Genomic DNA, 56490 nt, shown 5'->3' on the forward strand with positions numbered 1-56490 from the left:
GAGTCGTGTCGGCGACGGCCCAGGCCTCCTGCTGCGCGTTCGCCGCCGTCTGGGCGGCGGCCTTCGCCTTGGCGGCCTGCGACTTGGCCGAGACGGCCATCGCGGTGGCGTTGGTACGGGCCTGGGCCAGGTCGGCCGTGGCCTTGTCGTAGAACGCCTGGTCCGGCTTCTCGAAGATCGTGTCCGGGTCGTTGGCGAGGTGGTCCTGCCAGTACTTGCGCCAGGTCAGGATCTGATCGGCGAACCACGCCTGGGCGATGGCCTGGACCATCTGGTCGGTGGCCGCACGGGCCGCCGCCGAAGCCTCGGCCTCCGCCTTGATGATCGTGGCGCGCTGGGCGGCCTGTCCGGCGTACTCCTGCTCCCACTCGACCATCGCGCTCATGACCGGCTCGTTGAGCGTGCGGCGCGGGTCCACGGGGTTCTGCCAGTCACACGCGGCCCAGGCCTGCTTGAGGTCCTCGACCTCGACGCGGTACCCGGCGGAGTCCTTGGCGGGCGCCTCCTTCGCGAAGCCGCCGCGCCTGAGGTAGGCCGCGATGTCGCTGGAGGTCGTACCGCCGAAGTAGTCCCAGCCGACCTCGTCGTCCCGCAGCATGCCGTCCGCGGCCCAGTCGTGCCAGTCGTCCTTGCCGCGGTTCTCCTCGGTGACGGCCTTGGCGCGGGCGACGGCCTCGGGGCTGGCCTTGCTGTGCTCGTCCTTGCCGAGGCGCCAGGCGAGCTCGGTCTGGGTGACGAGGCCGAAGCGGGTGACGTCCTCGCCGAAGCTCGGCGCGTGCCACTCCATGTCGTCGCTGGCCCACGCCGATTCGCGGTAGGGCTTGTTGGACTCGTCGAGCGCGGTGGTACGTGCCGTCGCCACGTCGGAGTAGACGCCGGCCGCCTCCTTGTCGGCGTCGGCGGCCTGGCCGAGCGGACCGTAGCCGATCCAGCCACGGTGTCCGACGGTGTCGCGGAGCTGCTGGTCGGTGCCGGTCAGGCCCTCGATGGCCTTGGCCTTCATCAGGGGGCCGCCGACGTGCAGCGCCACCCCGGTGAGACAGCGGTCGAGCCGCAGGTCCTGGCCGATGCTGTTGCGGTCGTAGCCGGTGTCCTCTTCGGGCACGGTGTCGGCGGCGGCCGGCACGGCCTGGACGAGGCCGGTCAGTACGGCGGAGGCGGTGACGAGTGCCGTCGCGCTGATGGCTCTGGTCACGGCGGACCGCAGGCGACGCCGGCGTCTGCCGACGTCTCTGAGCAATGACATGTGTCTGCCTGGCAATCTCTCGATCGTCTCGGCAGCACCCGACATGGGCATGACAGGCGACGGCTCACCGACCGGGCGTCATCCCCCTCGGCGCGGCAACCACCGGAGCGCTCATCTCATGCCACGAGCCGACGCTGCCGCTTACGCCGTGACGATGTCATGCCGGACTCCACCCGTGAAGATCAAATAATCTTCACCAAGGCCTCACAGGAGCCCAGCGGCAGACAAAACGATCTCCCCGTTGATCATCTTGTTACCGGCCGTAAGGAACGGGGGCGAGGGCTCCGCCGTCCTCACCGGCCGTCTCGCATGGCGAGAATTCCGCACCGACCGGAATGACAGGTACGAACACCCGGTTGACGCATGTCATGCCGTCTTCCCCCGCCGAGCCCGCCGAGCCCGCCGACGCCACGACACCCGCCGGACCCCCCGCCCCCCGCACCCGCATGCCCCTGGCCGTCTACATCCTCGGCCTCTCCGTCTTCGCGCTCGGCACGAGCGAGTTCATGCTCTCCGGACTCCTCCCGCCCATCGCGGAGGACATGAACGTCTCCATCCCCCGCGCCGGACTGCTCATCTCGGCGTTCGCGATCGGCATGGTCGTCGGCGCCCCGCTGCTCGCGGTGGCGACCCTCAGACTCCCCCGCAAGACCACCCTGATCGCCCTCATCACCGTCTTCGGCCTCGGCCAGACAGCCGGAGCCCTGGCCCCCAACTACGCGGTCCTCTTCGCCTCCCGCGTCATCAGCGCCCTCGCCTGCGCGGGCTTCTGGGCGGTCGGCGCCGCGGTCGCCATCGCGATGGTCCCGGTCGGCTCACGCGCACGGGCGATGGCCGTCATGATCGGCGGTCTGTCCATCGCCAACGTCCTCGGGGTTCCGGCGGGCGCGTTCCTCGGGGAGCACCTCGGCTGGCGCTCGGCGTTCTGGGCGGTCGGCGCGGCCTCCGCCATCGCGCTCGTCGGCGTGGTGACCCGCATCCCGCGCATCCCCCTCCCCGAGACGAAGCCCCGCCTCAAGCGGGAGATCGCCATCTACCGCGACCGGCAGGTCCTCCTCTCCGTCGTCGTCACGGCGCTCGCGGCCGGCGGCGTCTTCTGCGCCTTCTCCTACCTCGCCCCGCTCCTCACCGACGTCTCCGGCCTCGACAAGGGCTGGATCTCGGGCGTCCTCGGGCTCTTCGGCATCGGCGCCGTCGTCGGCACGGTGATCGGCGGCCGGGTCGCCGACGCCCACCTCTTCGGCGTGATGCTCACCGGCATCGCCGCCTCCACCGTCTTCCTGGTGGCCCTGGCCCTCTTCGCGACGAGCCCGGCCGCCACCGTCGTGCTCACGTTCCTCCTCGGCGTCTCCGCGTTCTACACGGCCCCGGCCCTGAACGCCCGCATGTTCAACGTCGCGGGAGCCGCGCCCACCCTCGCCGGCGCCACCACCACCGCCGCCTTCAACCTCGGCAACACGGGCGGCCCCTGGCTCGGCGGCACGGTCATCGACGGAGGGCTCGGCTTCGCCTCCACGGCCTGGGCGGGCGCGGCGATGACCGTACTGGGCCTGGGGACCGCGGCGGTGGCACTGAAGCTGAACAGGTCCCCGTCCCGCGTGGTGACGTCCGGCGCGCCCCGGACCGAGAAGGCCGTGCCGGCGCGCTGAAAAGCGTTTCGTACGGCGCCACCACCGCCCTACCGTGACGGGGTGACGACACCGGTGATCATCCTCAACGGCGCCTCCAGCTCGGGAAAGTCCGGCATCGTGCGCTGCCTGCAATCCGTACTGCCGGACCCCTGGCTGACGTTCGGCTGCGACTCGTTCGTCGACGCCCTGCCCGCGCGGATGCGGGCCGCCGACGGCGGGATCGTCTTCGACGCGGACGGCGGGGTCAGCGTCGGCGAGGACTTCCGGGCACTGGAGGCGGCGTGGGCGGAGGGCATCGTGGCGATGGCCCGCGCGGGCGCCAGGATCGTCGTCGACGACGTCTTCCTCGGCGGCGCGGCCTCCCAGCAGCGCTGGCGGAAGGCCCTCGGCGACCTCCCGGCCCTGTGGGTCGGCGTCCACTGCGACCCCACCGTCGCGGCGGGCCGCGAGATCGCCCGGGGCGACCGCACGCTCGGCATGGCCGCACAGCAGGCCCGGATGGTGCACGAGGGCGTGGCGTACGACCTCGAGATCGACACCACCCACACGGAGTCCCTGGAGTGCGCCCGGGTGATCGCGGCGCGCGTCAGCCGAATCGGCGGACCCGGCCGGGTCGCCTCAGCGGGCTGAACGGTCAGGAGACCGGACGGCCCTTGGGCCGTCTGAGCCCCGCCGTCGTGAGGCGGCGCACCAGTTCCTTGGAGCCGACCTCGACCGCGCCGCCCGCCACCGCGTCCGCGTACCGGTCGGAGGGGATGTCGTAGTGGTCGCGCTCGAAGGCGCGGGGCGGGGCTCCGATCGAGGCGGCGAAGGCGTGGAGCTCCTCGAAGGAGACGTCGCTGACCAGGTGGGACCACATGCGGCCGTGCCCGGGCCAGGTCGGCGGGTCGATGTAGAGGGTCACGCCCGGACCGCCTTCGCCTCGTGCCGTCCGCCCACGGCGGCCCGCAGCCCGCTCACGCCGGCCCGGCCGCTCACGTCAGGCCCCCCACGGGCGCGACCACCACGCCCTGTTTGCCGCAGACCCAGTGCGGGTCCGGGCCGAGTTCGGGTTCCACGTCGAGGGCGTGCGGGTCGCCCGAGGCGCAGACCGGGCAGAGGGGCCAGCGGCCGTACCGTTCGAGCAGCGCGTCCTGGACGTCCTGGGCTACGAGGCCGGCGACGTACGTCACGCCCTCGGGCCACTGCTCGACCCACCAGCGGCGGTGGGTCACCGCGTCCTCCACCATCGACACGACCTCGGCGGCGGCGACCTCCCGGGCCGCCAGGTCGGCCAGTACCAGCGCGCGAGCGGCGTGCAGCGCCTGCTCCACGGGGTCGATGTCGTCCATGGACTCATTGTCACCCGGCGCACGGAGACCACGCGAAGCCGCCGGGCGATTCGGGGCGGACACCGGCCGGATCGGGCCGGGGCGGAGCTCGGCCGGATACGGAGCCACGAGGTCTTGTCGGCCCCCGGAGCCGAAAGTATCTTTCAGTTGTGACCAATGATGTGAAGGAAAGTTTCACGAGCGACGCGCCGCCCGCGCCCGCCGCCCTCGCGGCCAAGGTACGGACCCTCGCGCCGTCCATGACCCGCTCCATGCAGCGGGTCGCCGAGGCCGTCGCCGGAGACCCGGCCGGCTGCGCCGCGCTCACGGTCACCGGCCTCGCCGAGCTCACCGGCACCAGCGAGGCGACCGTCGTCCGCACCGCACGCCTCCTCGGCTACCCCGGCTACCGTGACCTGCGGCTCGCTCTCGCCGGGCTCGCCGCGCAGCAGCAGTCCGGCCGCGCGCCCGCCGTCACCGCCGACATCGCCGTCGACGACCCGATCGCCGACGTCGTCGCCAAACTCGCCTACGACGAGCAGCAGACCCTCGCCGACACCGCCGCCGGACTCGACACCGTCCAGCTCGGCGCCGCCGTCGCCGCCCTCGCCACCGCCCGCCGCATCGACATCTACGGCATCGGCGCCTCCGGGCTCGTCGCCCAGGACCTCGGCCAGAAACTCCTCCGCATCGGCCTCATCGCCCACGCCCCCACCGACCCGCACCTCGCCGTCACCAACGCCGTCCAGCTCCGCTCCGGGGACGTGGCCATCGCCATCACCCACTCCGGCTCCACCGGCGACGTCATAGAACCGCTGCGGGTCGCCTTCGACCACGGCGCCACCACGGTCGCGATCACCGGCCGCCCGGACGGGCCCGTCACGCAGTACGCCGACCATGTGCTGACCACCTCCACCGCCCGCGAGAGCGAACTGCGGCCGGCGGCCATGTCGTCCCGCACGAGCCAACTCCTCGTCGTGGACTGCCTGTTCACCTGCGTCACCCAGCGTACGTACGAGACTGCGGCCCCCGCGCTCGCCGCCTCGTACGAAGCCCTCGCCCACCGCCACGCCCCCCGCACCCGCTGACACCCACCGCCGCAACCACCGCGCCGACCACGCATCGAAAGAGCCGCACGTGTCTGCTACCTACTCCGAACTCCGCGCCCAGCTGGCCACCCTCACCACCGAGGCCTTCCGCCCCGAACTCGCCGACATCGACCAGCTGCCGACCGCCGAGATCGCCGCGCTCATGAACGGCGAGGACCAGACCGTCCCCGCCGCCGTCGCCCGGCAGCTCCCCGCCATCGCCGCCGCCATCGACGCCACCGCCGAGCGCATGGCCCGCGGCGGCCGCCTCCTCTACCTGGGCGCCGGCACCGCCGGCCGGCTCGGCGTCCTCGACGCCAGCGAGTGCCCGCCCACCTTCAACACCGACCCGTCCCAGGTCGTCGGCCTCATCGCGGGCGGCCCCGCCGCCATGATCAAGGCCGTGGAGGGCGCCGAGGACTCGAAGGAACTCGCCGTGGCGGACCTCACCGCGCTCGGTGTCACCGCCGACGACACCGTCGTCGGCGTCTCCGCCTCCGGCCGCACCCCGTACGCCATCGGCGCCGTCGAGCACGCCCGCGCGCTCGGCGCCCTCACCATCGGCCTGTCCTGCAACGCGGACAGCGCGCTCGCCGCCGCCGCCGAGCACGGCATCGAGGTCGTCCCGGGACCGGAGCTGCTCACCGGCTCGACCCGGCTCAAGGCGGGCACCGCCCAGAAGCTCGTCCTCAACATGATCTCGACGATCACGATGATCCGGCTCGGCAAGACCTACGGGAACCTGATGGTTGACGTCCGCGCCTCCAACGACAAGCTCCAGGCCCGCTCACGGCGGATCGTCGCCCTGGCCACCGGCGCGCCCGACGAGCAGATCGAGACCGCACTCACCGCCGCCGACGGCGAGGTGAAGAACGCGATCCTCATGATCCTCGCCGACATCGACGCCCCGACGGCCGCCGCACGGCTGACCGCCTCCCAGGGCCACCTGCGCGCGGCACTGCACGCGACCGGCTGAACCCGCCCCCGGCTCACCGGCAGAGGACATCCCCGTCCGGCCGTACGCCCTCCGTCAGGAAACGGGTCACCGCCCGGTCCCCGCACGCGTTCCCGTTGCCCAGGTAGATCCCGTGCCCACCGCGGTCCACGGAGACGAGCCGCGCCCGCTCCCCGAGCGCCTGCCGCATCCGCAGCCCCCCGGCGTGCGGCGTCGACGGATCGCGGAGGCTCTGGATCATCAGGACGTTGGACGGGCCCCGGTCGGTGATGCGGGTCGGCTTCTCCACGGCGCCGCCCTTCCAGAAGGCGCACGGCGTGATGTTCGCCGGCATCCCCGCCGTCAGCGGGTACCGGGCCCGGTCGGCCGCGACGGCCCGCGCGTACGCGGGGACGGAGGCGGGCCAGTCCACGTCGTTGCAGACCACGCCGACGCTCACCGTCGCCGCCTCGTCGGGCATCGGCCCGGCCAGCTCGGGCGGCAGCACCGGCACGCCCGCCGGGTCGAGGGCCTGGGACATCAGGCGGGCGAAGGGCCCGAAGGCCGCGTCGGAGTACAGCGCCTGCTGGAGGGCCTGGCGCAGGACCGTGCCCGTCAGCGGGACGCCGGGGGTCGTCGACGGGCGCGGCGCGCGGTCGAGCCGGGCCGCGAGGGCCAGGAACAACGGCCTGACGTCCTCCGGGTGTTCCGCGAGCCGCAGCGCGGCGGGGCGGCTCGGGTCCGAGGCCCAGGCCGCGAAGTCGGGGAAGCGGTCCTCGGCGCCCCGCGCCATGCCCTCCAGCCAGCCCCGGGCCACGCGCCCCGGGTCGGGGTCGCCGCTGCTGTCGAGGACCCAGCGGTCGGTGCGCTCCGGGAACTTCTGCGCGTACACCGCCGCCACATACGTCCCGTACGACAGGCTCCACGCCGACAGCTTCCGCTCGCCGAGCGCCTGCCGCAGCCGGTCCAGGTCCCGCACCTGATTGGCCGTCGTCAGGCCGCGCAGCATCGCGCCGCCGTTGCGCCGGCACGTGTCCGCGATCCGGCGCGTCCGGACCACGTTCTCGCTCGTGTCCCCGTCCGCCGCGGGCCAGGACCTCAGGGTCACCAGGCGCCGGTCGCCCTCCGCGAGCCCGCACCGGGCCTTCGCGGAACCGCCGACCCCGCGCGGGTCGAAGGCCACCAGGTCGTACGCCCCGTCCATCTCCGCGGCCAGGGCCGCGCCCTTCTGGGCGAGCCGCTGCACGCCGGAGCTCCCTGGCCCGCCGGGGATCACCATCAGCGTCCCGCGCCGCGCCCCGGGCCGCTCGCTGGGCAGCCGGGACACGGCGAGGCCGATCTGCTCGCCGCCGGGATCGCCGTAGTCGAGGGGTACGGAGAGGATGGCGCACCGCTGCCCGGGCAGCGGCTTCACGGCGGGGTCGCAGTCCCCCCACTTCAGGCCGGTCGCGGCGGCGGCGGGGGCGGCGCCTCCGCCGGTGAGGGCGACGCCTGCGACGGCGGCGGCGGAGAGGGCGAGCAGCAGGGCCTTGCGTCCACGGTTCGTTGTCATGCGCACAGCCTCCCGAACCGGCCGCCGCGGGCCCATCCGGCAGGCACGCGGGTCAGGGGTGGGGCCAGCCCCCGGCCGGAAACGCCCGGGGGCCCGGCCATGACGGCCGGGCCCCCGGGACGAGCGATGCGTCAGTACAGACCCTTGAAGGTGTTCCAGCCGCTCGCGCCGATCTGCGCCCGCGTGCCGTACGCACCCGTTCCCGTGCCGCTGTACCGCCACAGCTTCCCGGCCGTGTCCCGGGCCACCAGGTCCGCGCGCCCGTCGCCCGAGAGGTCACCGACGCCCACGAGCGAGGAGTACCCGCCCCAGCCGCCGCCGACCTTCACGCGCGCGGTGACGCCGCCGGTCGCCGTGCCGTAGTACCGCCACAGCACACCGGCCGCGTCGACGCCGAGCAGGTCACCGCGCCCGTCGCCGTTCAGGTCTCCGGCGCCGGCGATCTTCTTGTACAGCTTCCAGTTGCTGCCGATCTTCACCCGGGCCTTGACCCGGTGGTCGGCCGTGCCCGCGTAGAAGTACATGTCGCCGGTCGAGGTCTGGCGGACGATCAGGTCCGCGTACCCGTCGCCGTTGGTGTCACCCGGCGAGGTCAGTACGTCGTACTGCCCCCAGCCCGAACCGACGAGCGTGTACGGCGAGGAGGCCGAGAGCACCTTCCCGCAGCCGGGCCGGTACGCCCGCAGCTGGTCGCCCACGCGGACGTACACGTCGGCGCAGCGGTCGCCGTTCAGGTCGCCCGTCGGCACGAACACGGAGCTCGTGGCGAACTTCGTCCCCGTACCGGCGATCCGCGCCGACACCGCGCCCGTACCGGTTCCCCGGTACATCGACACCAGGCCGGCCGTGTCCATCACCAGCAGGTCACCGAAGCCGTCGTCCCCGGCGAGGTCGCGGGGCACGGCGGCCGCACCGGTCACGGAGACCGCACCAGTGGCGGTCAGGACGGCGCCCTGCCCGTCGGCGGGCTTCACCGTCAGCGCCCAGACGTGGGCCCCGTTGGCGACGAACCTGCCGGTCGCGTCCTTGCCGTCCCAGACGGGCGCGACAGTGCCACGGCCCACGCCGGTGAGGGTGCGGACCGTCTTGCCGGTCGCCTTGTTCCTGAGCGCGAGCGACCACGTGCCGGGCTTCGACAGCGTCCAGCGCGGCTTCCAGGCGGCGGACTTCAGGTTCACCGAGGTCGGTACGGCCGCGTCGAGGACGGTCACGCGGCTGGTGACGCCGCCGAGGCCGACGACGCGGATCGCCTGCTGGGGGTCGATGAAGGCGACGCCCCCGCCGAACCGGTCGATCGTCCAGCCCTGGTTGACGTTGGGCACGCCGGGCGCGACGGTTCCGAGGGTACGGGTGACGGGCGCGCCGGAGCGGACGTCGGTCACGCTCAGCAGATCGCCGTCGCTGCCGGTCTCCGTGTGGGCGAGGAAGCCGTCGCCGAGCTGCGGCCGGGCGTACCGGGACAGCTGGACGCGGACCGTGCTCTTCTTCTCCCTGTCGTACACGACAGCGGACTCGTTGTCGGCGCAAGCGGCGTAGATCCACTTGCCGCCGGCGTCGAGATCGAAAATGCCGCAGTCGGTCCCGAGGTCCACGGTCGCGACGGTGGACCCGGTGCGCAGGTCGACCGCCGTGACGGTGTCGTTCGCCGTGGACCCGCTCCAGAGCCAGGTGCCCCACAGGGCCTGTCTCGTTCCGGAGGCCGAGACCGAGAGGACCTTCCCGGTCTCGATGTCCGCGACGACCGAGCGGCTCACGTAGTCCTCGGTGGCGCGGAAGTGCACGTACCGTCCGGCGGCGCCGAGGAAGTGGGACGGCCTGAGCTTGCGCGTGGTGTCCAGTGTGATCTTGCGGGTGGTCGCACCGGGCCCTGCGGAGGTCACGTGCACCGTCGGCGCGCACCAGGAGCAGGGCGGATTCCCGCGGGACGGCGGGAGGTCGTCCGCCCCGAGGGTGACGAGGCGGCCGTCTCCGGTGTCGGCCCAGCGGGCCCCGAGGGTCCCCGGACCGGCCGGCTCTGCGCACGGCGAGGTGCCGGCCGAGGTCACGGCACAGCTCCAGACCGGGGTGGCCGTGCGCGGCTCCGTGAGGGACAGGTCGTACCCCTGGAGCGTGCGGTAGCCGTCCTCGTGCTCGGTCGTGACCCGGCCGTTCGTCAGGGTCAGGCCGGTCCGCCGGACCGGCTGGGGCGGGGTGCTCAGGACCTGTGCGGTGACCGGCACACCGGCGGCGTCCAGCGTGACGCGCCGGACGCCCCAGTGCGTGGAGTCGGTGCCGCCGACGACGTACAGGGCGCCGTCCGAGCCGGTCCTGACGTCGGCGTCGGAGGCGGCGGAGACACCCAGGTCACGGGTCGCCCCGCTGGTGAGCGAGGTGGCCTTGAGCGGATGGGACCCGTAGCGGTCGCCGTAGTGGCCGACGATCCAGTCGCCGATGAGGGCAAGGCGGCCGTCGTGGCTGTGCGCGGCGTTCGGGAGCTTGACGGTCGCGCCGGGTCCCGCGGGGGTGGCACGGGGGACGACGAGCGCCTCCATCGCGCCGTACTCGCTGTAGACGACGACGTGGTCGTCGCTGAGCGCGGCCTTCGGATAGCTGGGGAGATCGGAACCGGTCGGCAGCGGGACGAGGACGCCGGTGGCGAAGTCGACCAGGCCGGCGGTCCGCACGGCGTCGGCCCGCGTGTAGTGGACGACAGCGCCCTCGGTGTCGAAGGCCAGGACCTCGGGGCGGCCGATGATCCGCTCGGTCGTCGTGACGTCGGCGTCCGCCGGTGCGGCCTCGCCGAGGCCCAGCAGATGGAGGGTCACGGCGCCCTCGGCGTCCGCGCTGTAGCTGAGCAGCCGGTCCGTTCCGAAGGCCCGGAGCCAGGTGTGTCCCTCGGGGCGCGGACGGGTCAGGGTCGTGCCGGTGGTCCAGTCGTGGACGGAGGCGTCCGCGTCGCCGTGATAGCCGACGCATCCGAACCTGTCGCCGTGGAAGACCATCCGGTCGGTCGAATCACAAGCGCTGCGGGAGGCCACCCGCCCGTCCACGAGGCTCTGCCAGCGCAGCCCCACGGCGGGGTCGGCGGTCTGGAGACCCGTACCGGCGCCGAAGAGGGGCTGGGGCGGCGGAGTGACGCTCGGCGGCGCGGCGATGGTCACGTCATACGGCGAGGCGGAGGCGACCGCCGGGGCGGTCGTGAGGGCCGTGAGGCCGGTGATGCCGAGGGTCGCGCTCAGCGCGAGCGCGACGGCTCTTCGGACGGACAAGTACGTGTCCCCTCGTACGGGTGCGAAGACGGGTACGACGAGGGAGGGCGGGCGCGACGGGCAGGGCGGCGGGACGCGGAGTCGGCCACGTCGGCCGGGGGCCGGCGGGACCCCCCCTGTCGGCAGCCGGATCGTACATTCCAGCCGGCCGAAGGCGCCAGAAAGTTCCCGCCGCGGCTCCGGAGAGGCCCCGGCGCGTCACATCGTCCTCAGGTGCTCCGCGAGCCGGTCGTACTGCTCCCGCACCCCCGCCTCCATGCCCGCCGCCAGCGCCTGGTCCCTGATCTCGTTCGACGGCCAGAAGGACGTGCTGGTCAGAGCCGTACCGCCGTCCGGGGTGGCGTCGAAGGCGAGGCTCACCCGGACCGGATCCGCGTCCGGCATCTGCTCGAAGACCTCCGTGTAGTCGAGCCGCTCGACCGGGACGACGTCCTCGTACGTCCCCGAGAAGACGATCTCCTGGCCGTCGGGGGCGCGCTGGCCCCAGCGCCAGGCGCCGCCGGCCCGGAGGTCGATGTCGACGACCGTCGTGGTCAGCCCGGACACCCCGTACCACTCCCGTACGTGCGCCGGGACCGTCCACGCCTCCCAGACCCGGGCCGGCGGGGCGTCGAAGGTGCGGGTGATGACCAGTTCGCGGTCGGCCGGTGTCGTCAGGAGGGTGACCATCGCCGTATCCCTTCACGGAGGGGCGATTCCAGGATCACCCCGGCATCCGGGTAAAGCGAGTGAACACGTTCAAGTGCCGGGCGCTATGGTGCTCCCACGCGGCCGCCCCTTCCATCGCGCGCGCCGCCGTTCCGACCTGTGGGGGGTCCCCTTGCCGCGCTCAACGCGCAGGCTTCCGCACGCCTTCGTCCGTGCGGCCGCCGTCTTCGCTCTCTCGGCGGGCGTCCTCGTGCCCGCCGTCGTCCACGCCCCGGCCGCGCACGCGGACTGGAACGCCACGTCCGGCACCACCCTGGACGACGGACGCTACCTCGTGACGCTGCCCGCCAGTGCGCTCTGGATCAAGGTCAGCGTGCTGGCCTCCACCGCTCCGGACGCCGCCGTCCTCGCCTCCACGGAGGCGCTCACCTCGGACAGCTACAGCCGGTGGACCACCGACGCGCCGTTCACCCTCCCCGAGGGCACCGCCCTCGGCGACTACCCGGTCCGGGTCGACTACCGGCTGCCCGGCGAGACCACCAGGCAGTGGACCGGCACCTACGGCCACCGGCAGCACATCGGCGTCTCCGGCCTGTCCTGGAACCGCCGCAGCACCAGCTACGACCAGCGGCAGGCCGTGCTCTCCGGCACGACCACCCTCTGGAACCCGGCCACCGGTGCCCGCACCGCCGCCCCTGAGGGCACGAAGGTGCAGGTGAAGCTGGACCTGTACGACGGCGACTCCCGTTCCACCACCGCCACGGCCACCACCCGCGCGGACGGCACCTTCTCCCTGCCGGTGACGCCGAACGCCGTGGTCAACAGCGGATCCGCGACCGTGGTCACCACCGGCACCGCCGACGACCCGGACGCCCCGGCCTCCGTCCCGCACCTGGGCATCGAGGCCCTCGTCTACCGGATCAGCGCCGACGTGAACAAGTACCGCGTCCTCGCAGGAACGGACGTGCGGGTCACCGGCCACGTGGAGCGGTACACGGCCGGAGGCTGGAAGCCCTTCGCCGCCGCCCCGGTCGTCGCGACCGGCAGCGAGCCGGGCTACTACGAGCGGACGGCCGTGAACGTGATCGGCGGCGCCACCTCCTCGGCGACCGGCACCTTCTCCTTCGCCGCGCGGCCGCAGTACAGCACCAGCGACGTCTACACGTCCCTGCGGCCCTCGGTGTACTACCGGGAGGGCCGCGCGTACGACCGGAGCGACATCGCCGTCCCGCAGCAGTTCTCGTACGCCCAGTACACGCTCACCCTCGACGAGCACGGGACGGTCGCCGCCAAGGGCATGGTCGGCACCAGCTACAACTGCGGCAACGGCCAGCCGGTGCAGCTCCAGGCCTCCGTCGACAACGGACGCACCTGGCGCGTCCTGCGCTACGGAGGCACCGACTCCTCCTGCGTGTACAACCTGACCGCCCGGGTGGGCTTCGAGACCGCCCTGTACCGCGTCCATCACCCCGAGACGAACGAGTTCGTCTCCAAGACCGCCACGGCCCTGAAGCGGACCCGCGTGCACACCCGCTTCTCCGCCTTCACCATCAGCCCCACCCGGCCCGTGGTGAACGGCAAGATGACCGTCTCCGGCACCGTCCAGCGCAAGGTCGGCGGAGTGTGGAAGCCGCTCGGCGGCGCCAAGCTGACCCTGGTCTTCAAGCCCAGGGGCGAGAACCAGTGGTACTGGGTGACCAAGGGCATCACCACGAACACCAGCGGCGGCTTCAGCTACCGCGCGACCGCCTACGGCGACGGCTCCTGGGCCCTGTACCTCAACAGCACGGGCACCTACTACTACAGCGAGACGATTGCGAAGTACATCGATGCGCGCTGACCTCCGCCTCCCCCTGACGGCGGTCCTCACCGCCGTCGCCCTGGCCGTCACGACCGCGCCCGCCCTGGCCGACGGGACATCGGCGGCCGACACGCCCGTCGGCATCGGCCGGGCCGTCACCGACGACACCCAGCGCGGCACCTTCCGGGTGACCGCGTGGACCGACGCGGCGCAGGCCAAGGTCACCGCCGTCTCGGCCCGGATCCGGCAGGGCGACACCGTCCTCGCCGACATCCCGGCGCTCACCCCGGCGCCCTCCTGGGACCCGGCACTCGTGAACACGTTCGTGCTGCCCGACTCGGCCACGATGAAGCTCGTCGAGGACGGCGGCGGCATCCCGGCCCTCGGCACGTACTCCATCGACGTCACCGCCACCGACTCGCTGGGCAACAAGGAGACCCGCACCGACGCCGGCCAGCTCGACTTCCGGCTGCGTCCCGAGCTCTCCGTCTTCACCCTCGGCAAGCCCACCTACGCCGACCGCAACGCCCGCCCCGCGGGCACGCTCGTCGGCATCCAGCCCGGCTCGGGGGACGTGGTGCCGCTCGCCGGCGAGACGGTCTCCGTCCAGCGGATCACCCCGGTGAAGACCCCCGCCCAGGAGGTGTTCACCGACGGTTCCGGCGGCTTCGCCGGGGCCCCGTACCCGGTCTCCACCGAGGAGTTCGACCACGCGAGCACCTTCGTGGCGACGTTCACGGGGGATTCCGCCCAGGTCCACGGCAGAACCGAGCAGTACCGCCAGGTCCACGAGTGGATCCCGCGCAAGGTGCTCGTCACGGCCGCGTCCGACAAGAGGCGGGCGCTCAACGGCGAGACCGTCACGATCAGCGGCCGGATGACCGACCCGGCGGCCGGGAACGCTCCGGTCCCCCACCACCCGGTCCGGGTGCGCCTCGGCGCCCCGCGGTACGGCATCGGCACGCCCGTCACCGTCCTCACGGGTGCGGACGGCCGTTACGTCGCGCGGCTCGTCGCCGCCTCGGGCAAGGAGGCGGGCGGCTGGACGGTCGACTCCCCCGACCGCTACCTGAGCTACGACCCCGTCTACGGGGCGCTCGCCATCCCCCTGGAGTCCCGCACCGACCTCACCTCCATCGGCCTCTCCGCCGACGGCCGGGTCACGGTCTCCGGCACCTTCCGCGCCACGTACGAGAAGGACCCGTCCTTCCCGGTGGCCCAGTACCTCCAGCTGGAGCAGTCCGTGAACGGCGGCTGGAAGCGGATCGCCACGGCGTACGTGAACTCCTCGTACTACACCGACTTCACGCTCTCGGCCGCGAGCCGGGGCGGCTGGTACCGCGTCCGGCACCTGACCACCGACCAGTTCGCCGAGTCCGGCTCCGGCTCGTTCCGGCTCGTCCGCAACGACACCCGGATCGTCTCCCTGAACGCCGGCCCCGAGCCGGTCGCCAAGGGCGGGTACGTGACCGTCACCGGCGGGCTCCAGCACTACTGGGACGGGGCCTGGCGGGCGTACGGGAACGCCCCGGTGGTCGTGCAGTTCAAGGCGAAGGGCTCGACGGCCTGGAAGACGGTGGCCTCCGGCCGCTCCACCGCCGCCGGGAAGGTCTCCGTCAAGGCGAAGGCGACCGCCGACGGCTCGTGGCGGATCCACTGCTTCGGCGACCACCGGCACTTCAACTCGCCGGCGTCGGCCGGCGGGGACTACATCGACGTGCGCTGATCACGACTCCTGAGAAACGCCCGAGGGCGGCACCCCACCAGGGGTGCCGCCCTCGTTCCGTTCTTCGCGTCGAGCGATGAACCACCGATCCCGGAGGATCAGAAGTCCATGTCACCGCCCGGCATGCCGCCGCCGGCCGGCGCGGACGCCTTCTCCGGCTTGTCGGCGATGACGGCCTCGGTGGTGAGGAACAGCGCGGCGATCGACGCGGCGTTCTGCAGCGCGGAGCGCGTGACCTTCGCCGGGTCGATGATGCCCTCGGCGATGAGGTCGACGTACTCGTTGGTCGCGGCGTTCAGGCCGTGGCCGACGGGCAGGTTGCGGACCTTCTCCGCCACGACGCCGCCCTCGAGGCCGGCGTTGATCGCGATCTGCTTCAGCGGGGCCTCAAGGGCCAGCTTCACGATGTTCGCGCCCGTGGCCTCGTCACCCGCGAGGTCGGCCTCGAGCTTCTCGAAGACCGAGGAGGCCTGGAGCAGGGCCACGCCACCGCCGGCGACGATGCCCTCCTCGACGGCCGCCTTCGCGTTGCGAACGGCGTCCTCGATGCGGTGCTTGCGCTCCTTGAGCTCGACCTCGGTCGCGGCACCGGCCTTGATGACCGCAACACCGCCGGCGAGCTTCGCCAGGCGCTCCTGCAGCTTCTCGCGGTCGTAGTCGCTGTCCGAGTTCTCGATCTCGGCGCGGATCTGGTTCACGCGACCGGCGACCTGCTCGCTGTCACCGGCACCGTCGACGATGGTGGTCTCGTCCTTGGTGATGACGACCTTGCGGGCGCGGCCCAGCAGGTCGAGGCCCGCGTTCTCCAGCTTCAGGCCGACCTCCTCGGAGATGACCGTGCCGCCGGTGAGGATGGCGATGTCGTTCAGCATGGCCTTGCGACGGTCGCCGAAGCCCGGGGCCTTGACCGCGACGGACTTGAAGGTGCCGCGGATCTTGTTGACGACCAGGGTCGACAGGGCCTCGCCCTCGACGTCCTCGGCGATGATCAGCAGCGGCTTGCCCGACTGCATGACCTTCTCCAGGAGCGGGAGGAGGTCCTTCACGGAGGAGATCTTGGAGTTGACGATCAGGAGGTACGGGTCGTCGAGCGACGCCTCCATGCGCTCCATGTCGGTGGCGAAGTACGCCGAGATGTAGCCCTTGTCGAAGCGCATGCCCTCGGTGAGCTCGAGCTCGAGACCGAAGGTCTGCGACTCCTCGACGGTGATGACGCCTTCCTTGCCGACCTTGTCCATCGCCTCGGCGATGAGCTCGCCGATCTGGGTGTCGGCGGCGGAGATGGAGGCCGTCGAAGCGATCTGCTCCTTGGTCTCGACATCCTTCGCCTGCTCGAGGAGGGCGCCGGAGACGGCCTCGACGGCCTTCTCGATGCCGCGCTTGAGGGCCATCGGGTTGGCACCGGCGGCGACGTTGCGGAGGCCCTCGCGGACGAGCGCCTGGGCGAGAACGGTGGCGGTGGTCGTACCGTCGCCGGCGACGTCGTCCGTCTTCTTGGCGACTTCCTTGACCAGCTCGGCGCCGATCTTCTCGTACGGGTCCTCGAGCTCGATCTCCTTGGCGATGGAGACACCATCGTTGGTGATCGTGGGGGCGCCCCACTTCTTCTCGAGGACGACGTTGCGACCCTTGGGGCCGAGGGTGACCTTGACGGCGTCAGCGAGCTGGTTCATGCCGCGCTCGAGACCGCGCCGGGCCTCCTCGTCGAACGCGATGATCTTGGCCATGTGAAGTGGTCCTCCCGGACATGGGGTGGATAACGCTCCAGGACCGCGCCGACGCCCGCGACGGACGGCCTCCGCAACTCCGCGTGGTTCCTTGCCCCACCCGGCCGGCGGCCTCGTCGTGCTCGATCCTCGTAGCACTCTCACCTTCCGAGTGCTAACGCCAATGATTAGCACTCGACCTATGAGAGTGCAAGCCGTTCCGAAGGAACGTCGATGAGGGGTGGTGGTCGGGCGACGGGCGGGTGCAAGCGACTCTCGAGTTTCGGGAGGTGGAAGCGGGGGCGCGAGGGAGCGTGGGGAACGCACGAGGGGCCCGCGTCCCCTCAGGGATGCGGGCCCCTCGACGGCGTTGCGTCGGTGGCCGATCGCGCCGCGCTCAGACGGCGAGCTTGACCATGTCCGCCTGCGGACCCTTCTGGCCCTGCGAGATCTCGAACTCGACTCGCTGTCCCTCTTCGAGGCTGCGGTAGCCATCCATCTGGATCGCGCTGTAGTGGACGAAAACATCCGCACCACCGTCGACCGCGATGAAGCCGTAGCCCTTCTCCGCGTTGAACCACTTGACGGTGCCCTGAGCCATGCCTAACTCCCCTATTACTGGCCCTTGCGCGGGACCGCACTTCGCGGACCCGGGTCAGACCCTGCGCCGGAACGCGTCGACCGCGGCTGAATGTATCTGCCCAACTGCCCTCTGCAACAGGTCATTCGAGCGAGAATTCTGGGCGCCGGAGAAAGGCGAATCAGGGAGAATCCCCCGGATGGCGGGGCAAGTCGGGCCCGGCAAAGCGCGCAGAAGGTACACAACACGCAGGCACTTTGGCTGCTTCTTGTCGCGCGGAGACGCATTCTCATATGCGCCCGGCATGAGCAGCGGAGGGGACTTCCCCAACTCTACCGCGCTCAACCATACAGAATTGCCCCTTCCGCTTTATGGCGCGGAAGGGGCAATTCAAGAAAGACGGGGCAGCTGGGACGCCCGGTCCCCGGCGGGTCAGCCTCCGGCGACGGCCGGGATGATCGAGACGCCCGCGCCGGCCGGGGTGGCCGTCTCCAGGCCCTGCTCGAAGCGCACGTCGTCGTCGTTCACGTACACGTTGACGAAGCGGCGCAGCTTGCCCTGGTCGTCCAGGACACGGGCGGCGATGCCCGTGTGGTTCTTCTCCAGGTCCGCGATGACCTCGGCGAGGGTCGCGCCCTCGGCCTGGACCTCGGACTGCCCGCCCGTGTAGGTGCGGAGGATGGTGGGGATGCGGACGTTCACGGCCATGTCTTCTTAACCTTTCAGAGCGCCAGGCCGGCGTCGCGGAACGCGTCCAGGCTCGGGCGGATGGTGACGGTCGCCTGAGAGGTGTCGGCCACCGCGTCCAGGGTCTTGAGTCCGTCGCCGGTGTTGAGGACGACGGTGGTGAGGTTCGGGTCGATCAGACCGTTCTCGATGAGCTTCCTCGCGACGCCGACGGTCACGCCGCCCGCGGTCTCGGCGAAGATGCCCTCGGTCTGCGCGAGCAGCTTGATCGCGTCCACGACCTGCTCGTCGTCGACGTCCTCCACGGCGCCGCCGGTGCGGCGGGCGATGTCGAGGACGTACGGGCCGTCGGCCGGGTTGCCGATCGCCAGCGACTTGGCGATCGTGTTCGGCTTCTGGGGCCGCACGACGTCGTGGCCGGCCTTGAAGGCCACCGACACCGGGGAGCAGCCCTCGGCCTGGGCGCCGAAGATCTTGTACGGCTTGTCCTCGACGAGGCCCAGCTTGATGAGCTCCTGCAGACCCTTGTCGATCTTCGTCAGCTGCGAACCCGAGGCGATCGGGATGACGAGCTGGTCGGGGATGACCCAGCCGAGCTGCTCGCAGATCTCGTACGCCAGCGTCTTGGAGCCCTCGCCGTAGTAGGGGCGGAGGTTGACGTTGACGAAGCCCCAGCCCTCGCCGAGCGGGTCGCCGATGAGCTCCGAGCAGAAGCGGTTGACGTCGTCGTAGTTGCCCTCGATGGCGACGAGGTCACCGCCGTAGACACCGGCCATGACGACCTTGCCCTGCTCCAGGTCGTGCGGGATGAACACACAGGAGCGGAAGCCGGCGCGGGCGGCGGCGGCGCCGACGGCGCCGGCCAGGTTGCCGGTGGAGGAGCAGGAGAGGGTGGTGAAGCCGAAGGCGCGGGCGGCCTCGATGGCCTGGGCGACGACGCGGTCCTTGAAGGAGTGCGTCGGGTTGCCGGAGTCGTCCTTGACGAAGAGCTTGCCGGGGGCGACACCGAGCTCGCGGCCGAGGTTGTCGGCCTGGACGAGCTTGGTCCAGCCCGGGTTCAGGTTCGGCTTGTCGGCGACGTCGGCGGGGACGGGCAGCAGGGGGGCGTAGCGCCAGATGTTGGCGGGGCCGGCCTCGATCTGCTTGCGCAGCGCCTCGGGGTCGCCGGTGGGGAGCTCGTACGCGACTTCGAGAGGTCCGAAACAGAGTTCGCAGGCGAAGATCGGACCGAGTGCGAAGACTTCACCGCATTCGCGACAGGAAAGCCCGGACGCGGGACCGAGGTCGACGGTGGTGGCGGTGGTGTCGGTCTGTACAGCCATGGAGGCGAGGCCCTTTCTCCTCATCTTTCCCATGACGAATTTTTCGCCATGAGACGGATTTGGCACCTTCCCTAGCCGGTGGCCTCGCTGGAGGACGAGTTCCGACTGGAGGGTTGCCGGGGCTTCAACGGGCCGTTTCCCTCTGCCCCTCTGGATGAGCGGTATTCGATTGTGAAGCGCGGTGAAGTTCCTCGCGGACTTCGTTCCTGCGCTCCGGCGCGGGCGGCACCCCGACGTGCATCGGGCATCCGCGTTGTTCAAGACTGTAACCGAAGGCCCCGACACTCGGACCGGCCGTCCGAACCGCGAGATGGAGATCACCACGTGCTGGAAGAGGTGGAGCGCTGGCTGGACCGGCGGTCCTGGTCCGTGGCGGACCGGCCGCTGGAGCGGATCCTCGCCGCCAAGCGTTCGACGAGGGTCAGCGTGGTGCTGCCCGCGCTGAACGAGGAGGCGACCGTCGGGGACATCGTCTCCGTGATCCGGCGCGAGCTGATGAGCGAGTCGGTGCCGCTCGTCGACGAGCTGGTGGTGATCGACTCCGGCTCCACGGACCGTACGGCGGAGGTGGCCGCGGCGGCCGGGGCGCGGGTGGTCGCGCGGGACGCGATACTCCCCCGGATACCGGCGGCGCCGGGCAAGGGCGAGGTCCTGTGGCGGTCGCTGATGGTGACGAGCGGGGACGTGGTCTGTTTCGTGGACGCGGACCTGCGGGACTTCTCGGCGGACTTCGTGACGGGGATCGTGGGCCCCCTGCTCACCGAACCGGACGTCGACTTCGTGAAGGCGATGTACGACCGCCCGCTGGGTGACACCCCTGGTCAGGGTGGTCGCGTGACGGAGCTGGTGGCCCGCCCGCTGCTCAATCTGCACTGGCCGCAGCTGGCCGGTTTCGTGCAGCCGCTGGGCGGCGAGTACGCGGCGCGGCGCTCGCTGCTCGAACGGCTGCCGTTCCCGGTCGGTTACGGAGTGGAGCTGGGGCTGCTCGTGGACGCCCTGCACACCGTGGGCCTCGACGCGCTCGCGCAGGTGGACGTGGGGGTGCGCAAGCACCGCCACCAGGACGGGCAGGCGCTGGGCCGGATGGCGGCGGCGATCTACCGGACGGCGCAGCTGCGCCTTTCGCGGGGGCATCTGGTGCGGCCGCGGCTGACGCAGTTCGAGCGGGGCGAGGCGGGGTTCACCCCGCGGACGTACGCGGTGGACACGGAGGAGCGGCCGCCGATGGCCGAGATCGCGGAGTACGCGCGCCGCCGCGTGGCGTAACGCCCCACGATGATCTGTTTTGCCTACATTGCCCTTTTATGAGCTTCAGATGTATGGGCCTCAGACGGCATCACCCGGGCAGGGTGCTCGCGGCCATCGGACTGATGACGGGCTCGTTCGCGTCCGCCACGGCGGGAACGGCCGCGGCGGACGTGGTCGAGCCCTTCGGCAAGCGGTGGGGCGCGTCGCTGCACGGCGACTTCACCACGATCGGCAACACGGTCATGGGCTGTCCCGCCGCCCGCTGCGCGGCCGCGGCGGGCGGGCCGAGCTCCGGTAACGGCAGCTTCGTGAGCGAGCGGGTCGACGCGGCGGGCACCGGGGGCGGATACGGCTCCAGCACCGGCCATGTGGTGATCCCGGCGGGCGCCGAGGTCGCGTACGCGCGGCTCTTCTGGGGCGGCAACGACGGCACGTACACGAGCCCGGACGGCACGCCGCTCCGGCGCTGCGACCTCTCGGGCGCGGACGTCGCCCCGTCCCCCGGCGACCCCACCACGACCGCCCCGGTGCTCAGGGTCGGCTCGAGCCCCGCGACACCCGTCTCGATCGACAGCATGGTCGCCGACCCCGCCGGGACCGAAGGCCCGCACTACTACACGGGCGAGTCCGACGTGACCGCCGCCTTCGCGGGCGTCTCGGGGACGGACACGCCGGTGGCGGTCGGCAACGTGTGGGCGGCGAACGGCAGGGGCTGTGTGGCCGGCTGGTCCCTGACCGTCGTCCACAGGTTCCCCGGGCCCGACCCGGTCCGCGCCCCCGAACTCCGGAACGTCCATGTCTACGGCGGCCATGTCCTCCAGCGCTCGGCCTCCCCCGCCACCACGGTGACCGTCGACGGCTTCCACCGGAGCCCCGGCACGGTACGGGCGGGCGTGACCGCGTACGGGGGAGACCGGAAGACCCCGGGCGACCGGCTCCTCGCCGGCGGCCAGAACGTCACGGAGTCCCGCACCGACAACTTCTTCGTCAGTGAGGCCGACGGCGCCGTCTCCCCGAAGCCGGCCGACAACCTGAGCATCGACGCCAAGGCCTTCGAGGTCCCCGCCGGCGCCGTCCCGCCGGGCGCGACCTCGGCCACCCTGACCTTCTCCACGAGCGGCGACTCCTACCTGGTGTCCGCCCTCGCCTTCTCCGTACCGGTGTACGACCCGGAGATCACCAGGACGGCGAGCCCGGCGATCGGCAGACCGCAGCCGACCCCGACCCCGTCCCCGACACCCACCCCCACACCGACCCCGGAGCCCCCCACCCCCACACCCCTGGTGACGTCCGAGCCCACCGCGCCGGCACCTCCGGCACCCGGGCCCCACGGGAACGCCGGCGACGCCGGGGGCGGGGGGAACGGCGAGAACGGCGGCTCGATGACGGAGACCGGCGGCAACGGCGGGAACGGCGGGAACGGCGGCTCGATGGCGGAGACCGGCGGGAACGGCGAGCGGCTCTGGCTGCTCGGCGCCCTGGGCCTCGCCCTCGCGGCGACGGGCCTGGTGGCGAAGGCCGCGATGCGCGGCAGACGCGACTGACGCGCCCGGCCCGCCCGCCCGGCCCATGGCTACGGCGCGTGGCCGGATCCCCCCGTCTCGTATACGTACGTTTGAGCGTTTACGGGACGGGCTAGGTTCGCCCCATGGCTACTGTGCTGGTCGCATCGAACCGGGGCCCCGTCTCGTACAAGCTCGGCGAGGACGGTTCGCTCGACGCCCGCAGAGGCGGCGGCGGGCTCGTCTCCGGCCTGAGCGCCGTGTCCTCCCAGGAGAGTCTGTGGGTGTGCGCGGCGCTCGGCGAGGGCGACCGGGAGGCGGTCAGGCGCGGGGTCGGCGAGCCCGGCGTACGGATGCTGGACATCGACCCGGACACGTACGCCGACGCGTACAACGGCATCGCGAACTCGGTGCTGTGGTTCCTCCACCACCACCTGTACGACATCCCCCGCGAGCCGGTCTTCGACGCGGAGTTCCGCCGCCGCTGGGACGCGTACCGGGCCTACAACCGCGCCTTCGCGGAGGCGCTGGCCGCCGAGGCGGACGAGGGCGCGGCGGTCCTGGTGCAGGACTACCACCTGGCCCTGGTCCCGGGACAGCTGCGGGAACTCCGCCCCGACCTGCGGATCGCCCACTTCACCCACACGCCGTGGGCCGCCCCGGAGTACCTGCGGATGCTGCCGGAGGACATCCACCGGGAGCTGCTGCGGGGGATGCTCGGCGCGGACCGGCTCGGTTTCCACACGGAGGCGTGGGCCGCGTCGTTCCGGAGCTGCGCGGGCGCCGAAGGCGAGGGCACCCGGGTCGCCGTGCACCCCCTGGGTGTCGACGCCGACGAGCTGCGGGCGCTCGCCCACCGGCCCGAGGTGGACGAACGGCTCGCGCGGCTCCGCGAGGAGGTCGGCGACCGGAAGACCATCGTCCGGGTCGACCGCACGGAACTGTCGAAGAACATCCTGCGCGGCCTGCTCGCCTACCGCGAGCTGCTCACGACCCACCCCGAGTGGCGCGACCGGGTCGTCCACCTGGCCTCGGCGTACCCGTCCCGCCAGGACCTGGAGTCGTACCGGCTGTACACGGCCTCGGTGGCGGCCCTCGCGGACGAGATCAACGCCGAGTTCGGCACACCGGACTGGCAGCCGGTCCTGGTCTCCGTCCAGGACGACTTCCCCCGCTCCCTCGCCGCCTACCGCCTCGCCGACGTGGCCCTGGTGAACCCGGTGCGCGACGGCATGAACCTGGTCGCGAAGGAGATACCGGTGGTCTCGGAGGCGGGCTGCGCCCTGGTCCTGTCGACGGGCGCGGGCGCCTACGAGGAGCTGAAGGAGGACGCGCTCACGGTGAACCCGTACGACGTGTCGGAGACCGCCGATGCCCTCCACCGGGCCCTGTCGATGCCCACCTCAGAACGCGCCGACCGCACGAAACGCCTCGCGACGGCTGCGACGGCGCTACCGCCCCAGCGCTGGTTCCTGAACCAGCTGGAGGCGCTCAGGGCGCGGTGATCCGCTCCCGCCCCCACGCCGCCAGCGGTTCGAGGGCCTCGTTGAGGCGGATGCCGTCCTTCGTGAGGGTGTACTCCACGCGGGGCGGCACCTCGTCGTACGAGACGCGGTCCACGATGCCGTCCGCCTCCATCTCGCGGAGGTGGGAGGCGAGGACCTTCTCGGTGATGCCCGGGATCTGCCGGCGCAGTTCGCCGAAGCGGCGGTGCGGCTGCTGGTGGAGCGCCCAGAGGATGAGCACCTTCCACTTGCCGCCGATCACCTCCATCGCGGTGTCGATCCCGCAGACATGCCCGTCGTCCGCTCCCGGCCGGTTCAGCGTCGCCATGCGTCCCCCCTCTGGTCTGCTCGCTCACCCCAGGGTAACCACCCACTCCGAAGTGGGTACTTGAGCAGGTCAGAGGCGTGCAGCAGCCTGGTGGACATGACGCAGAACATCGCAGTGAAGTCCCCCGTCACCCTCCTCGGCCTCGGTGCGATGGGCACCGCCCTGGCCCGTACCTGGCTCGCCGCCGGTCACCCGCTCACCGTCTGGAACCGCACCCGGGCCCGCGCCGACGCGCTGGCCGCCGAGGGCGCGAAGGCCGCTGACAGCGCGTCCGCCGCCGTCGCCGCGAGCCCGCTCGTCATCGTCTGCCTCCTCGACGACGACTCCGTCGGCACGGCCCTCGACGGTGTCGACCTGACCGGCAAGGACCTGGTCAACCTGACCACCACGACCCCCGCCCAGGCCCGGGCCCGCGCCGCCTGGGCCGAGGAGCGGGGCGCCCGCTACCTGGACGGCGGGATCATGGCCGTACCGCCGATGGTCGGGATCCCGGAGGCCGGCGGTTATGTGTTCTACAGCGGCTCGCGGGAGCTGTTCGAGCTCCACCAGGAGGCGCTCGCCGTGCCGGTCGGCACCACTTACGTCGGCGAGGACGCGGGCTTCGCGGCCCTGCACGACGTGGCACTGCTCAGCGCCATGTACGGGATGTTCGCCGGGGCCACGCACGCCTTCGCCCTGGTCCGGCGGGAGAACATCGACCCGGTCGCGTTCGCCCCGCTGCTCGGGAACTGGATCAAGGCGATGGTCGATCCGTCGGTCGAGCAGACGGCCCGCCAGCTGGTGAGCGGCGATCTCACCGCGGACGTGGTCTCCAACCTGGCGATGCAGGTGGCCGGGACGACGACCCTGCTGACCACCGCCGAGGAGCAGGGCGTCAGCGCGGAGCTGATCCGGCCGCAGTTCGACCTGATGCGCCGCCTCCTCGCCGTGAGCACCGGCGAGGAGGACCTGACGGGCGTGGTGGACCTTCTTCTCGCGTAGCGGGCGGCACCGGCGGCCGGTAGCCGATTACCGGTAGCCGGTAGATCGGCTACCGGTAATCGGTGCGAGCCCCTCCTCCTGAGGGGTGCTCCCGTGTCAGACTCTGCGGCGATCGTTCCCCCAGGCGATCCGTTTTTCCCCATGAGGCACATGAGGCAAGCGGAAGGATCGCGACAGACGTGAAGAAGATTGTCGTGGGCATGACCCTCGGGTCGGCGCTCACCGCCCTTCTCGCGGCGGGGCTCACCCCCGCCAGCGCGCAGGAAGCCCCGGACACCCCGGCCGGTGCCGCCGCGCACCGGCCGGACAACCGTCCGGGACCGCTCACCAAGCAGCGCACCGAGCTGCGGGAGAAGGCGATCGACCTGGTCGCCAAGGGCAAGGCCAAGGCGAACGCCGAAGGCGTCGTCGAGGTCGCGCCCGGCAAGTTCACCGAGATCGAGACCACCACCGCCGACCGTCAGGAGAAGATCTTCACCATCCTCTCCGAGTTCGGCACGGACGGCTCCGGCAAGTACGGCACGGTCCCCGGCCCCCTGCACAACGAGATAGCCCGGCCGGACCGGAGCGTGGACAACTCCAACGCCTGGACGGCCGATTTCGACAAGGCGTACTACGAGAACCTCTTCAACGGCCCCGGCGAGTCGATGAAGACCTACTACGAGAAGCTGTCGGGCGGCCGCTACTCGGTCACCAACACCGTCGAGGACTGGGTCAAGGTCCCCCACAACGCCTCCTTCTACGGCGACAACGCCATCGAGGACAACGGCGGCTCGTGGGCCTTCGTCCAGGACACCGGCGACGCCTGGTGGAACGCCCAGCTCGCGGCCGGCAAGACCCCGGCCGAGATCGACGCGTACCTCGCCCAGTTCGACGTCTGGGACCGCAACGACTGGGACCACGACGGGAACTTCGACGAGGCCGACGGCTACATCGACCACTTCCAGGCCGTCCACGCCGGCATGGGCGAGGACGCGGGCGGCGGCGCGCAGGGCGAGGACGCCATCTGGTCGCACCGCTGGTACGTCAACGGCGACGACTACGGCCTGACGGGACCGGACGTCTCCGGCACCCAGAACAAGGCGGGCGGCGCCCGCATCGGCCAGTCGAAGTACTGGCTCGGCGACTACACCACCGAGGGCGAGAACGGCGGACTCGGCGTCTTCTGCCACGAGTTCGGCCACGACCTCGGCCTGCCGGACTACTACGACACCGACGGCGGCGAGAACTCCACCGCCTTCTGGACCCTGATGAGCTCCGGCTCGTGGCTCGGCCACGGCGCCGCCGCGAACGCGGGCATCGGCACCCACCCCGGTCTCATGGGCGCCGAGGAGAAGCTCTTCCTCGGCTGGCTGGACTACACCGACGCCCCGCTCGGCGCCACCGGCACGTACACCCTCAACCCGGCGCAGCTCCAGGTCACCGGCAAGGACCAGGCGGTCCGCGTCGCGCTCCCGGACAAGGCGAGCAGCACCACCTACACCACGCCCACCTCCGGCACCCACGCCTGGTGGACCGGCTCGGCCGACGGCCTCAACCAGTCCCTCACCCGCTCCGTGCCGGCCGCCTCGCGCGTCACCGTCAAGGCGAGCGCCTGGTACGAGATCGAGGCCGACTTCGACTACCTCTTCGCCGAGTACTCCCTCGACGGCGGCGCCAACTGGGCCCGCGCGGGAGCGGCCGTCGACGGCTCGTCGGCCGGGAAGTGGACGACCCTGCGGTACGCGTACGACTCCGCGGGCAAGCCCTCGCTCTTCCGGTTCCGCTACCAGACCGACGGCGGCGTGCACTACGCCGGCGCGTTCCTCGACGACATCACGCTGAGCTCGGGCGGCACGACCCTGGCCACCGACGACGTCGAGCAGGGCGCGGGCGCCTGGACCGCCACCGGCCGCTGGTCGATCTCCACCGGGACCGAGACGGCGACCTACCCGCGCTACTACCTCCTGGAGAACCGCGAGTACGTCGGCTCCGACGCGCTCCTCGCCGAGGGCCCGTACCAGTTCAGCAAGCCCCTCACCGCCCCGGACTGGGTCGAGTACTTCCGCTACCAGAACGGCATGCTCGTCTGGTACGTCGACCGGTCCTTCGACGACAACAACGTCAGCGCCCACCCGGGCGGCGGCCAGGCCATGGCCGTCGACGCCCGCCCGGCCCCCTTCCGGTACGCCGACGGGACCGCGCCCAGCAACCGGCGCCAGCCCTTCGACGCGACCTTCGGCCTGGAGGCCACGGACGCCACCTGCCTCCACAAGGAGGTCCTGGTGGGCAAGGGCGGCAGCCAGACCGTCGAGACGCGGGCGGCCTGCGCCCCCTCCGTCCCCGGCATCCCCGTTTTCGACGACACCGACCCGAACGCCTACTACGACACCTCGGCGCCGCAGGCCAGCGTGAAGGTCGCCGGCCACGGCGTCCGCGTCACGATCACCGGCGACGCCGGTGACGACCTGACGATCAGCGTGACCAACCCGGCCGCGCACTGACCGACCGCTGAAGGGGCGGTACGGGAGCGGGGCCTCAGGCCCCCTCGCGTACCGCCCCCGCCAGTTCCGTCAGGAACGCGACCACGTCGGCCGGGCCCCGCACCGCGAGGTCCGCGCGGTCGGCCAGGTCCGGGACCTCCGTGGAGCCGCTGCACACCAGGAGGCCCGGCGTGCCGTCGGAGCGGAGCTTCTCGACGGCCGCGAAGGCGGGCAGGTCGCCCAGGTCGTCACCCGCGTAGAGCACGGACCCGGCACCCACTTCCCGTACGTACTCGGCGAGCGCCACGCCCTTGTCCATGCCCGGGGGCCGCAGCTCCAGGACCATCCGGCCGGGTTCGAGCACGAGGCCGTGATGGGTGGCGAGGTCGCCGAGCGGGCCCCTGAGGGCCTCGAAGGCGGCCGCGGGATCGGTGGCGCGGCGGGTGTGGACGGCAACCGCCCGGCCCTTCTCCTCGATCCAGACGCCCGGCCAGGCCCCGGCCCGGTCCAGGAAGCCGGGGAGCTCGGCGCGCACGGAGGTGACGCCGGGGTGCGGGGCGGCGGCCTGGACGGTGCCGGTGACGGCGTCCCACCGTTCTGCGCCGTAGTGGCCGAGGACGACGAGGCGCTCCAGGCCGGGCACTCCGGCGAAGCCGCCGTAGCGGACGGCGACCCCGGCGGGGCGGCCGGTCACGACGGCCACGGAGGCGACCCCGGGGGCGAGGGCGGCGAGCGCGGCGACGGCGCCGGGGTGCGCGCGTGCCTGTTCGGGGTCGGGGACGATCTCGGCGAGGGTGCCGTCGAAGTCGAGGGCGACGACGGCCTGCTCGGGCCGCGCGAGCAGCGCGGCCAGACCGTCGCGGCCGGCGGACGTGGTCGGGTGCGGGAGGCTGTTGACCATGTTCCCGACCCTACCGAGGACGGCCGTGCGCGTCAGCGGGGCCGCGGGGACGGACGACTACCGCCTCCTCTGCTTCTCCTCCCGGACCCGCCGCAGCCGGTTGACGGTCACCGGATCGTGGGCGAGGGCCCTCGGGTCGTCGAGGAGCGCGTTGAGCAGCTGGTAGTAGCGGGTCGGCGAGAGCCCGAGGCGTTCGCGGACGGCCCGCTCCTTGGCGCCGGGCCCGGGCCAGGAGCGGCGCTCGACGGCGAGAAGGGCCCGCTCACGCGCGCCGAGCCCGCTCTCGTCGTCCGGGCCGTCCGCAGCCGGGCCCGGGCCAGGAGCGGCTTCCGGGTCTTCGGTCATACGACCCAACTTATTACTCCGCGTTCTCCGCCGCCGTCGCCACCCGGCCTATGGAGCCGAGGACGTCGGCGGGGCGTCCGCCGGGGGCGACGGCCTTGCCGATGTTCTGCTTGATGTTCTCGCTGACCTTGGCCCAGGACGTCTTGCCGACGGGCGGGAGCTGGCTGTCCGGGAGCGTCTTGAGGAAGACGCGCAGGTCGGCGTGTTCGGGCTCGGTCTCCATGCGGGTGGAGGCGCTGACGGTGACCGGCAGGAGATCGTTGTCGCCGGCGAACTTCAGGACGTTCTCGTCGCTGAAGACGAAGTTGAGGAAGTCGCCGATCTCCTTGCGGTGGCCGTTCTGCTTGAAGCCCATGATCCAGTCGGCGACGCCCATCGCGGTCCTCGGCGGGCCGTCGACGCCGGGCAGCGGGACCTGCCCGACCTTGACGCCCTTCTTGGCGGCCTCCTTGAGGAGCGAGGGGTGGCCGTTGAGCATGCCGACCTCGCCGTTCGCGAAGGCGGCGAAGGCGGCCTTGCGGTTGAGCTTGCCGGGGGCGACGGGCCCGGTGAGGCCCTCGCCGACCAGGTTCTTCTTGAGCCAGTCGAAGGTCTTGATGTTGGTGTCGGAGTCGATCGCGTAGCGGTCGGTGCCGTCGGTCCAGCCACCGCCGCCGCTGAGCAGCCACATCAGGGCCTCGGCCTGGGCCTCCTCGGGGCCGAGCGGCAGCGCGAACGGGGTTCGGACACCGTTGTCCTTCAGCTTCGCGGCGGCGTCGGCGAGCTCCTCCCAGGTGGTGGGGGGCTCGACGCCGGCGTCCTCGAAGAGGGCCTTGTTGTAGAAGAGCGGCCGGGTGGAGGCCACGAAGGGCAGGCCGTACTGGGTGCGCTTGTGCTCGCCGGCGGCGACGAGCGGGGCCAGGAAGTTGGCCTCGACGGGGATGGAGAGCATCTCGTCGGCGGCGTAGAGCTCACCGGCGGCCGCGTAGTCGGCGTAGGCGCCGATCTGCGCGATGTCGGGCGCCTGGTCGGCCTCGACCATCTCGGCGACCTTGCGGTCGACGTCGTCCCAGGACTCGATCTGGACCTCGACCTTGACGCCGGGATGCTCGGCCTCGAAGGCGGCGACGAGGTCGGTCCAGTACTTCTTGGTGGTGTCGCCGCCGGTGAGGTCGTAGTCGGCGGCGACCAGTCTGAGGGTCACATCGCCGGAGTCGCCTCCCAGGGAGCCGCAGCCGGCGACCGTCGCGGTCAGTCCGAGTGCGGCGGCGGCCGCGGTCAGTCCAAGGAATCGTCGCCGCTCCACGGCTTCATCCACCTTTTGCTCGTCGTTGAGCTGCTTCGAGCCCGTTGTTCGCTCTGCGCAGGGCAGTAAGTCTCTCCCGTGCGCGCGCGTGAGGTCTACACCAGTCGGGTATCACTTGCGCAACGCGGGCGGGACCATGACCCCATGACGGGCTCCGAATTTGTATCCGTACGCAACAATCCTCGGCAGTGGACTAGACCTTTTGGGTCCCCGCGCGACACACTGTCCCCCGTGAGACACGTCATCGCCCTGGATGTGGGCGGCACCGGCATGAAGGCCGCCCTCGTCGGGGCGGACGGCACCCTGCTCCACGAGGCCCGCCGCGCCACCGGACGCGACCGCGGCCCCGAGGCGGTCGTGGAGACGATCCTCGGCTTCGCCGAGGACCTCCGCACCCTCGGCCAGGAGCGGTACGGAGAGCCCGCCGCGGCCGCCGGGGTCGCCGTCCCCGGCATCGTCGACGCCGAGAACGGCATCGCCGTCTACGCCGCAAACCTCGGCTGGCGCGACGTTCCCCTGCGCGCCCTCCTCAGCCACCGCCTCGACGGCATCCCCGTCGCCCTCGGCCACGACGTCCGCACCGGCGGCCTCGCCGAAGGCCGCATCGGCGCGGGCAACGGCGCCGACCGCTTCCTCTTCGTCCCCCTCGGCACCGGCATCGCCGGCGCCATCGGCATCGGCGACCGCATCGAGGCCGGCGCCCACGGCTACGCCGGCGAGATCGGCCACATCGTCGTCCGCCCCGGCGGTACGGAGTGCGGCTGCGGCCAGCGCGGCTGCCTGGAGCGGTACGCCTCCGCCTCCGCCGTCTCCCAGGCCTGGGCCGAGGCCAGCGGCGACCCGGAGGCCGACGCGGCCGACTGCGCCAAGGCCGTCGCGTCCGGCGACGCCACGGCCGCCTTCGTCTGGCAGGAGGCCGTCGACGCCCTCGCCGACGGCCTGGTCACCGCGCTCACCCTGCTGGACCCACGCACCCTCATCATCGGTGGCGGACTCGCCGAGGCGGGGGAAACCTTGTTCACACCACTCCGGGCCGCGGTGGAGGAGCGCGTCACGTTCCAGAAGCTGCCCGCCATCGTCCCGGCGGCCCTCGGGGACACCGCCGGATGCCTGGGCGCGGGCCTGCTCGCCTGGGACCTGCTCGCCGACCAGCACCCCACCGACCCGGAGGTTTCCGCCTGATGGCCGATCACAAGGTTCTCACCGGCGCACACGTCGTGCTGCCCACCGGAATCGTCGAGAACGGACGCGTGATCGTCGACGGCGGACGCATCGCGGGAGCCTCCGCCGAGGGCTCCCCCACCCTGGACCTGACCGGCCACTGGCTCGTCCCCGGCTTCGTCGACATGCACAACCACGGCGGCGGCGGTGCCTCCTTCACCTCCGGCACCGTCGACGAGGTCCTCAAGGGCGTCCACACCCACCGCCTGCACGGCACCACCACCGTCGTCGCCTCCTTCGTCACCGGCGAGATGGACTTCCTCACCCAGCGCGCCGGGCTGCTCTCCGAGCTCGCCGAGCAGGGCGAGATCGCCGGCCTCCACTTCGAGGGCCCGTTCATCTCCCCCTGCCGCAAGGGCGCCCACGACGAGACGCTCCTCCGCGACCCCGACCCGGCCGAGGTCCGCAAGCTGATCGACGCCGCCCGCGGCCAGGCCAAGATGGTCACCCTCGCCACCGAGCTGCCCGGCGGCATCGACTCCGTACGGCTGCTCGCCGAACACGGCGTGATCGCCGCCATCGGCCACACCGACGCGACGTACGAGCAGACCGTCCAGGCCATCGACGCGGGCGCCACCGTCGCCACCCACCTCTACAACGCGATGCCCGGCCTCGGCCACCGCGCCCCCGGCCCCATCGCCGCCCTCCTGGAGGACGAGCGGATCACCGTCGAGCTCATCAACGACGGCACCCACCTCCACCCCGCCGCCCTGGAGCTCGCCTTCCACCACGCCGGCCCCGAGCGCGTCGCCTTCATCACCGACGCCATGGACGCCGCCGGCTTCGGCGACGGCCGCTACATGCTCGGCCCCCTGGAGGTCGAGGTGAAGGACAGCGTCGCCCGCCTCGTCGAGGGCGGCTCCATCGCCGGCTCCACCCTCACCCTGGACCGCGCCTTCAAGCGCGCCGCCACCATCGACGGGCTCCCCGTCGAGGCGATCGTCCAGGCCATCTCCGCCAACCCCGCCCGGCTGCTCGGCGTGTACGACCGCGTCGGCTCCCTCGAGCCGGGCAAGGACGCCGACATCGTCGTCCTCGATGCCGGGTTCGAGCTCAGGGGCGTCATGCGCAAGGGCGAGTGGATCGTCGATCCGACGGCGGCGACGGCCGTCTGATCAGGAGTCATGCGACGAGGGCGGTCGGCCGGGGGTCTGGGCCAACCGCCTTTCGTTTGGCATGATCGGTGCCCGTCGGAGCATGCGTTCCGCAGGACTTCACGCGGAGTACGGAGTACGGGGGTGGACAGGTGATCCTCACAGTCACCCTCAACACGGCACTGGACCTGACCTATCGGGTCCCCGCCCTCACCCCGCACACCACCCACCGGGTCACCCAGGTCATCGAACGCCCCGGCGGCAAAGGGCTCAACGTGGCCCGCGTCCTCGCCTCCCTCGGATACGAGACCGTCGCCACCGGCTTCGCGGGCGGCGCGACGGGCAGCGTGCTGCGGGAGCGACTCGCGGAGCACTCGGCCGTCCGCGACGAACTCGTCGAGACCGCGGGCCCCACCCGCCGCACCGTCGCGGTCGCCGACACGGCGAGCGGCGACACCACCCGGCTCGACGAACCCGGGCCGACCGTCACCCCCGCCGAGTGGGCCGCCTTCCGCACCCGCTTCACGGAGCTCCTCTACGGCGCGACGGCCGTCGCCCTCTGCGGCAGCCTCCCGCCGGGCATCCACGTCGGGGCGTACGCGGAACTCGTCCGGCTCGCCCGCGCCGCCGCCGTGCCCGTCCTCCTCGACACCAGCGGCGAACCCCTGCGGCGGGGCATCGCCGCCCGCCCGGACCTGGTCAAACCCAACGCCGAGGAACTCGCCCGGCTCACCGGCTCCCGCGACCCACTGCGCGCGACCCGCGAGGCACGGGGGCGGGGGGCGCGCACGGTCGTCTCCTCGCTGGGCCCGGAGGGCCTGCTCGCCGCCGGCCCCGACGGCCTGTGGCGCGCGACCCCGCCCGCCGCCGTCCGGGGCAACCCCACGGGCGCGGGCGACTCCGTCGTCGCGGCCCTGCTCTCGGGCCTGGCCGACGGAACACCGTGGCCGGAGCGACTCGCCCGCGCGGTCGCCCTGTCGGCGGCGACGGTGCTCTCCCCCGTGGCCGGCGAGTTCGACCCGACGGCCTACGAGGAGCTGCTGCCGCGCGTGAAGGTCATTGCAGAGCCCGAATCTGCATGAGAATTCCCGGACTGCTCGATTCCGACATTGCTTTTCTGGCTCGATAAGGTCACCGCAACAGGGTGATCCCCAGAGCGATTTCTAGCCATTCTTCACGTCCCCCTGGACATCAATCGAACACGCAAACAAGAATCAAAGGGTTCCGCAATCCGACGTGGGGGAAACTTTACATGCGCAGAAATCTCATGACCGCTACGGGAGTTATAGCCGCAGCGTTCACGCTTTCCGTGTCGATGTCCGGGTCGGCTCATGCGGGCATAGATTACGGTAGCAGCGGGTGTGGCACGACTGGCGCCTACGGTGAAATATCGTGGAGTAACTACTGGGGGCCTGGTTCCACCATTGATCTCAAGCTCAGCGTGACTGACATCCAGGCCGACGGGAACAGCGTCGGCGTGCGCCTGCTCTCTAAGGACACCTGGGGAAAGATCCATTATTGGCCGTGGCGCAAGAACACCCAGGGCAACGGAAAGACAAGCGCCTGGGACACCACGGCCTCACACACCAATGGGCTCTTCGATATCGGACTTGAAGTGGCCCGCTTCAACAGCAATGGGACCTGGCGGAACAGCTGCACTAAGTGGTAGTTGACACAAGCATGTGACGGGGGTGGCGCGGGTCGCGCCACCCCCAATCAAATTCTGCTGCGCCTGAGAACGGAATCCGTCAGCGTGGCAAAAGACCCGCTGCGGGTCACCTACCGGTGTGGCCGGCCTCCAGGTAGACCTGGTCAAGGACCGCCTCGCACGTGTCGCCCGTCTCGCAGGAGATCTTGAGCGCGTTGGCGCCCTTGTTCAGGTTCACGTAGGCGTACGTGTACGTCCAGCCCTTCTCCCAGTCGCCCTCGGCGGCCTTCGCGAAGTTGGACATGTTCAGCCCTCGGGGCTGCTCACCGTTGACCGTCAACGAGGTCTTGGCGTCCTTGCCGGGCACGCCGTACGTGATGCGGAGCGTGTACTCACCGGTTTCCGGCACGTCGATCGACCAGCTGGCAGAGCCGCCCACCCCGTTGAAGGTCACATAGGCACCGCCCGCGCCCTTCGCTCCCTTGATCGCCGTGTCGAGGCTCGCCGGGCCGCCCAGCTTCAGCGTCGCCGCGTCCTGCTTCGGGAGCTCGACCGGGGTCTCGTCGGCGCTCGGTGCGGTGCTCGGCTCCTCGGAGACCTGGGACGGCGCGGTCGACGGCGTACCACCACCGGCCTGGCCGCCCTTGTCGTCCTTGTCGCCGCCGTTGCTGATCACCGCCGCCGCGATGCCGACCACCACGACCGCCACGACCGCGACCGCGCCGATCAGGAGCCCCTTGGTGTTGGGGCCGCGGCCGGAGCCGCCGTGCTGCTGGTGCGGCGGGGACTGCCGGGTCGGCGGGCCGCCGTAGGTCTCGGGCGCGGCGTACTGCGCCTGCGGCTGGCCGTACGGACCCTGCTGCTGCGGCGGCACGTAGGGCTGCTGGTGCCCCTGGGGCTGCCCGCCGTACTGGCGGCGGTCGCCGACCGTTCTGACCTGGTTGTACGAGGTCCGGGGCACGCCGGGCTGAGGGGCCGCGGGGCCGGGGTAGCCGTAGCCGCCGCCCTGCGGGGGCTGGGCACCCGCTGCCCGGCCGTCCTCGTACAGGTAGCCGAACGGGTCGTCGTTCTCGGGCTTGTTCGCGCCGTCGTTACCGGCAGCCATCCGGGTTCCTCTCCATGCTCGCCAGCCGTCGCCGACCGGCCGAGCCTACCCCGAACGGACCAGCGCCCGAAGCGGCCAGGGGAGTGTCGAGGGCCTCAGCCGGCACGCCGCTGGAGCTTGGCGCGGGAGCGTTTCTCCACGTACATCCGCTGGTCGGCGGAGTTCAGTACCTCTTCCACGGTCATCCCGCATTCGGCCCAGCCGATGCCGAAACTCGCGCCGACACGGACCGCCCGGCCGTCCACCCGGATCGGCGGAATGATCGCGTTGCGGAGGCGTACGGCCAGGTCGGCGGCGTCGGCCGCACCGAGGCCGTCGGCGAGGACGACGAACTCGTCACCGCCGAGCCGGGCGACGGTGTCCCCGTCGCGCACGCCGGTGGTGAGTCTGCGGGCGACCTCGATGAGGACGGCGTCGCCGGTGTGATGGCCGAAGCGGTCGTTGATCGACTTGAAGCCGTCGAGGTCGCAGAAGAGGACGGCGAGTCCCTTGGTGCCGTCGTCGAGGCCGGCGCTCGACGGGGCGACGGCGTGGACATGGTGGTCGTAAGGACCGGCACCGGCCGCCGGCTCGAAACCGAAGCCGTGCTCGTGTTCGTGCTCGTACGCCACCTCGTAGCCGGAGTGGCCGGAGTGCCCCGCCTGACCGGCCTGACCGGCGTGGGCGGCGACGGCGGTGTCGTAGCCCCCGTCCCGCCCGGAGCCGTAGCCGCCACCGTACCCGCCGGCCTGCTCGGCCGCGGCGTGCGCCGCCGGGCGCTCGCAGATCCGGGCGGAGAGCCGGGAACGCAGCTCGGCGCTGTTCGGAAGGCCGGTGAGGGCGTCGTGCGAGGCGCGGTGGGCGAGCTGGAGCTCGTGGCGCTTGCGCTCCTCGATGTCCTCGACGTGGGTGAGGAGGAAGCGGGGCCCGTCGGCGGTGTCGGCGACGACCGAGTTACGGAGGGAGACCCATACATAGGTGCCGTCGCGCCGGCCGAGCCGCAGCTCGGCCCGGCCGCCCTCGGCGGAGGTCCTGAGCAGGGTCCCTATGTCCTCGGGGTGGACGAGGTCCGCGAAGGAGTAGCGCCGCATGGCGGAGGCGGGCCGGCCGAGGAGCCGGCACAGGGCGTCGTTGGTACGGAGCAGCCGGCCGTGCTGGTCGCCGCCCATCTCGGCGATGGCCATGCCGGAGGGCGCGTACTCGAAGGCCTGCCGGAAGGACTCCTCGCTGGCGCGGAGGGCCTGCTGCTCCCGCTCCAGGCGGACGAGGGCCCGCTGCATGTTGGAGCGGAGCCGTGCGTTGCTGATGGCGATGGCGGACTGGGAGGCGTACATCTGGAGCGCCTCCTGGCCCCAGGGGCCGGGGTGCCGGCCGTTGCGCGGGCGGTCGACGGATATGACGCCGAGCAGCTCGCGCCCGGATCCGGACGCGTACATCGGGGCGTAGAGGCGGTCGTGCGGGTGCCACTCGTCCTCGAAGCGGGGCGCGGGGCCGTCGGTGTGCCACTGGGGGACGTCGTCCTCCATGAGCACCCAGCCCTCGGTGTGCGAGATGAACCGCAGGTCGCCCCAGGCGTCCGCCATGGCGAGGCGCCGTTCCCAGGAGGCGCGGGAGCCGACCCGGCCGGTGATCAGGGCCTCGGCGGCGGAGCTTCCGGCGAAGGCGGCGACGACGAGGTCACCGTCGGGGCGTACGAGGTTGACGCAGGCCAGCTCGTAGTTGAGACCGGCGACCACACCGTCGGCGACGGTCTGCAGGGTGTCCGCCAGGCTGCGCGCAGTGTTGAGATCCGCCACGACCTGATGCAGCTGCCGCAGGGTCGAGAGACGGACGTACGGCTCCGACTCGGTCTCCATCGCTCGCTCTCCCCGAGACCTCGACAGCAACTCCAGGGTTCTCATCGGCTTCGTGTGCACTGTCCCCGCCACTGAATCACAGCGAGCTGCGTAGCCGGTACACAGGGTCAGCAAATACTCGCCTCTGTGACTCAAGTCACAGGAGATCATGGCGGGTCACGCGAATCCTCCCGGGAGGGTGACGACAGGTCCTAGGACCCACGGGGGTGACCGGCTGGTCCCCCGGCCCGATGCGGCACGCGGAACCGCCGGACTAGCGTGCGGGTGTGCTGCAGAAGAGTCCCGCCTCGCCCCCCGTGTCCGATCTGTCCATCCCTCATGCTGAGGGGGTGAGCAACGACGAGTTCCGGGCGGCCATGTCCCGCCTCGCGGCGGGCGTGGTCCTCGTGACCGCGCACGACCCAGACGACGGCCCGCGCGGCGAGGACGTCGGCATGACGGCCACCGCCTTCGTGTCGGTCTCCCTCGAACCACCCCTGGTCCTGGTGAGCCTGCGCAACGGCTCCCGCATGGACGACCTGCTCACCGACGTCCCCGTCTGGGCGGTGTCGATCCTCTCCGAGAACCAGCGGCACATCGCCGGGCGCTTCGCGATGAAGAACCGCGTCAGCGACCGGCTGCTCTTCGCCGACCTGCCGTACACCCGCGGTGAGGAGAGCGGCGCCCCGCTGATGGGCGGTGCGCTGGCGACCCTGGAGTGCCGGACGGAGAGCCGCGTCGTGGCCGGTGACCACACGCTCGTGGTGGGCCGGGTCCTGACGGTCGGCACCCTGGCCGCGGAGGGCGGCCCGCTGACGTACTACCAGGGGAAGTACCGGAACCTGTCCTGAAGGCCGCCGGGCCCGGCTCAGCCCCAGTCGCCGGACCGGCGGGTGCGCTTCGTCTCGGAGCGCTGCTTCTTCTCCCGCAGCCTGCGCTCGTTGATACCGCGGGGGATCTTCGTCGCCCTGCGGGGCTTCGGCGGCGGGGCCGTCGCCTCGGCGAGGAGGGCGGCCAGACGGACCGCCGCCGTCTCGCGGTTGCGCCACTGGGAGCGGTGCTCCGACGCGCGGACCGACACCACCCCGTTGACCAGGCGGCCGGCCAGGCGCTCCAGGGCACGGGCCTTCCACACCTCGGGCAGCGACTCCGTGGCCGCCACGTCGAAGCGCAGCTCGACCTGTGAGTCGCTGGTGTTCACATGCTGTCCGCCCGGGCCCGACGAACGCGAGAAACGCCACTGGAGCTCGGCCTCGGGGAGCGAGACGGAGCCGCGGATGGGATACGGACCGGACATGCCCTCCATGTTCCCCGGAGGAGGCCATCGGAGTCATCCTGTTTTCGACCGGGAACCGCTGGAGCCGCGCGTGCGTTTCTCCAGGCGACGACACCCCGATGAAAGGGACTTTCCATGGCTGTGAGCCTGTCCAAGGGCGGCAACGTCTCTCTGACCAAGGAGGCCCCGGGCCTCACCGCTGTCACCGTGGGCCTCGGCTGGGACGTCCGCACGACCACCGGCACCGACTTCGACCTCGACGCCTCCGCGATCGGCGTGGACGCGGCCGGGAAGGTCGCGTCCGACGCGCACTTCGTCTTCTTCAACAACAAGGCGACGCCGGACCAGACCATCGTCCACACCGGTGACAACCGCACCGGCGAGGGAGGCGGCGACGACGAGCAGATCAACGTCAACCTCGCGGGCCTCCCGGCGAACGTCGACAAGATCGTCTTCCCGGTCTCCATCTACGACGCGGTGACCCGCTCGCAGAACTTCGGCCAGGTGCGCAACGCGTACATCCGCATCCTCAACCAGGCCGGCGGCGCCGAGATCGCCCGCTACGACCTCTCCGAGGACGCCGCCGTCGAGACCGCCATGGTCTTCGGCGAGCTCTACCGCAACGGCGCCGAGTGGAAGTTCCGCGCCGTCGGCCAGGGCTACGCCTCGGGCCTCGAAGGCATCGCCCGCGACTTCGGCGTCAACCTCTGACGTCCACGCGTGCCGACACGGCAGAGCCCCGGCCGGGATCCCGGCCGGGGCTCTACCGTTGCCGCGTGATCGTCGAAACCCTTACGCCCAAGGCCCTGGAGGGCGGTGCGGCCCTGCCGGGCCCGCTGCTCACCGAACTCACCGCGCTCTACGCGTCCGACGAGCGGTTCCAGCAGCTCAGCGGCGACTTCCCGGACCCGTCCGACATCCGGCCCGAGCAGGTCGCGGCTTCCCTCGCCGACGAACTCGCCGAGCCCACCGCCGAGGTGCTCCTCGCCCGCTCCGAGGGCCGGCTCGTCGCCGTCGCCGTGACCCTCGGCAGCCACCCCGACCCCGCGGAGCCCGAGCCGTGGCTCGGGCTGCTCATGGTCCACGGGGACGAGCGGCGCGCGGGTCACGGCCGCCGCCTCGCCGCGTACGTCGAGGACCACTTCCGCGCCGGGGGCCGCACCGGCCTCCGTCTCGCCGTCCTGGAGAACAACCCGGAGGCGCTGGCCTTCTGGACCTCCCTCGGGTACGAGGAGACCGACCGCCGCCGCGACCGCGCCCACAACCGGCCGTGCGTGGTCATGCGCAAGAGCCTGGGCTCCTGAGACGAGAGCGGCAGGGCCCGGGCGCCTGGGACGAGAGCGGCACGAGGGCGGCAGGGCCCGGGCCCCTACGGCCCGTCCGGCCTCCCCCGGCCGTACAGCCACACCGTCCACAGCCCGTCCAGGTCCCTCCCGGTCACGGTCTCCGCGTAGGCGGTGAAGTCGGCCGTGGAGGCGTTGGCGTGACGGTACTTCGCGGGCCAGCCGCGCAGGATCTCGCCGAAGGCCTTGTCCCCGACGGTCTCGCGCAGCTTGTGGAGGACCATCGCGCCCCGCTGGTACACGGGCGGGTCGAAGAGGTTCTCCGCGGTGGGCGGCGCGGCCGGCGGGAAGGCCCAGTTGGCGTCCTCGGCGAACGCCCGCTCGAAGCTGGTCCGCGCCGGCACGTGTCCGTACTCCTCCGCGTACAGCCACTCCGCGTACGTCGCGAACCCCTCGTTCAGCCACAGGTCCCGCCAGGTCGCGGGCGAGACGGAGTTGCCGAACCACTGGTGGGCCAGCTCGTGGACGAGGGTCGTCCGGTCGAAGGAGGCGGCGGGGAAGACGGGCCGGGTCTGGGTCTCCAGGGCGTAGCCGAGGGTCCCGTCCTCGGTGACGATCGCCCCGGCGGCCGAGAAGGGGTACGGGCCGAAGCGCCGGACCTGCCGGGCGAGGATCTGCGGGATCTCGTCGCGGAGGGCGGCGCTGTCCGCCGCGACCGACGGCTCGGCGGCGGTCAGGACCGGCACGGAGCCGAGGGCGGTCGCCGTCTCCGTCCGGTACCGGCCGATCGCGACCGTCGCCAGATAGCTCGCCATCGGCTCGGTCGCGCGCCACACAGTGGTGACACGGCCGTCCGCCGCCGTCCCGCGGGAGGTCCTGACCCCGTTGGAGACGGCTTCGAGACCGGCCGGGACGGTCAGCGTGATGTCGTACGCGGCCTTGTCGGAGGGGTGGTGGTTGCCCGGGAACCAGGTCATGGAGCCCACCGGTTCGCCGACCGCGACGGCCCCGTCGTCGGTGCGCAGCCAGCCCTCCCGCGTGCCGTCGGCGTCGGTGACCGGCTCGGGCACCCCGGCGTACGTGACGGTGACCCGGAACTCCGCGCCCTCCCGGAGTTCCTCGTGCGGCCGGAGCGTCAGCTCGTTCCCCGCCCGGTTGAAGGCGGCGGGCTTCCCGTCGACGGACGCGCCGCCGACCGTGAGGCCGGCCAGGTCCAGGTTGAAGGCGCTGAGGTCCTGGTCGGCGCGTGCGGTGATCTCGGCGGTGCCGTCGAGCCGCCCGGTGCCCGGGTCGTAGGCGAGGTTCAGGGCGTACCGCCGCACGTCGTAGCCGCCGTTGCCGAGCTTCGGGAAGTAGGGGTCGCGCAGTCCGGCGGCCCCGGGGGTCCCCCGGACGCCGCCGATGGCCCCGGTGCAGCCGCCCGCGAGCAGCGCGAGGGCGGTGAGTGCGGCGGCCAGGGCCGCGGCCGCTCGGGGCCTGCTGTGATTCACGTACTGATCCTAAGCAGGGCGGATACGGAAAAAGGCGATGGCGCCCGGCGGGGGGTCCGGGCGCCATCACCAGCTGTGAGGTCGGGCGGGTCAGTTGCCGAGGGAGGCGACGCCGGCCTGGGCGAACTTCTCGTCGAGGTCGCCGGAGGGGGCGCCGGCGACGCCGATGCCGGCGATGGGGGCGCCCTTGGCGGTGACGGGGGCGCCGCCGCCGAGGAAGAGGGTGCCGGGGATGTCCTTGAGGGTCGGGGCGTTGGCGAGGCGCTTGACGAGCTCGGAGGTCGGGGCGTTCCAGGAGACGGCGGTGTACGCCTTCTTGACGGCCGACTCGTAGGACTGCGGGCCGGCGCCGTCGCCGCGGAGGGTGACGATGGTGTTGCCGTTGCGGTCGACGACGGCGACGGAGACGCGCTGGTTCTCCTTCTCGGCGGCGTCCAGGGTCGCCTGCGCGGCCTTCGTCGCGGCCTCGATCGTCAGGTGCGTCGACTGCTGGAGGTTGTCGTTGCCGGCGTCGGCGCGGACCACGGCGGCGGGGGCGGCGGCCGGGGCGGAGGCGTTCGCGGAGACCGCGCCGAAGGTGCCGGCGGCGATGACGGCGGCGGCGGTGGCACCGAAGAGGATCTTCTTCATGAGGAACTCCGTGACGTGAGAGGCGGTGTGGGGAGGAGGTCGGCCGAGCGGCGGGGCGGGGTGCCGCTCCCTCGCTCTGCAACCATCCTGTGGCCGGAACCCGGGACGTCCGGTCCACGGTCCGGCTGTCCTCCTCGCGCACACTGGAGGACGGCCGGGTCAGCCGATCGGCTGATGCCGTCGTGGCCCCCCGGGGCCAGGATGGACTGATATCCCCAGGTCAGAGGGTCAGGAAGGTGGGAACGTGACACGGCCGACGAAGCCCGGACGGCACGGCGGGAACGCGGCCCGCCCGGCGGACACCGAGCAGGACCCCGACGCCCCCTGGCTCGCGCGGGTCATGCACATCGCCTTCTTCCTCCTCCTCGGCGCCTCCCTCGCCCGCTTCCTCCTCCGCCACCCCTGGGAGGACCGCAGCCCCTGGATCGTCGCCCTCTCCGGCGCCCTCGCCTCCCTCTACCTCCTCGGCCCCGTCGTCGGCACCCGCGCCGCGCCCCGCCGGATCGCCTGGCTGAGCACGGTCGTCGCGGTCTGGATCCTCCTCGTCGTCCTCGCGCCCAGCTTCGCCTGGTGCGCGGTGCCGCTCTTCTACACGGGCCTGCGCACCCTCCCGGCACGCGCCGCGCTCGGTCTGGTCACGCTGCTCACCGTCTTCGTGGTGTTCGCGCAGGTGCAGCTGGCGCACGGCGGCTGGGACCCGAACCTGATCGTCGCGCCGCCGGCCGTCGCCGCCATCGCCACCGGCGTCTTCGTGTACTCCGACCGGCAGGCGGCCCGCCAGCGGGCCCTCATCGACGACCTGATCCGCACCCGGCGCGAACTGGCCGCGATCGAGCGCCGCGAGGGCACCCTCGCCGAGCGCCAGCGGCTCTCCATGGAGATCCACGACAGCCTGGCGCAGGGCCTGTCGAGCCAGCAGATGCTGCTCCAGGCGGCCGACCGGACCTGGGACAGCGACTCGGCGACCGCCCGCCGTCATGTCCGTACCGCCGAGTCCATCGCCGAACGGAACCTCGCCGAGGCCCGCCGTTTCGTGCATGACCTCGCGCCCGCCGACCTCGCCGAGGGCGGCGGCCTCGAAGAGGCCCTGCGCGGCCTCGCCACCCGCGAGTCGGCGGCCTTCCGCGTCGACGGCGCGGCGGTGCCGCTGCCCGAACGGGTGCAGTCGGCGCTGCTCCGTATCGCGCAGGGCGCCCTCGCCAACATCCGCGAGCACGCCGCCGCGGACTCCGCCGCCCTGACGCTGACGTACCTCGACGACCAGGTGGTCCTGGACATCGCCGACGACGGCCGCGGCTTCGACCCCGTCGAGAAGCCCGGCGGGGTACGCGGCCACGGACTGCCCGCGATGCGGGTGCGCGCCCAGCAGCTCGGCGGCACCCTGACCGTCGAGTCCGTCCCGGGCGAGGGCACGGTGCTCTCGGCCGCGATCCCGCTCTCCCTGGAGTCCTGATGTCCGTACGGATCCTGCTCTGCGACGACCATGTCGTCGTCCGCGCCGGCCTGCTCGCTCTGCTCGGCAGCACCCCCGACATCGAGGTGGTCGGCGAGGCCGGCAGCGGTGAGGAGGCCGTCGCCATGGCGGCGAAGCTGAAGCCCGACGTCGTCCTGATGGACCTCCAGCTCGGGGCGGGCATCGACGGTGTGGAGGCGACCCGCAGGATCGCGCCCACCGGCGTCCACGTCCTCGTCCTCACCACGTACGACACGGACGCCGACATCACCCGGGCGATCGAGGCGGGCGCCACCGGCTACCTCCTGAAGGCCGAGCGGCCCGAGGAGCTGTTCGCCGCCATCCACGCGGCCGCGCAGGGCCGCACCGCCCTCTCGCCGCCGGTCGCCAGCCGGGTCATGGACCGGATGCGGGGCGCGGCGGGGCCGAGCCTCACCGACCGGGAGCGGGACATCCTCGGCCAGCTCGGGCGGGGCCTCGGCAACCGCGAGATCGCCCGGGCCCTGTTCATCAGCGAGGCGACGGTGAAGACGCACCTCGGTCGCATCTACGCGAAGCTCGGCGTCGACACGCGCGCGGGCGCGGTCGCGGTCGCCAAGGAGCGCCGTCTGCTGCCGTAGCCCTCCCCGCTGCTACTGTGCGCTACTGCCTGACCGCACTGTGTCATGCATACGGTTCTCAGTGGGAGCGCACGTGAAGCTCGCGATCGTCGGCGGCGGACCCGCCGGCCTCTACCTCTCGATCCTGCTGAAGCGGCAGGACCCGGCCCACGACATCACCGTGTACGAGCGGAACCCCGCGGGCTCCACGTACGGCTGGGGCGTCACGTACTGGGCGGGCCTCCTCGACAAGCTGCGCGCGGGCGACCCCGAGTCCGCGGCGGCCGTCGCGGAGGCCTCCGTCACCTGGACCGACGGGGTCGCGATCGTCCGCGACGAGCGGACCGTCCACCGCGGCGACGCCGGCTTCGGCATCGGGCGGCGGCGGATGCTCACGCTGCTCGCCGACCGGGCCGGGGAGCTCGGCGTGCGGGTCGAGTTCGAGCACGACGTCCCCGGCGCGGACGCGCCCGAACTGGCCGGCGCGGACCTGGTCGTCGCCGCCGACGGCGTCCACAGCGTCCTCCGCGAGGCGCACGCCGGCCACTTCGGCAGCGAGGTCACCGCCGGCCGCAACCCGTACATCTGGCTCGGCACCACCAAGGTCTTCGACTCCTTCAGCTTCGCCTTCAAGGAGACCGGGCACGGCTGGATCTGGTGCTATGCCTACGGGTTCAGCGGCGAGCGCTCCACCTGTGTCGTCGAGTGCTCCCCGGAGACCTGGACGGGCCTCGGCCTGGACACCCGCGGCGAGGGCGAAAGCCTGCGCCTCCTGGAGAAGCTGTTCCACGACCTCCTCGACGGCCACGAGCTCATCGGACGGTCGCAGGCCGACGACGCCGCCCAGTGGCTCACCTTCCGCACCCTCACCAACCGGGTCTGGCACCGCGGCAACCTGGTCCTCCTCGGCGACGCCGCCCACACCACCCACTACTCGGTCGGCGCGGGCACCACCCTGGCCCTGGAGGACGCGCTCGGCCTCGCGGACGCCCTGCGCTCGTCCGCCGACCTCGACACGGCCCTCACCACGTACGGGAAGCGGCGCCGCGCCGAACTGGTCTCCGCGCAGAGCGCGGCCCGCTACAGCGCCCAGTGGTACGAGAACCTCCCCCGCTACATGTCCCTGGAGCCGGCCATGATGTTCGCGCTCCTGGGCCAGCGCCACTCGCCGCTGCTCCCCCACGTCCCGCCGCAGCTGTACTACCGGATCGACCGCGCCGCCGAACAGCTGGAACCGCTGCGCCGCCTCAAGCGCTGGCTCGGCCCCAGGGTCGCCCGGGCGGTCCACGGCCGCCGCTGAACCCTGTCTCGCCCGGGTCCGCGGCCGCTGCCGGTCCCCCGTCCCGACGGCCTCACACGTCCCGGCGGTGGACCGCGACGAGGGCCACCGCGACCGCGCCGAGCGACCAGAGCGCGTACACCGTCCACGCCCCGCCCGTCGTCCACGGGTACTCCACCGGCACCGGTGAGTCCCCCACCTCCGTGAGCCGCTTCCACGCGCCCTGCGGCAGGGCGTGCAGGAACGTCGCCGACCAGCGGCCGCGGCCGTCGACAAGGGCGGGCAGCAGGAGCAGCACGCCGGTGAGGGTGACGATCGTCGTCGCCGTGTGCCGCAGCAGGGCCCCGAGCCCGAAGCCGACGAGCGCGCACACGGGCGCGAGCAGCGCGGAGGCGGCGACGGCCGCCGCGGCGCCCGGGTAGCCGATCGACATGCCCACGTCCCGGCCGGACAGCACCGCCTGGGTGGCGGCGAACGACACCCCGGCGACGAGAGCCCCGTACACGACCATGACGCCCGCCAGGACCAGCGTCTTCGCCGCCGTCACGGCCCGCCGGTCGGGGACGGCGGCGAAGGTCGTACGGATCTGCCCGGTGCCGTACTCGCCGACGATCACGAGCGCGCCGATGGCACCGGTCGCGAGCATGAACACCATGGCCCCGCCGAGCGTGAAGGCGTCCCGCATCGCCCAGACGGGAACGAAGAGCTCCCGGATGCCCTCGGAGTAGCGCGGATAGTTCCGGTGGTCGGCGAAGGCCGCGTTGAGGTTGATGCCGAGGGCGGCGACCGCGCCGACGCCGAACGCCCAGGGCGTGGAGCGCAGCGACCAGAGCTTCATCCACTCGCCGGCGAGGAGATCACGGAAGCGTGCCTTCACCGGTTCCCGCCCTTCTTCCGGTACTCGACGCTGTCGGCGGTCAGTTCCATGAACGCCTCCTCCAAGGACGAACCGCGCGAGGCGAGTTCGGCGAGCGGGGCGCCGTGCCGGAAGGCGAGCACCCCGATCCGGTCCGCCGTCATCCCGGTCACGGTGAACGACCCGTCCGTCTCCTCCGAGGCCTTCACGGCCGCCCCGGCGCGGACCAGGGCTGCGGCGAGGTCCGGTCCCGCGGCCGCTTCGGCGGTCCGTACGGTCACGCCGCGGCGGGTGCCGCGCGCGGCGAACTCCGACAGGCTCTCGGCGGCTATCAGCCTGCCCTGGCCGATGACCACGAGGTCGTCGGCGGTGTGCTCCATCTCGCTCATCAGGTGGCTGGAGACGAACACCGTGCGCCCTTCGTCCGCGAGGCGCCGGAACAGGCCGCGCGCCCACAGCACGCCCTCCGGGTCCAGGCCGTTGACCGGCTCGTCGAAGAGCAGCACGGGCGGGTCGCCGAGAAGGGCGGCGGCGATCCCGAGCCGCTGCTTCATGCCGAGGGAGTAGCCGCCGATCCGTCGGCGGGCCGCTTCGCCGAGACCCACCTCGTCGAGGACCTCGCCCACCCGGCGGCGCGGGATGCCGTTGGTGCGGGCGAGCGCGGCCAGATGTCCCTCGGCGGTCCGGCCGCCGTGCACGTCGTGCGCGTCGAGCAGCGCCCCGGCGTGCCGCAGCCCCCGGGACAGCTCACGGAACCGCAGCCCGCCGACGGTCGCGCTCCCGGACGTCGGCTCGTCGAGCCCGAGGATCAGTCGCAGGGTCGTGGACTTCCCCGCCCCGTTGGGGCCGAGAAACCCGGTCACCCGCCCGGACCGGACGGTGAAGCTGAGCCGGTCGACGGCGAGCCGGCCGGGGCCGGGATGGCCGGGGTTGGGACGGCCGGGGTTGGGGTCGGGGTCGGGACGGCCGGGGTCGGGGCCGGGGCCGGGGTCCGTGCGCGCCGGGGCGGGCGGGCCGCTCCGGCCGCGGCCATAACGTTTCGTCAATGCGTGGACTTCGATCACCCGGCCCACGCTGCCGGGACGGCACCCCCTCCGGCATCGGCCCGCCGGCGACAAACGAGCAGGTGACGGTGGCCCGCGGGCGTACGCCCGGAGGCCGATGCCCGGCCGTCCGCCCCACGCCTACGCTCGGCCCATGCCCGCCACCACCGGCCCGTCAGCCACCGCCCCTTCGACCACCGGCCCGCCGACCGGCACCCCCGTGGCCGCCCGGCCGCCCGTCGGGCGCGCCACCGCGGTCCTGGCCTGGTGCGCGGCCGCCGCGCACCCCTTCGTTCTCTTCACGGGTGTGCAGGCGGGACCGTACCGCTCCACCGAGCTGCGGCTCTTCCTCACCGCCGTCGGCGTGGGCCTGCTGCTGCCCCTCGTCCGGCGCAGGCCCGAGGTGGCTCTCGGGCTGCTCCTCACCGGCCTGTTCGCCGCGTCGACGACCCGGCCGTCCGCCGACCTGCTGTACCTTCCGCTCCTCGCCGCCGACGCCTGCGTCGGATGGCTGGCCGCCCACCGTCCGCTCAGAGCCGTGCTGCCCGCCGCCGCGGTGACGCTCACCGTGCAGATCGGTTCGGCGCTGTACACGACCTCCGGCCAGGACGTCTTCGTCTCCACGGTCGTCGCCCTGACGCTCGCGCTGCTCACCGCCGGGCTGCTCGGTCATTCCTCCCGCGAGCGGCGCGCGCACGTGGCGGAGCTGCGCGCCCGGACGGCCGCCGAGGCCGTCACCGCCGAACGCCTGCGGATCGCCCGCGAGCTGCACGACGTGATCGCGCACAGCATCGGCGTCATCGCCATCCAGGCGGGCGTCGGCCGCCGGGTCATCGAGACCCAGCCCGCCGAGGCCCGGAACGCACTCGCCACCATCGAGACCACCAGCCGGGAGACCCTCGCCGGACTGCGCCGCACCCTGGGCGCCCTGCGGGCCTCCGCCCAGGACGCCCCGGGGCACGCGCCCGCCCCGCGAGACCCGGCACCGGGCCTCGCGGACCTGGACCGGCTCGCCGCGTCGACGGCGGACGCGGGCGTACGGGTCGAGGTACGGCGCCTCGGGGACCCCGACAGGTCACTGCCCCCGGAGGTCGGCCTGGCCGCGTACCGGATCGTCCAGGAGTCGCTGACCAACGTCGTGCGCCATGCGGGCGCGTCCGCCTGCCGGGTGACCGTGGACCGGGGCGAGGACACCCTGCTCGTCGAGATCACGGACGACGGCGAGGACGACGGCGGCCCGGGGAAGCCCACCGCGGCAGCCGCCGGCTCCCCCACCGGAACCGGGTACGGCATCGTCGGCATGAGCGAGCGGGCCGCGCTCCTCGGCGGCCGCTTCTCCGCGGGCCCCCGCCCGGGCGGCGGCTTCCACGTATCGGCCGAACTGCCCCTGGCGGTCCCGGTGCCCCACCCGCTCCAGGAAGGAACCCCCACCTCATGAGCGACCGGGTCCACGTCCTCCTCGTCGACGACCAGCCGCTGGTACGGGCAGGGCTGCGTGTCCTGATGGCAGACAGCCCCGACCTCGCCGTGGTCGGCGAGGCGGGCACGGGTGCCGAGGCGGTACGGCTCGCACGCGACCTGCGGCCCGACGTGATCGTGATGGACGTGCGGATGCCCGGCATGGACGGCATCGAGGCCACCCGGATCGTCACGGCGGGCCCCGGCGCGCCCCGGGTCCTCATCCTCACCACCTTCGACGACGACGAGTACGTGTACGGCGCGCTCCGCTCCGGAGCGAGCGGCTTCCTGGTCAAGGACATGGCCCTGGACGACATCCTCGCGGCGATCCGGGTGGTGGCCGCCGGTGACGCCCTGATCGCGCCGGGCGTCACCCGCCGCCTGATCGAGGAGTTCGCGGCCCGCCCCGAACCCGGCCCGCCCTCCCTCCCGCCGCGCGCCCTCGCCGGGGTCACCGCGCGGGAGCGGGAGGTACTCGCCCTCGTCGGCCGCGGCCTGTCCAACGGTGAGATCGCGCAACGGCTCCACATCAGCGCCGCCACGGCGAAGGCTCATGTGGCACGGCTCTTCACCAAGCTGGACGCACGCGACCGGGTGCAGCTGGTGATCCTCGCGTACGAGGCGGGCCTGGCGCCGTGACACCATCGGTTCCGTGCTCGACATCGGCTACTCCCTCTCCCGTCGCTTCCCCGACCCGCCGCAGACCGACTACCGCCACGCGGACGTCCACGCCCTGCGTCACGACCTGTTCTGCGGGGACGTGTACCTCGCCGACACCAAGACGGACCGCGAAGTATCCACAGCCTGGGGATGGGTGCCGGTCCTCGACTTCGCGTGGGCCCTGTGCGACATCGTCGAGCAGCTCGACCAGGACCCGCGCGGCAACCGCGCCTCCCAGCCGCAGTACGCGGAGCTCGACTTCACCGAGTCCTCGGACCGCATGCTCTTCGAGCGCCGCTTCGGCTGGGTGGACGTCGAGGCCGACTGGATGCCGGGCGACGAGCCGCCGGTCACCTTCAACCACAAGGTGCTGCGCCGCGAGGCCCGCGACTTCCTGCACGACCTGATCGCCGACCTCACGGACATGCACGAGGGCCTCGCCGACAACCCGGTCATCTGGTCCCTCCAGGCCCGCTTCCCCCGCCTGCCGTAACGCCCGCCCCCACGCGCGTCACTCCTCCACCCGCACCCCCAGCCGCGCCGCGAGCACCGGCGCCAGGTCGAGGAGCTGCGCCGTCGAGATCACGGCCCCCGCCAGCGACTCCACACCCCGCTCGATCTCCAGGCGCCGCGCCCCCCGCAGGTCCACGTCCTTGAGCCGCGCACCGCTGAAGTCGACCCCCGTCAGGACGCAGTCCACGAACTCCACCCGTTCGAGCACCGCGCCCCCGAAGTCGGGCTCGCTGAGCACGCACCCCTCGAACACGACGTCCTTCAGCTTCGCCGCCCGCAGGTTCAGATAGTCGCTCTTGCCTCCCCGCACCACGACTCTCTCCAGAACCGCCCCGTGCAACTGCGTCCCGCCGAGCCGCGCGTCCACGACCTCCACGTCCCGCAGCTGCGCCCCGGCCAGGACGGTCCCCACCCCCCGTACGCCCGTCAGCACCGAGTCCAGGAACCGGGCCCCCGACAGACGCGTCTCGTCGAGCCGGCAGTCGCTCAGCGCGCAGTCCAGGAACCGCGCCCCCTCCCCCGACTGCCCGGTCAGGTCGAGCCCGGCCAGCCCGAGCCCGTCGTAGTCCCCGTCCGCCTCGAGCCCGCCCTCGTACGCCTCCAGGGGAGGAAGCCGCACCTCCGGCCGCCGCGCCCCCGCCACCGCCGCCCTCTTCGTCTTCCCGTTCCGATTTCGCGTCGTCGCCATACCCCCCATCGTGATGTACGCCACTGACAACGCCCCCTATGTCACGAACGCGCACCCGCCGCCCGTCGCACCCTCGGCACACCCGGAACGAGGGAGACGGACATGCGGAAGCTCACGATCATCGGCGGCGGCTTCGCCGGACTGACCGCGGCCATCACCGCCGCCGAGGCCGGCGTGAAGGTGACCGTGCACGAGGCCCACAGGACCCCCGGCGGCCGGGCCCGCACGGCCGAGGGCCCGTACCGCACCAACGAGGGCCCGCACGCGATCTACTCCGGCGGCCCCCACTGGACCTGGCTCAAGCAGCGCGGCCTCCTCGGCCCGCTCGCCCCGCTGCCCGCCGCCGAGGGCCTCCGGTTCCGCTTCCACCGCGCCGGCGCCCTGCGCCGCACCCCGCCGCTCGGCATGCTCCGCCAGTCCCTCCGTACCGCGGGAACGGCCCCCGTGGACCTCGACTTCCGCACCTGGGTCACCGGGATCGCGGGCGCGCGGGTGGCGCGCGAGGCCGCCTCGTACGCCGGGGTCGCGCTCTTCCACCACGACCCGGGCGCGCTCTCCGCCCGCTTCGTGCAGGAACGGCTGCACCGGTCCGCCGGCCTGCCTCCCGAGGCGCAGTACGTACGCGGCGGCTGGGGGCAGCTCATCGAGCGGATGGTCGCGCGCGCGGGGGAGACGGGCGTACGGATCGAGACCTCGTCGCGCGTCGACAGCCTCCCGGCCGGCGAAGGACCGGTGATCGTCGCCACCGCCCTGCCCGCCGCCGCCCGGCTCCTCGGCGACCCGTCGCTGACCTGGGAGAGCGGTCGCACGGTCCTGCTCGATCTGGCGCTGCGCGGCCGCAAGGGGGACCCGTTCGTGATCTCCGACCTGGACGCGCCCGGCTGGATCGAACGGTTCACGGCCCAGGACCCGACGCTCGCCCCGGCCGGACAGCAGCTGATCCAGGCCCAGCTGCCCATCGGCCCTGACGAGAGCAGGGCGGACGGCGTCGCCCACGCCGAACGCCTCCTCGACCTCGGCTTCCCCGGCTGGCGCGAACGGACGGTGTGGCGGCGGGAGGCCGTGTCCCAGGGGCGTACGGGAGCGGTCGACCTGCCCGGCACGACCTGGCGCGACCGCCCGGCCATCGACCGGGGCGACGGCGTGTATCTGGTGGGCGACCAGGTGGCGGCGCCGGGCGTGCTGTCGGAGGTGTCGTTCACGAGCGCGGTCGAGGCGGTGTCCCTGGCGCTGCGCGCGGAGCACCCCGGCCTCGGCCGCCACCCCCTTGACCTCAAGCATGCTTGAGGTCAGAGGCTTTCCCCGGCACCGCCACCCACGCTCCACCGACGACAGGGGAACCGTCATGCACGCCATCCGCCTCCACACCTTCGGCCCCGCCGAGAACCTCACGTACGAGGAGACTCCCGACCCCGTACCGGGCCCCGGCCAGGTCCGCGTCCGGGTCGCGGCGGCCGGCGTGCACCTCCTCGACACCGCCCTCCGCCAGGGGATGACCGGCCCGTTCCCGGCGCCCGCCACCCTCCCCACCGTCCCCGGCCGCGAGGTCGCCGGCACCGTCGACGCCCTCGGCGAGGGCACCGACCCGGCGTGGCTCGGCCGGCGGGTCGTCGCCCACCTCGGCATGGCCCCCGGCGGATACGCCGAACTCGCCGTCACCGACGCCGCCCGCCTCCACGCCCTGCCCGACCACCTGGGCGAGGCGGAGGCCGTCGCCATGATCGGCACGGGCCGCACCACCCTGGGCATCCTGCGGTTCACCGACCTGGGCCCCGACTCGATCGCGATCGTCCCCGCCGCCGCCGGCGGCATCGGCACCCTGCTCGTGCAGTACGCCAAGAACGCCGGCGCCACCGTCATCGGCCTCGCCGGCGGCCCCGCGAAAGTCGCCCTCGTCCAGGCGAACGGCGCCGATCTCGCCGTCGACTACAAGGAGCCCGACTGGGCCGACAAGGTCCGCGCGTACCTGGGCGGACGCACCGCCACCGTCGTCTTCGACTCGGTCGGCGGCGACACCGGCCGTACCGCCGTCGGCCTCCTCGGCGAGGGCGGCCGGCACCTCGTCTTCGGCTGGTCCGGCGCCGGTCTCCACGACGGCGAACCGCTCACCTTCACACCGGAGGAGCTCGCCGCCCGCGGCATCACCTCGGAGTCCGTCCTCGGACCCGTCATGATCCAGAAGGCGGGCGGCGACATCCGCAACCTCGAACTCGCCGCCCTGGAAGCGGCGACCACCGGCACCCTCCGCCCGGCGGTCCACCGCTTCCCCCTCGCGGAGGCGGCGGCCGCCCACCGCGCCCTGGAGACCAGGGGCACGACGGGCAAGGTCGTCCTGGTGCCCTGAGACGGGACCGGGGCCGGTCAGACCCCGACCACGTCCCAGGAGTGCGCCTTGAACTCCTTCAGGAAGTCGGGGTGGTCCTCCCACATCCGGGCGATGGAACGCAGCACGTCCCAGTTCTGTTCGAGCGCCTGGTCCACGACCTGCCGCAGCTCCGGCGCCGACTCCCGCTTCTCCACAAGGCCGTTGACGGCCGAGGCGGCCTGCACGGTGTAGCGCGTGGCACGCAGGGCCCGGGAGGTGTCGTCCATCCCGAACCCGTGGTCACTCCCGTTCGCCGGGTCGAAGAGCGGGGTCAGCCGCGCCTCGATGAAGGCCGTGATCCGCTGGAACCGCTGCTCGATGCCTGAATCCACGCCCGTACCCCTGTCCATGTCCGTATCCATGCGACCTTCCTACACCCCGCCCCCGCCGAGCTCCGCCAGCGCCCCGTCCGTCAGGCGGTAGACCGTCCACTCGTCCTGCGGGCGGGCGCCGAGGGACTCGTAGAAGGCGATGGACGGCTCGTTCCAGTCGAGTACGGACCACTCCAGACGCTCGTAGCCGCGTTCCCCGCAGATCCGGGCCAGTTCGCGCAGCAGCGCCTTGCCGTGACCGCCGCCCCGGGCCTCCGGACGGACGTACAGGTCCTCCAGGTAGATGCCGTGCACCCCTCGCCAGGTCGAGAAGTTGAGGAACCAGAGCGCGAAGCCGACGGCCTCGCCCGACTCGTCCGTGGCGAGGTGCGCGAAGGCGGCGGGCCGGTCGCCGAAGAGGGCCTCGTGGAGCTGCTCGGGGGTCGTACGGACCTCGTGGAGGGCCTTCTCGTACTCGGCGAGGTCGCGGATCATGGCGTGGATGACGGGGACGTCGGCGGGAGTGGCTGTACGGATCATGGGCCCCAGCCTGCCGGGAGGAACCCCTTCCTGGCGAGCGAGATCCGCCGCACCGGCCACCCCTGCCCCGCCGGCTCCCGGGCCGGCCGCTTCACGCCCTGCCCTTCAGCAGGATCCGGCCGACCGCCACCTGCTCGTCGTCGAGGCGCGGTTCACCGTCCGCCACGTCCCAGAGGCCGTTCTGCAGGACCCGGCCCAGCGTCCACGCCACCGCGCGCCGCCGGTCGCCGACGACCTCGGCGAGCAGGTCGAACCGCCACAGAACCTCGTCCGGGTCGAAGCGGTCCACCAGCGCCGGCAGCAGCTCGAAGCCGGGGTCTCCCGAGAGCGGCTTCGGGTCGATCGCCAGCCATGGCTCGCGGCCGCCCGCGAGGACGTTCCCGAGGTGCAGGTCCCAGTGCAGCAGCCGGTCCCCGGGGTCGCCGGCCACTTCCCGTACCGACGCCGCGCAGTCCCGCAGCAGTGCCGCGTCCTCCGCGCCGAGGCGCACGACCGCGTCCGGGACCTCGGCGAGCATCCGGGCCGCGATGTCGCCGAGGCTCCGCAGCCCGTCCGGCGCGGGGACGGCCGTCAGCCGCGCGAGCAGCCCCGCGACGATGCCCGTCGCCTCCCTGGTGCCGGTGAGGGACGTCAGCGGCCGGGTCTCGTCGAGCCGTTCAAGAAGCATCGTCCCGGTCCGCCGGTCGTCATCGAGGAGCCGCACTGCGCCGTCCCCCTCCCAGGCGCGCAGGGCGGCCGGCTCACCCTCCGTCTCCTCGTCGAGGAGCTGCATCTTCAGTGCGGCGGGCGTGCCGTCCGCGACCCGCTCGACGGGCAGGACGAGGGAGGCGACCCCGTACATCGAAGGGCCCGTGACCCGCAGCCCCCACCGGCCGAGGAACTCCCCGGCCAGCCCCGGCAGCCCGGCGACGAACGCCCTCCCGGCCTCCCCGTTGTACCTCGCCTGCGACGCCGCCAGCTCCCCGGGTACGTGAATCATCCCCCGAGCCTAAGGGCGCCCCGGGGCGCGGCCGTAGGGGCCCGTATCCAGGGGAGCGAGCCCCCGGGTAACGTCCCGCCCACGCACCCGGAAGAGGGATACACATGAGTACGGTCAACGGCGGCATCTCGTTCTGGTACGCGCAGGACGGCACTCCCGCTCCCCGCGAACCGCTCCCCGGCGACACCACCGCCGACGTCTGCATCGTCGGCGGCGGCTACACCGGCCTGTGGACCGCCTACTACCTCAAGAAGGCCGTCCCCTTCCTCAACATCACCGTTCTTGAGGCGAAGTTCTGCGGATACGGCGCCTCCGGACGCAACGGCGGCTGGCTCTACAACGGCATCGCCGGCCGCGACCGTTACGCGAAGCAGCACGGCCACGAGGCCGCCGTCCGCCTCCAGCAGGCCATGAACGCCACCGTCGGCGAGGTCGTCGACGTCTGCGAGCAGGAGAAGATCGACGCCGACATCCACCGGGGCGGCGTCCTCGAAGTGGCGCTCTCCCCCGCGCAGCTCGCCCGCCTGAAGGACTTCCACGCCGCCGAGATCGCCTTCGGCGAGACCGACCGCGCCCTGTACGGGGCCCGCGAGACCGCCGAACGCATCCGCGTCACCGGCGCCGTCGGCTCCTCCTGGACCCCGCACGGCGCCCGCCTCCACCCCGTGAAGCTGGTCAAGGGCCTCGCCGCCGCCGTGGAGTCGCTCGGCGTCACGATCCACGAGTCGACGCCGGTCACCGAGATCAAGCCGAAGCACGCCGTCACCCCGTACGGCACGGTCCGCGCCCCGTACGTGCTGCGCTGCACCGAGGGCTTCACCGCCTCCCTCGCGGGCCAGCGCCGCACCTGGCTCCCCATGAACTCCTCGATGATCGCCACCGAGCCGCTCGACGACGCCCAGTGGGAGTCCATCGGCTGGGACGGCCGGGAGACCCTCGGCGACATGGCCCACGCGTACATGTACGCCCAGCGGACCGCCGACGGCCGCATCGCGCTCGGCGGCCGGGGAGTCCCGTACCGCTTCGGCTCGAAGACGGACAATGACGGCCGCACGCAGCCGCAGACGATCGAGGCGCTCCGCGACATCCTGGTCCGCTTCTTCCCCCAGCTGGCGGGGGTACGGGTGGACCACGCCTGGTCCGGCGTCCTCGGCGTCCCCCGCGACTGGTGCGCCACGGTCACCCTCGACCGCTCGACGGGCCTGGGCTGGGCGGGCGGTTACGTCGGCTCGGGCGTCGCCACGGCCAACCTCGCGGCCCGCACCCTGCGCGACCTCATCAAGGAGGACTCGGGCCAGTCGGGCCCGACCGACCTCACGGCCCTCCCGTGGGTGAACCACAAGGTCCGCAAGTGGGAACCGGAGCCACTGCGCTGGCTGGGGGTCCAGACGATGTACGCGGCGTTCAGGGGCGCGGACCACCGCGAGTCCACGGGCCACACGGCGGCGACGGACCGGGTGGCGGTCATGGCGAACCGCCTGAGCGGCCGCTGACGAGGGCGGGGGAGGGCACGAGACCGCCCTCCCGCGGTCCGCAGGGAACGCCTCCCGTCCACGGGGAACACCCTCCCCGTCCGGGAGAACCGTCCAGGAGAACGTCCGGGAAAACCCTCAGGGAGAACCGTCCGGAAGAACACCCACCCCGCTCCCCACCCCGCTCCCCCACCCCGCTCCCCCAGCCCCTGCCCCCCGACCCCCGCCCCCGCCCCTCCCCACTCACTCCACCTGGATGCCGAAGTCCCCGACGAGCTCCTCAAGCCCGCCCCGGTACCCCTTCCCGCCGAGGACGAAGTCCCAGTCGCCCCCGGCCCGCCGCCGGAAGGACCCGAGGACGAGCGCGGTCTCCCCGGGCCGCCCGTCCGAGACGACGAGCCGGTCGAGTTCGGCCCCGGCGTCGTCCCGCAGCCGGATGCCGGCGTCCGTGAACCCGCCCAGATCCGCGTCGGGATTCACCTCGGGATCGACCGCGGCCACGAGCACCAGGCGGTCGGCACGCGCGGGCAGCGCGTCGAAACCGACCCGTACCGCGGCCCGGTCGCCGGGAACGGGCGGGACCATGGACACCGAACCGTCCCGCGTGGCCGGATTGTTGAAGAAGACGAACCACTCGTCGCCGAGGACACGGTTGCCCGCGCAGACGAGCGCGCACA

The 56490-nt window shown here is 72.5% G+C and carries 52 protein-coding genes, 1 pseudogene and 1 riboswitch (1 of these 54 only partly in view); of the genes and pseudogenes, 27 read left to right on the forward strand and 26 right to left on the reverse strand.

From position 1 onward, the window contains the following. Positions 1–1195, reverse strand: a pseudogene (locus ACFVYX_RS29120) (hypothetical protein); the annotation flags it as partial. 497 nt (positions 1196–1692) lie between these two features. On the opposite strand from ACFVYX_RS29120, the gene ACFVYX_RS29125 reads away from it, so the two are divergent. Together ACFVYX_RS29125 and cpt are read left to right on the forward strand one after the other, a co-directional pair. Beyond that, a complete protein-coding gene (locus ACFVYX_RS29125; protein WP_389684608.1) occupies positions 1693–2895 on the forward strand; it encodes a Cmx/CmrA family chloramphenicol efflux MFS transporter in 1203 nt (400 codons plus the stop codon). A 42-nt stretch (positions 2896–2937) separates the two neighbouring features. Beyond that, positions 2938–3507: a chloramphenicol phosphotransferase CPT gene (cpt, locus tag ACFVYX_RS29130; RefSeq protein ID WP_389684475.1), complete on the forward strand. Its 570-nt coding sequence runs from the start codon at positions 2938–2940 to the stop codon at positions 3505–3507. A 4-nt stretch (positions 3508–3511) separates the two neighbouring features. On the opposite strand, the gene ACFVYX_RS29135 is transcribed toward cpt, so the two are convergent. Next, on the reverse strand, positions 3512–3781 hold the full coding sequence (locus ACFVYX_RS29135; protein ID WP_389684476.1) for a DUF4031 domain-containing protein: 270 nt from the start codon (positions 3779–3781) through the stop codon (positions 3512–3514). 70 nt (positions 3782–3851) lie between these two features. Next, entirely contained in the window at positions 3852–4208 is a 357-nt protein-coding gene (locus tag ACFVYX_RS29140; RefSeq protein WP_389684477.1) for a hypothetical protein, read from the reverse strand. Positions 4209–4357: 149 nt separating this feature from the next. On the opposite strand from ACFVYX_RS29140, the gene ACFVYX_RS29145 reads away from it, so the two are divergent. Beyond that, on the forward strand, positions 4358–5275 hold the full coding sequence (locus ACFVYX_RS29145) for a MurR/RpiR family transcriptional regulator (RefSeq protein WP_389684478.1): 918 nt from the start codon (positions 4358–4360) through the stop codon (positions 5273–5275). A gap of 49 nt (positions 5276–5324) precedes the next feature. Continuing rightward, positions 5325–6251 carry an N-acetylmuramic acid 6-phosphate etherase gene (murQ, locus tag ACFVYX_RS29150; protein ID WP_389684479.1) on the forward strand — a complete coding sequence of 309 codons (927 nt, stop codon included), beginning with the start codon at positions 5325–5327 and terminating at the stop codon, positions 6249–6251. Between the two features lie 13 nt (positions 6252–6264). Here the strand turns inward: murQ and ACFVYX_RS29155 are convergent, their stop codons facing one another. From ACFVYX_RS29155 to ACFVYX_RS29165, 3 genes are all read right to left on the reverse strand, one after another. After that, positions 6265–7761, reverse strand: a complete 1497-nt coding sequence (locus ACFVYX_RS29155) for an alpha/beta hydrolase (protein WP_389684480.1) — start codon at positions 7759–7761, stop codon at positions 6265–6267. Positions 7762–7892: 131 nt separating this feature from the next. Then, positions 7893–11009, reverse strand: coding sequence for an FG-GAP-like repeat-containing protein (locus ACFVYX_RS29160; protein ID WP_389684481.1), 3117 nt, complete (start codon positions 11007–11009; stop codon positions 7893–7895). 198 nt (positions 11010–11207) lie between these two features. Then, positions 11208–11678 carry an SRPBCC domain-containing protein gene (locus ACFVYX_RS29165; protein ID WP_389684482.1) on the reverse strand — a complete coding sequence of 157 codons (471 nt, stop codon included), beginning with the start codon at positions 11676–11678 and terminating at the stop codon, positions 11208–11210. Positions 11679–11829: 151 nt separating this feature from the next. Here ACFVYX_RS29165 and ACFVYX_RS29170 point away from each other — a divergent pair, with 151 nt between their 5' ends. Further along, positions 11830–13497, forward strand: a complete 1668-nt coding sequence (locus ACFVYX_RS29170; RefSeq protein ID WP_389684483.1) for a hypothetical protein — start codon at positions 11830–11832, stop codon at positions 13495–13497. Further along, positions 13487–15184 (forward strand): hypothetical protein, encoded by a 1698-nt coding sequence (locus ACFVYX_RS29175; RefSeq protein ID WP_389684484.1) that lies wholly within the window; start codon positions 13487–13489, stop codon positions 15182–15184. The genes ACFVYX_RS29170 and ACFVYX_RS29175 overlap by 11 nt, the downstream gene beginning before the upstream one ends. Positions 15185–15282: 98 nt before the next feature. Here ACFVYX_RS29175 and groL read toward each other — a convergent pair whose 3' ends face one another. From groL to thrC, 4 genes are all read right to left on the reverse strand, one after another. Further along, on the reverse strand, positions 15283–16911 hold the full coding sequence (groL, locus tag ACFVYX_RS29180) for a chaperonin GroEL (protein WP_317597853.1): 1629 nt from the start codon (positions 16909–16911) through the stop codon (positions 15283–15285). Positions 16912–17287: 376 nt separating this feature from the next. Further along, the gene (locus ACFVYX_RS29185) at positions 17288–17491 is read right to left on the reverse strand and encodes a cold-shock protein (protein WP_015035246.1); all 204 of its coding nucleotides are present in this window, start codon (positions 17489–17491) and stop codon (positions 17288–17290) included. 411 nt (positions 17492–17902) lie between these two features. Then, entirely contained in the window at positions 17903–18178 is a 276-nt protein-coding gene (locus ACFVYX_RS29190) for a MoaD/ThiS family protein (RefSeq protein ID WP_055642141.1), read from the reverse strand. A 14-nt stretch (positions 18179–18192) separates the two neighbouring features. Then, positions 18193–19503, reverse strand: a complete 1311-nt coding sequence (gene thrC, locus ACFVYX_RS29195) for a threonine synthase (RefSeq protein ID WP_389684609.1) — start codon at positions 19501–19503, stop codon at positions 18193–18195. Then, positions 19497–19640, reverse strand: a riboswitch (SAM riboswitch). (Overlaps the previous gene by 7 nt.) A 163-nt stretch (positions 19641–19803) precedes the next feature. Here thrC and ACFVYX_RS29200 point away from each other — a divergent pair. From ACFVYX_RS29200 to ACFVYX_RS29210, 3 genes are all read left to right on the forward strand, one after another. After that, positions 19804–20745 (forward strand): glucosyl-3-phosphoglycerate synthase, encoded by a 942-nt coding sequence (locus tag ACFVYX_RS29200; protein ID WP_389684485.1) that lies wholly within the window; start codon positions 19804–19806, stop codon positions 20743–20745. A gap of 38 nt (positions 20746–20783) precedes the next feature. Continuing rightward, a complete protein-coding gene (locus tag ACFVYX_RS29205; RefSeq protein WP_389684486.1) occupies positions 20784–22271 on the forward strand; it encodes a hypothetical protein in 1488 nt (495 codons plus the stop codon). Between the two features lie 104 nt (positions 22272–22375). Next, positions 22376–23734 carry a trehalose-6-phosphate synthase gene (locus tag ACFVYX_RS29210; protein WP_389684487.1) on the forward strand — a complete coding sequence of 453 codons (1359 nt, stop codon included), beginning with the start codon at positions 22376–22378 and terminating at the stop codon, positions 23732–23734. On the opposite strand, the gene ACFVYX_RS29215 is transcribed toward ACFVYX_RS29210, so the two are convergent. Beyond that, entirely contained in the window at positions 23721–24062 is a 342-nt protein-coding gene (locus ACFVYX_RS29215; protein ID WP_389684488.1) for a winged helix-turn-helix transcriptional regulator, read from the reverse strand. The genes ACFVYX_RS29210 and ACFVYX_RS29215 overlap by 14 nt on opposite strands. A 96-nt stretch (positions 24063–24158) precedes the next feature. Here ACFVYX_RS29215 and ACFVYX_RS29220 point away from each other — a divergent pair, with 96 nt between their 5' ends. Both ACFVYX_RS29220 and ACFVYX_RS29225 read left to right on the forward strand, forming a co-directional pair. After that, positions 24159–25043, forward strand: coding sequence for an NAD(P)-dependent oxidoreductase (locus tag ACFVYX_RS29220; protein WP_389684489.1), 885 nt, complete (start codon positions 24159–24161; stop codon positions 25041–25043). 179 nt (positions 25044–25222) lie between these two features. Next, positions 25223–27526, forward strand: coding sequence for an immune inhibitor A domain-containing protein (locus tag ACFVYX_RS29225; protein ID WP_389684490.1), 2304 nt, complete (start codon positions 25223–25225; stop codon positions 27524–27526). A 34-nt stretch (positions 27527–27560) separates the two neighbouring features. Here the strand turns inward: ACFVYX_RS29225 and otsB are convergent, their stop codons facing one another. Genes otsB through ACFVYX_RS29240 form a run of 3 tightly spaced genes read right to left on the reverse strand, consistent with a single transcriptional unit; the run spans position 27561 to position 30048 of the window. Then, positions 27561–28406 carry a trehalose-phosphatase gene (otsB, locus tag ACFVYX_RS29230; protein WP_389684491.1) on the reverse strand — a complete coding sequence of 282 codons (846 nt, stop codon included), beginning with the start codon at positions 28404–28406 and terminating at the stop codon, positions 27561–27563. A 57-nt stretch (positions 28407–28463) separates the two neighbouring features. Beyond that, a complete protein-coding gene (locus ACFVYX_RS29235; RefSeq protein WP_389684492.1) occupies positions 28464–28751 on the reverse strand; it encodes a DUF3263 domain-containing protein in 288 nt (95 codons plus the stop codon). A gap of 13 nt (positions 28752–28764) precedes the next feature. Next, on the reverse strand, positions 28765–30048 hold the full coding sequence (locus ACFVYX_RS29240) for an ABC transporter substrate-binding protein (protein ID WP_389684493.1): 1284 nt from the start codon (positions 30046–30048) through the stop codon (positions 28765–28767). A 219-nt stretch (positions 30049–30267) separates the two neighbouring features. On the opposite strand from ACFVYX_RS29240, the gene ACFVYX_RS29245 reads away from it, so the two are divergent. The 4 genes from ACFVYX_RS29245 to ACFVYX_RS29260 all read left to right on the forward strand — a co-directional run bounded on the left by ACFVYX_RS29245 (position 30268) and on the right by ACFVYX_RS29260 (position 34020). Continuing rightward, entirely contained in the window at positions 30268–31218 is a 951-nt protein-coding gene (locus tag ACFVYX_RS29245) for an ROK family protein (protein WP_389684494.1), read from the forward strand. After that, on the forward strand, positions 31218–32372 hold the full coding sequence (nagA, locus tag ACFVYX_RS29250) for an N-acetylglucosamine-6-phosphate deacetylase (RefSeq protein ID WP_389684495.1): 1155 nt from the start codon (positions 31218–31220) through the stop codon (positions 32370–32372). Before ACFVYX_RS29245 ends, nagA begins: the two co-directional genes overlap by 1 nt. 131 nt (positions 32373–32503) lie before the next feature. Further along, positions 32504–33433, forward strand: coding sequence for a 1-phosphofructokinase family hexose kinase (locus ACFVYX_RS29255; RefSeq protein WP_389684496.1), 930 nt, complete (start codon positions 32504–32506; stop codon positions 33431–33433). Positions 33434–33792: 359 nt separating this feature from the next. Next, positions 33793–34020 (forward strand): hypothetical protein, encoded by a 228-nt coding sequence (locus tag ACFVYX_RS29260; protein ID WP_389684497.1) that lies wholly within the window; start codon positions 33793–33795, stop codon positions 34018–34020. Positions 34021–34126: 106 nt separating this feature from the next. Here ACFVYX_RS29260 and ACFVYX_RS29265 read toward each other — a convergent pair whose 3' ends face one another. After that, positions 34127–35104 (reverse strand): carbohydrate-binding protein, encoded by a 978-nt coding sequence (locus ACFVYX_RS29265; protein ID WP_389684498.1) that lies wholly within the window; start codon positions 35102–35104, stop codon positions 34127–34129. Positions 35105–35199: 95 nt separating this feature from the next. Then, positions 35200–36939: a diguanylate cyclase CdgB gene (gene cdgB, locus ACFVYX_RS29270; protein WP_389684499.1), complete on the reverse strand. Its 1740-nt coding sequence runs from the start codon at positions 36937–36939 to the stop codon at positions 35200–35202. 266 nt (positions 36940–37205) lie between these two features. Here cdgB and ACFVYX_RS29275 point away from each other — a divergent pair, with 266 nt between their 5' ends. Beyond that, positions 37206–37769 (forward strand): flavin reductase family protein, encoded by a 564-nt coding sequence (locus ACFVYX_RS29275; RefSeq protein WP_389684500.1) that lies wholly within the window; start codon positions 37206–37208, stop codon positions 37767–37769. A 17-nt stretch (positions 37770–37786) separates the two neighbouring features. On the opposite strand, the gene arfB is transcribed toward ACFVYX_RS29275, so the two are convergent. Beyond that, positions 37787–38224, reverse strand: coding sequence for an alternative ribosome rescue aminoacyl-tRNA hydrolase ArfB (gene arfB / locus ACFVYX_RS29280; protein ID WP_389684501.1), 438 nt, complete (start codon positions 38222–38224; stop codon positions 37787–37789). 105 nt (positions 38225–38329) lie between these two features. Between arfB and ACFVYX_RS29285 the strand changes: the two genes are divergently transcribed. Both ACFVYX_RS29285 and ACFVYX_RS29290 read left to right on the forward strand, forming a co-directional pair. After that, a complete protein-coding gene (locus ACFVYX_RS29285; RefSeq protein WP_389684502.1) occupies positions 38330–38905 on the forward strand; it encodes a TerD family protein in 576 nt (191 codons plus the stop codon). Positions 38906–38970: 65 nt separating this feature from the next. Further along, on the forward strand, positions 38971–39498 hold the full coding sequence (locus tag ACFVYX_RS29290; protein WP_389684503.1) for a GNAT family N-acetyltransferase: 528 nt from the start codon (positions 38971–38973) through the stop codon (positions 39496–39498). 65 nt (positions 39499–39563) lie between these two features. On the opposite strand, the gene ACFVYX_RS29295 is transcribed toward ACFVYX_RS29290, so the two are convergent. Next, entirely contained in the window at positions 39564–40967 is a 1404-nt protein-coding gene (locus ACFVYX_RS29295) for a M1 family metallopeptidase (protein WP_389684504.1), read from the reverse strand. Between the two features lie 90 nt (positions 40968–41057). Then, positions 41058–41597, reverse strand: a complete 540-nt coding sequence (locus ACFVYX_RS29300; RefSeq protein WP_389684505.1) for a heme-binding protein — start codon at positions 41595–41597, stop codon at positions 41058–41060. A 244-nt stretch (positions 41598–41841) separates the two neighbouring features. On the opposite strand from ACFVYX_RS29300, the gene ACFVYX_RS29305 reads away from it, so the two are divergent. From ACFVYX_RS29305 to ACFVYX_RS29315, 3 genes are all read left to right on the forward strand, one after another. Further along, complete coding sequence (locus ACFVYX_RS29305; RefSeq protein ID WP_389684506.1) at positions 41842–43050, forward strand: histidine kinase; 1209 nt, start codon at positions 41842–41844, stop codon at positions 43048–43050. Continuing rightward, positions 43050–43670 (forward strand): response regulator transcription factor, encoded by a 621-nt coding sequence (locus tag ACFVYX_RS29310; RefSeq protein ID WP_056553350.1) that lies wholly within the window; start codon positions 43050–43052, stop codon positions 43668–43670. Before ACFVYX_RS29305 ends, ACFVYX_RS29310 begins: the two co-directional genes overlap by 1 nt. 73 nt (positions 43671–43743) lie before the next feature. Beyond that, positions 43744–44949: an FAD-dependent monooxygenase gene (locus ACFVYX_RS29315; RefSeq protein ID WP_389684507.1), complete on the forward strand. Its 1206-nt coding sequence runs from the start codon at positions 43744–43746 to the stop codon at positions 44947–44949. Between the two features lie 52 nt (positions 44950–45001). Here the strand turns inward: ACFVYX_RS29315 and ACFVYX_RS29320 are convergent, their stop codons facing one another. After that, positions 45002–45805 carry an ABC transporter permease gene (locus tag ACFVYX_RS29320; protein ID WP_389684508.1) on the reverse strand — a complete coding sequence of 268 codons (804 nt, stop codon included), beginning with the start codon at positions 45803–45805 and terminating at the stop codon, positions 45002–45004. Further along, positions 45802–46830: an ATP-binding cassette domain-containing protein gene (locus tag ACFVYX_RS29325; RefSeq protein WP_389684509.1), complete on the reverse strand. Its 1029-nt coding sequence runs from the start codon at positions 46828–46830 to the stop codon at positions 45802–45804. The genes ACFVYX_RS29320 and ACFVYX_RS29325 overlap by 4 nt, the downstream gene beginning before the upstream one ends. A 151-nt stretch (positions 46831–46981) precedes the next feature. Between ACFVYX_RS29325 and ACFVYX_RS29330 the strand changes: the two genes are divergently transcribed. Genes ACFVYX_RS29330 through ACFVYX_RS29340 form a run of 3 tightly spaced genes read left to right on the forward strand, consistent with a single transcriptional unit; the run spans position 46982 to position 49438 of the window. Further along, positions 46982–48265, forward strand: coding sequence for a sensor histidine kinase (locus tag ACFVYX_RS29330; RefSeq protein ID WP_389684510.1), 1284 nt, complete (start codon positions 46982–46984; stop codon positions 48263–48265). Continuing rightward, the gene (locus tag ACFVYX_RS29335; protein WP_389684511.1) at positions 48262–48924 is read left to right on the forward strand and encodes a response regulator; all 663 of its coding nucleotides are present in this window, start codon (positions 48262–48264) and stop codon (positions 48922–48924) included. The genes ACFVYX_RS29330 and ACFVYX_RS29335 overlap by 4 nt, the downstream gene beginning before the upstream one ends. A gap of 13 nt (positions 48925–48937) precedes the next feature. Beyond that, a complete protein-coding gene (locus tag ACFVYX_RS29340) occupies positions 48938–49438 on the forward strand; it encodes a hypothetical protein (RefSeq protein WP_389684512.1) in 501 nt (166 codons plus the stop codon). 18 nt (positions 49439–49456) lie between these two features. Here the strand turns inward: ACFVYX_RS29340 and ACFVYX_RS29345 are convergent, their stop codons facing one another. Further along, entirely contained in the window at positions 49457–50146 is a 690-nt protein-coding gene (locus tag ACFVYX_RS29345) for a pentapeptide repeat-containing protein (RefSeq protein WP_389684513.1), read from the reverse strand. A 102-nt stretch (positions 50147–50248) separates the two neighbouring features. Here ACFVYX_RS29345 and ACFVYX_RS29350 point away from each other — a divergent pair, with 102 nt between their 5' ends. Beyond that, positions 50249–51433 carry a phytoene desaturase family protein gene (locus tag ACFVYX_RS29350; RefSeq protein ID WP_389684514.1) on the forward strand — a complete coding sequence of 395 codons (1185 nt, stop codon included), beginning with the start codon at positions 50249–50251 and terminating at the stop codon, positions 51431–51433. A gap of 58 nt (positions 51434–51491) precedes the next feature. After that, positions 51492–52490: a zinc-binding dehydrogenase gene (locus ACFVYX_RS29355; protein WP_389684515.1), complete on the forward strand. Its 999-nt coding sequence runs from the start codon at positions 51492–51494 to the stop codon at positions 52488–52490. Positions 52491–52507: 17 nt separating this feature from the next. Here ACFVYX_RS29355 and ACFVYX_RS29360 read toward each other — a convergent pair whose 3' ends face one another. From ACFVYX_RS29360 to ACFVYX_RS29370, 3 genes are all read right to left on the reverse strand, one after another. Continuing rightward, positions 52508–52873: a hypothetical protein gene (locus ACFVYX_RS29360; RefSeq protein ID WP_389684516.1), complete on the reverse strand. Its 366-nt coding sequence runs from the start codon at positions 52871–52873 to the stop codon at positions 52508–52510. Positions 52874–52882: 9 nt separating this feature from the next. Beyond that, on the reverse strand, positions 52883–53362 hold the full coding sequence (locus ACFVYX_RS29365) for a GNAT family N-acetyltransferase (RefSeq protein ID WP_389684517.1): 480 nt from the start codon (positions 53360–53362) through the stop codon (positions 52883–52885). Between the two features lie 91 nt (positions 53363–53453). Beyond that, positions 53454–54341: an aminoglycoside phosphotransferase family protein gene (locus ACFVYX_RS29370; protein WP_389684518.1), complete on the reverse strand. Its 888-nt coding sequence runs from the start codon at positions 54339–54341 to the stop codon at positions 53454–53456. Positions 54342–54445: 104 nt separating this feature from the next. Here ACFVYX_RS29370 and ACFVYX_RS29375 point away from each other — a divergent pair, with 104 nt between their 5' ends. Continuing rightward, on the forward strand, positions 54446–55834 hold the full coding sequence (locus tag ACFVYX_RS29375; protein ID WP_389684519.1) for an NAD(P)/FAD-dependent oxidoreductase: 1389 nt from the start codon (positions 54446–54448) through the stop codon (positions 55832–55834). Between the two features lie 222 nt (positions 55835–56056). On the opposite strand, the gene ACFVYX_RS29380 is transcribed toward ACFVYX_RS29375, so the two are convergent. After that, positions 56057–56490: the final stretch of a restriction endonuclease gene (locus tag ACFVYX_RS29380; protein WP_389684520.1), read on the reverse strand. Its footprint extends 1651 nt past the window's final position; 434 of the gene's 2085 nt are visible here — the last part of the coding sequence; the start codon falls outside the window, past its right edge — the gene reads right to left on this strand; the stop codon is at positions 56057–56059.

Origin of the sequence: Streptomyces sp. NPDC058326 (assembly GCF_042879855.1) — a bacterium.
Taxonomy (GTDB): domain Bacteria; phylum Actinomycetota; class Actinomycetes; order Streptomycetales; family Streptomycetaceae; genus Streptomyces.

Coding starts and splice junctions, on each gene's coding strand:
- ACFVYX_RS29360 (WP_389684516.1), bottom strand. CDS start 52,873: ATGGATACGGACATGGACAGGGGTACGGGCGTGGATTCAGGCATCGAG.
- ACFVYX_RS29370 (WP_389684518.1), bottom strand. CDS start 54,341: ATGATTCACGTACCCGGGGAGCTGGCGGCGTCGCAGGCGAGGTACAAC.
- ACFVYX_RS29365 (WP_389684517.1), bottom strand. CDS start 53,362: ATGATCCGTACAGCCACTCCCGCCGACGTCCCCGTCATCCACGCCATG.
- otsB (WP_389684491.1), bottom strand. CDS start 28,406: ATGGTCAACAGCCTCCCGCACCCGACCACGTCCGCCGGCCGCGACGGT.
- ACFVYX_RS29220 (WP_389684489.1), top strand. CDS start 24,159: ATGACGCAGAACATCGCAGTGAAGTCCCCCGTCACCCTCCTCGGCCTC.
- ACFVYX_RS29185 (WP_015035246.1), bottom strand. CDS start 17,491: ATGGCTCAGGGCACCGTCAAGTGGTTCAACGCGGAGAAGGGCTACGGC.
- ACFVYX_RS29140 (WP_389684477.1), bottom strand. CDS start 4,208: ATGGACGACATCGACCCCGTGGAGCAGGCGCTGCACGCCGCTCGCGCG.
- ACFVYX_RS29175 (WP_389684484.1), top strand. CDS start 13,487: ATGCGCGCTGACCTCCGCCTCCCCCTGACGGCGGTCCTCACCGCCGTC.
- ACFVYX_RS29190 (WP_055642141.1), bottom strand. CDS start 18,178: ATGGCCGTGAACGTCCGCATCCCCACCATCCTCCGCACCTACACGGGC.
- ACFVYX_RS29285 (WP_389684502.1), top strand. CDS start 38,330: ATGGCTGTGAGCCTGTCCAAGGGCGGCAACGTCTCTCTGACCAAGGAG.
- arfB (WP_389684501.1), bottom strand. CDS start 38,224: ATGGAGGGCATGTCCGGTCCGTATCCCATCCGCGGCTCCGTCTCGCTC.
- thrC (WP_389684609.1), bottom strand. CDS start 19,503: ATGAGGAGAAAGGGCCTCGCCTCCATGGCTGTACAGACCGACACCACC.
- ACFVYX_RS29335 (WP_389684511.1), top strand. CDS start 48,262: ATGAGCGACCGGGTCCACGTCCTCCTCGTCGACGACCAGCCGCTGGTA.
- ACFVYX_RS29330 (WP_389684510.1), top strand. CDS start 46,982: ATGCCCGCCACCACCGGCCCGTCAGCCACCGCCCCTTCGACCACCGGC.
- ACFVYX_RS29265 (WP_389684498.1), bottom strand. CDS start 35,104: ATGGCTGCCGGTAACGACGGCGCGAACAAGCCCGAGAACGACGACCCG.
- ACFVYX_RS29350 (WP_389684514.1), top strand. CDS start 50,249: ATGCGGAAGCTCACGATCATCGGCGGCGGCTTCGCCGGACTGACCGCG.
- ACFVYX_RS29300 (WP_389684505.1), bottom strand. CDS start 41,597: ATGAAGAAGATCCTCTTCGGTGCCACCGCCGCCGCCGTCATCGCCGCC.
- ACFVYX_RS29235 (WP_389684492.1), bottom strand. CDS start 28,751: ATGACCGAAGACCCGGAAGCCGCTCCTGGCCCGGGCCCGGCTGCGGAC.
- ACFVYX_RS29205 (WP_389684486.1), top strand. CDS start 20,784: ATGAGCTTCAGATGTATGGGCCTCAGACGGCATCACCCGGGCAGGGTG.
- cdgB (WP_389684499.1), bottom strand. CDS start 36,939: ATGGAGACCGAGTCGGAGCCGTACGTCCGTCTCTCGACCCTGCGGCAG.
- ACFVYX_RS29155 (WP_389684480.1), bottom strand. CDS start 7,761: ATGACAACGAACCGTGGACGCAAGGCCCTGCTGCTCGCCCTCTCCGCC.
- ACFVYX_RS29345 (WP_389684513.1), bottom strand. CDS start 50,146: ATGGCGACGACGCGAAATCGGAACGGGAAGACGAAGAGGGCGGCGGTG.
- groL (WP_317597853.1), bottom strand. CDS start 16,911: ATGGCCAAGATCATCGCGTTCGACGAGGAGGCCCGGCGCGGTCTCGAG.
- ACFVYX_RS29375 (WP_389684519.1), top strand. CDS start 54,446: ATGAGTACGGTCAACGGCGGCATCTCGTTCTGGTACGCGCAGGACGGC.
- ACFVYX_RS29210 (WP_389684487.1), top strand. CDS start 22,376: ATGGCTACTGTGCTGGTCGCATCGAACCGGGGCCCCGTCTCGTACAAG.
- ACFVYX_RS29355 (WP_389684515.1), top strand. CDS start 51,492: ATGCACGCCATCCGCCTCCACACCTTCGGCCCCGCCGAGAACCTCACG.
- ACFVYX_RS29310 (WP_056553350.1), top strand. CDS start 43,050: ATGTCCGTACGGATCCTGCTCTGCGACGACCATGTCGTCGTCCGCGCC.
- ACFVYX_RS29125 (WP_389684608.1), top strand. CDS start 1,693: ATGCCCCTGGCCGTCTACATCCTCGGCCTCTCCGTCTTCGCGCTCGGC.
- ACFVYX_RS29165 (WP_389684482.1), bottom strand. CDS start 11,678: ATGGTCACCCTCCTGACGACACCGGCCGACCGCGAACTGGTCATCACC.
- nagA (WP_389684495.1), top strand. CDS start 31,218: ATGGCCGATCACAAGGTTCTCACCGGCGCACACGTCGTGCTGCCCACC.
- ACFVYX_RS29215 (WP_389684488.1), bottom strand. CDS start 24,062: ATGGCGACGCTGAACCGGCCGGGAGCGGACGACGGGCATGTCTGCGGG.